The sequence below is a fragment of the Photorhabdus viridis genome, assembly GCF_040256935.1.
Lineage (GTDB): Bacteria > Pseudomonadota > Gammaproteobacteria > Enterobacterales > Enterobacteriaceae > Photorhabdus > Photorhabdus viridis.
Genome location: NZ_JBEJZY010000013.1, coordinates 57672 through 111133 on the forward strand (window position 1 = coordinate 57672; position 53462 = coordinate 111133).

50 protein-coding genes, 1 tRNA gene and 1 pseudogene (1 of these 52 only partly in view) are annotated in these 53462 nt (G+C 43.4%); 15 read left to right on the plus strand and 37 right to left on the minus strand.

The features are described from left to right. The 3 genes from ABR397_RS07235 to ABR397_RS07245 form a co-directional block, all read left to right on the plus strand. Positions 1 to 1055 carry the 3' portion of a hypothetical protein gene (locus tag ABR397_RS07235; RefSeq protein ID WP_350305130.1) on the plus strand. 475 nt of this gene lie to the left of the window's left edge, so only the last 1055 of its 1530 coding nucleotides appear in the window; its start codon lies beyond the left edge, outside the window; its stop codon occupies positions 1053 to 1055. A gap of 180 nt (positions 1056 to 1235) precedes the next feature. Further along, positions 1236 to 1856, plus strand: coding sequence for a GSH-dependent disulfide bond oxidoreductase (yfcG, locus tag ABR397_RS07240; RefSeq protein WP_350305131.1), 621 nt, complete (start codon positions 1236 to 1238; stop codon positions 1854 to 1856). 126 nt (positions 1857 to 1982) lie between these two features. After that, on the plus strand, positions 1983 to 2897 hold the full coding sequence (locus ABR397_RS07245) for a TIGR01777 family oxidoreductase (protein WP_350305132.1): 915 nt from the start codon (positions 1983 to 1985) through the stop codon (positions 2895 to 2897). On the opposite strand, the gene ABR397_RS07250 is transcribed toward ABR397_RS07245, so the two are convergent. The 11 genes from ABR397_RS07250 to ABR397_RS07300 form a co-directional block, all read right to left on the minus strand. After that, the gene (locus ABR397_RS07250; RefSeq protein WP_350305133.1) at positions 2878 to 3462 is read right to left on the minus strand and encodes a UbiX family flavin prenyltransferase; all 585 of its coding nucleotides are present in this window, start codon (positions 3460 to 3462) and stop codon (positions 2878 to 2880) included. The genes ABR397_RS07245 and ABR397_RS07250 overlap by 20 nt on opposite strands. Positions 3463 to 3510: 48 nt before the next feature. Continuing rightward, entirely contained in the window at positions 3511 to 5028 is a 1518-nt protein-coding gene (gene purF, locus ABR397_RS07255; RefSeq protein ID WP_350305134.1) for an amidophosphoribosyltransferase, read from the minus strand. Between the two features lie 14 nt (positions 5029 to 5042). Next, positions 5043 to 5549: a colicin V production protein gene (gene cvpA / locus ABR397_RS07260; RefSeq protein ID WP_350305135.1), complete on the minus strand. Its 507-nt coding sequence runs from the start codon at positions 5547 to 5549 to the stop codon at positions 5043 to 5045. 203 nt (positions 5550 to 5752) lie between these two features. Then, positions 5753 to 6430 (minus strand): cell division protein DedD, encoded by a 678-nt coding sequence (gene dedD, locus ABR397_RS07265; RefSeq protein ID WP_350305136.1) that lies wholly within the window; start codon positions 6428 to 6430, stop codon positions 5753 to 5755. After that, entirely contained in the window at positions 6420 to 7718 is a 1299-nt protein-coding gene (gene folC / locus ABR397_RS07270) for a bifunctional tetrahydrofolate synthase/dihydrofolate synthase (protein WP_350305137.1), read from the minus strand. The genes dedD and folC overlap by 11 nt, the downstream gene beginning before the upstream one ends. Further along, the gene (accD, locus tag ABR397_RS07275) at positions 7711 to 8655 is read right to left on the minus strand and encodes an acetyl-CoA carboxylase, carboxyltransferase subunit beta (RefSeq protein ID WP_350305138.1); all 945 of its coding nucleotides are present in this window, start codon (positions 8653 to 8655) and stop codon (positions 7711 to 7713) included. The genes folC and accD overlap by 8 nt, the downstream gene beginning before the upstream one ends. 101 nt (positions 8656 to 8756) lie before the next feature. After that, a complete protein-coding gene (locus ABR397_RS07280) occupies positions 8757 to 9446 on the minus strand; it encodes a DedA family protein (protein ID WP_350305139.1) in 690 nt (229 codons plus the stop codon). 50 nt (positions 9447 to 9496) lie between these two features. Continuing rightward, on the minus strand, positions 9497 to 10291 hold the full coding sequence (gene truA, locus ABR397_RS07285; RefSeq protein WP_350305180.1) for a tRNA pseudouridine(38-40) synthase TruA: 795 nt from the start codon (positions 10289 to 10291) through the stop codon (positions 9497 to 9499). Between the two features lie 41 nt (positions 10292 to 10332). Beyond that, positions 10333 to 11343 (minus strand): aspartate-semialdehyde dehydrogenase, encoded by a 1011-nt coding sequence (locus ABR397_RS07290; protein ID WP_350305140.1) that lies wholly within the window; start codon positions 11341 to 11343, stop codon positions 10333 to 10335. A gap of 52 nt (positions 11344 to 11395) precedes the next feature. Further along, positions 11396 to 12523 (minus strand): 4-phosphoerythronate dehydrogenase PdxB, encoded by a 1128-nt coding sequence (pdxB, locus tag ABR397_RS07295; protein ID WP_350305141.1) that lies wholly within the window; start codon positions 12521 to 12523, stop codon positions 11396 to 11398. An 89-nt stretch (positions 12524 to 12612) separates the two neighbouring features. Further along, the gene (locus tag ABR397_RS07300) at positions 12613 to 13386 is read right to left on the minus strand and encodes an AraC family transcriptional regulator (RefSeq protein ID WP_350305142.1); all 774 of its coding nucleotides are present in this window, start codon (positions 13384 to 13386) and stop codon (positions 12613 to 12615) included. Between the two features lie 102 nt (positions 13387 to 13488). On the opposite strand from ABR397_RS07300, the gene ABR397_RS07305 reads away from it, so the two are divergent. After that, a complete protein-coding gene (locus ABR397_RS07305) occupies positions 13489 to 14403 on the plus strand; it encodes a DMT family transporter (RefSeq protein ID WP_350305143.1) in 915 nt (304 codons plus the stop codon). Here the strand turns inward: ABR397_RS07305 and ABR397_RS07310 are convergent. The 4 genes and pseudogenes from ABR397_RS07310 to ABR397_RS07325 form a co-directional block, all read right to left on the minus strand. Further along, the gene (locus ABR397_RS07310) at positions 14384 to 15805 is read right to left on the minus strand and encodes a sensor histidine kinase (RefSeq protein ID WP_350305144.1); all 1422 of its coding nucleotides are present in this window, start codon (positions 15803 to 15805) and stop codon (positions 14384 to 14386) included. The genes ABR397_RS07305 and ABR397_RS07310 overlap by 20 nt on opposite strands. Beyond that, positions 15802 to 16470 (minus strand): transcriptional regulator TctD, encoded by a 669-nt coding sequence (tctD, locus tag ABR397_RS07315; protein WP_350305145.1) that lies wholly within the window; start codon positions 16468 to 16470, stop codon positions 15802 to 15804. The genes ABR397_RS07310 and tctD overlap by 4 nt, the downstream gene beginning before the upstream one ends. Positions 16471 to 16844: 374 nt before the next feature. Beyond that, positions 16845 to 17102: pseudogene (locus ABR397_RS07320) on the minus strand (type II toxin-antitoxin system YafQ family toxin); the annotation flags it as partial. Between the two features lie 10 nt (positions 17103 to 17112). Next, complete coding sequence (locus ABR397_RS07325; protein ID WP_350305146.1) at positions 17113 to 17376, minus strand: type II toxin-antitoxin system RelB/DinJ family antitoxin; 264 nt, start codon at positions 17374 to 17376, stop codon at positions 17113 to 17115. Between the two features lie 323 nt (positions 17377 to 17699). On the opposite strand from ABR397_RS07325, the gene ABR397_RS07330 reads away from it, so the two are divergent. The 4 genes from ABR397_RS07330 (at position 17700) to ABR397_RS07345 (ending at position 21308) form a co-directional block, all read left to right on the plus strand. Next, the gene (locus ABR397_RS07330) at positions 17700 to 17951 is read left to right on the plus strand and encodes a hypothetical protein (protein WP_350305147.1); all 252 of its coding nucleotides are present in this window, start codon (positions 17700 to 17702) and stop codon (positions 17949 to 17951) included. Between the two features lie 423 nt (positions 17952 to 18374). Next, on the plus strand, positions 18375 to 19355 hold the full coding sequence (locus tag ABR397_RS07335) for a Bug family tripartite tricarboxylate transporter substrate binding protein (RefSeq protein ID WP_350305148.1): 981 nt from the start codon (positions 18375 to 18377) through the stop codon (positions 19353 to 19355). Positions 19356 to 19368: 13 nt separating this feature from the next. Further along, positions 19369 to 19800, plus strand: a complete 432-nt coding sequence (locus ABR397_RS07340; protein ID WP_350305149.1) for a tripartite tricarboxylate transporter TctB family protein — start codon at positions 19369 to 19371, stop codon at positions 19798 to 19800. A gap of 11 nt (positions 19801 to 19811) precedes the next feature. Next, on the plus strand, positions 19812 to 21308 hold the full coding sequence (locus ABR397_RS07345; protein ID WP_350305150.1) for a tripartite tricarboxylate transporter permease: 1497 nt from the start codon (positions 19812 to 19814) through the stop codon (positions 21306 to 21308). Positions 21309 to 21835: 527 nt separating this feature from the next. Here the strand turns inward: ABR397_RS07345 and fabB are convergent. Continuing rightward, a complete protein-coding gene (fabB, locus tag ABR397_RS07350) occupies positions 21836 to 23050 on the minus strand; it encodes a beta-ketoacyl-ACP synthase I (protein WP_350305151.1) in 1215 nt (404 codons plus the stop codon). Positions 23051 to 23652: 602 nt separating this feature from the next. Here fabB and ABR397_RS07355 point away from each other — a divergent pair. Together ABR397_RS07355 and mnmC are read left to right on the plus strand one after the other, a co-directional pair. Further along, positions 23653 to 24198, plus strand: a complete 546-nt coding sequence (locus tag ABR397_RS07355) for a hypothetical protein (RefSeq protein ID WP_350305152.1) — start codon at positions 23653 to 23655, stop codon at positions 24196 to 24198. A 352-nt stretch (positions 24199 to 24550) separates the two neighbouring features. Next, entirely contained in the window at positions 24551 to 26593 is a 2043-nt protein-coding gene (gene mnmC, locus ABR397_RS07360) for a bifunctional tRNA (5-methylaminomethyl-2-thiouridine)(34)-methyltransferase MnmD/FAD-dependent 5-carboxymethylaminomethyl-2-thiouridine(34) oxidoreductase MnmC (protein WP_350305153.1), read from the plus strand. A 191-nt stretch (positions 26594 to 26784) separates the two neighbouring features. On the opposite strand, the gene ABR397_RS07365 is transcribed toward mnmC, so the two are convergent. From ABR397_RS07365 to hutU, 8 genes are all read right to left on the minus strand, one after another. Further along, a complete protein-coding gene (locus ABR397_RS07365; protein ID WP_350305154.1) occupies positions 26785 to 27072 on the minus strand; it encodes a YfcL family protein in 288 nt (95 codons plus the stop codon). A gap of 21 nt (positions 27073 to 27093) precedes the next feature. Then, on the minus strand, positions 27094 to 27645 hold the full coding sequence (locus tag ABR397_RS07370; protein WP_350305155.1) for an elongation factor P hydroxylase: 552 nt from the start codon (positions 27643 to 27645) through the stop codon (positions 27094 to 27096). Between the two features lie 22 nt (positions 27646 to 27667). Beyond that, the gene (locus ABR397_RS07375) at positions 27668 to 28468 is read right to left on the minus strand and encodes a sulfite exporter TauE/SafE family protein (RefSeq protein ID WP_350305156.1); all 801 of its coding nucleotides are present in this window, start codon (positions 28466 to 28468) and stop codon (positions 27668 to 27670) included. Positions 28469 to 28555: 87 nt separating this feature from the next. Continuing rightward, complete coding sequence (gene aroC, locus ABR397_RS07380; protein WP_350305157.1) at positions 28556 to 29641, minus strand: chorismate synthase; 1086 nt, start codon at positions 29639 to 29641, stop codon at positions 28556 to 28558. Between the two features lie 105 nt (positions 29642 to 29746). Further along, positions 29747 to 30679, minus strand: a complete 933-nt coding sequence (gene prmB, locus ABR397_RS07385; protein ID WP_350305158.1) for a 50S ribosomal protein L3 N(5)-glutamine methyltransferase — start codon at positions 30677 to 30679, stop codon at positions 29747 to 29749. 187 nt (positions 30680 to 30866) lie between these two features. After that, a complete protein-coding gene (locus tag ABR397_RS07390; RefSeq protein WP_350305159.1) occupies positions 30867 to 32243 on the minus strand; it encodes an amino acid permease in 1377 nt (458 codons plus the stop codon). Between the two features lie 85 nt (positions 32244 to 32328). Next, on the minus strand, positions 32329 to 33873 hold the full coding sequence (gene hutH / locus ABR397_RS07395) for a histidine ammonia-lyase (protein ID WP_350305160.1): 1545 nt from the start codon (positions 33871 to 33873) through the stop codon (positions 32329 to 32331). 8 nt (positions 33874 to 33881) lie between these two features. Continuing rightward, on the minus strand, positions 33882 to 35561 hold the full coding sequence (gene hutU, locus ABR397_RS07400) for a urocanate hydratase (protein WP_350305161.1): 1680 nt from the start codon (positions 35559 to 35561) through the stop codon (positions 33882 to 33884). 741 nt (positions 35562 to 36302) lie between these two features. On the opposite strand from hutU, the gene ABR397_RS07405 reads away from it, so the two are divergent. Further along, complete coding sequence (locus ABR397_RS07405) at positions 36303 to 37577, plus strand: FAD-dependent oxidoreductase (RefSeq protein WP_350305162.1); 1275 nt, start codon at positions 36303 to 36305, stop codon at positions 37575 to 37577. A gap of 113 nt (positions 37578 to 37690) precedes the next feature. Continuing rightward, entirely contained in the window at positions 37691 to 38329 is a 639-nt protein-coding gene (locus ABR397_RS07410) for an HAD family hydrolase (RefSeq protein ID WP_350305163.1), read from the plus strand. 105 nt (positions 38330 to 38434) lie between these two features. Here the strand turns inward: ABR397_RS07410 and hutC are convergent, their stop codons facing one another. The 3 genes from hutC to hutI form a co-directional block, all read right to left on the minus strand. Then, entirely contained in the window at positions 38435 to 39166 is a 732-nt protein-coding gene (hutC, locus tag ABR397_RS07415) for a histidine utilization repressor (protein WP_350305164.1), read from the minus strand. A 106-nt stretch (positions 39167 to 39272) separates the two neighbouring features. Further along, positions 39273 to 40229 carry a formimidoylglutamase gene (hutG, locus tag ABR397_RS07420; RefSeq protein WP_350305165.1) on the minus strand — a complete coding sequence of 319 codons (957 nt, stop codon included), beginning with the start codon at positions 40227 to 40229 and terminating at the stop codon, positions 39273 to 39275. Next, positions 40226 to 41485: an imidazolonepropionase gene (gene hutI, locus ABR397_RS07425; protein WP_350305166.1), complete on the minus strand. Its 1260-nt coding sequence runs from the start codon at positions 41483 to 41485 to the stop codon at positions 40226 to 40228. The genes hutG and hutI overlap by 4 nt, the downstream gene beginning before the upstream one ends. Before the next feature lie 236 nt (positions 41486 to 41721). On the opposite strand from hutI, the gene smrB reads away from it, so the two are divergent. Next, positions 41722 to 42264 carry an endonuclease SmrB gene (gene smrB, locus ABR397_RS07430; RefSeq protein ID WP_350305167.1) on the plus strand — a complete coding sequence of 181 codons (543 nt, stop codon included), beginning with the start codon at positions 41722 to 41724 and terminating at the stop codon, positions 42262 to 42264. A 4-nt stretch (positions 42265 to 42268) separates the two neighbouring features. Here smrB and sixA read toward each other — a convergent pair whose 3' ends face one another. The 3 genes from sixA to fadI all read right to left on the minus strand — a co-directional run bounded on the left by sixA (position 42269) and on the right by fadI (position 46523). Further along, on the minus strand, positions 42269 to 42751 hold the full coding sequence (gene sixA / locus ABR397_RS07435) for a phosphohistidine phosphatase SixA (protein WP_350305168.1): 483 nt from the start codon (positions 42749 to 42751) through the stop codon (positions 42269 to 42271). 278 nt (positions 42752 to 43029) lie between these two features. Next, complete coding sequence (gene fadJ / locus ABR397_RS07440; protein ID WP_350305169.1) at positions 43030 to 45213, minus strand: fatty acid oxidation complex subunit alpha FadJ; 2184 nt, start codon at positions 45211 to 45213, stop codon at positions 43030 to 43032. Further along, the gene (gene fadI / locus ABR397_RS07445) at positions 45213 to 46523 is read right to left on the minus strand and encodes an acetyl-CoA C-acyltransferase FadI (protein WP_350305170.1); all 1311 of its coding nucleotides are present in this window, start codon (positions 46521 to 46523) and stop codon (positions 45213 to 45215) included. Before fadI ends, fadJ begins: the two co-directional genes overlap by 1 nt. A gap of 670 nt (positions 46524 to 47193) precedes the next feature. Here fadI and fadL point away from each other — a divergent pair. Beyond that, on the plus strand, positions 47194 to 48504 hold the full coding sequence (gene fadL, locus ABR397_RS07450; protein ID WP_350305171.1) for a long-chain fatty acid transporter FadL: 1311 nt from the start codon (positions 47194 to 47196) through the stop codon (positions 48502 to 48504). A 75-nt stretch (positions 48505 to 48579) separates the two neighbouring features. Here fadL and mlaA read toward each other — a convergent pair whose 3' ends face one another. Then, positions 48580 to 49332 carry a phospholipid-binding lipoprotein MlaA gene (gene mlaA, locus ABR397_RS07455; RefSeq protein ID WP_350305172.1) on the minus strand — a complete coding sequence of 251 codons (753 nt, stop codon included), beginning with the start codon at positions 49330 to 49332 and terminating at the stop codon, positions 48580 to 48582. Between the two features lie 189 nt (positions 49333 to 49521). On the opposite strand from mlaA, the gene ABR397_RS07460 reads away from it, so the two are divergent. Continuing rightward, positions 49522 to 49596, plus strand: a tRNA-Arg gene (locus ABR397_RS07460). A gap of 240 nt (positions 49597 to 49836) precedes the next feature. Here the strand turns inward: ABR397_RS07460 and ABR397_RS07465 are convergent. From ABR397_RS07465 to ABR397_RS07490, 6 genes are all read right to left on the minus strand, one after another. After that, on the minus strand, positions 49837 to 50121 hold the full coding sequence (locus ABR397_RS07465; protein ID WP_350305173.1) for a phage baseplate protein: 285 nt from the start codon (positions 50119 to 50121) through the stop codon (positions 49837 to 49839). Positions 50122 to 50175: 54 nt separating this feature from the next. Further along, the gene (locus ABR397_RS07470) at positions 50176 to 50949 is read right to left on the minus strand and encodes a phage antirepressor KilAC domain-containing protein (protein ID WP_350305174.1); all 774 of its coding nucleotides are present in this window, start codon (positions 50947 to 50949) and stop codon (positions 50176 to 50178) included. A 572-nt stretch (positions 50950 to 51521) separates the two neighbouring features. Next, positions 51522 to 51719 carry a type II toxin-antitoxin system HicA family toxin gene (locus ABR397_RS07475; RefSeq protein WP_350305175.1) on the minus strand — a complete coding sequence of 66 codons (198 nt, stop codon included), beginning with the start codon at positions 51717 to 51719 and terminating at the stop codon, positions 51522 to 51524. 1 nt (position 51720) lies between these two features. Further along, positions 51721 to 51981 (minus strand): DUF1902 domain-containing protein, encoded by a 261-nt coding sequence (locus ABR397_RS07480; RefSeq protein WP_350305176.1) that lies wholly within the window; start codon positions 51979 to 51981, stop codon positions 51721 to 51723. Between the two features lie 159 nt (positions 51982 to 52140). Next, complete coding sequence (locus tag ABR397_RS07485) at positions 52141 to 52947, minus strand: OB-fold protein (protein ID WP_350305177.1); 807 nt, start codon at positions 52945 to 52947, stop codon at positions 52141 to 52143. Positions 52948 to 53074: 127 nt separating this feature from the next. Beyond that, positions 53075 to 53344, minus strand: coding sequence for a DUF6694 family lipoprotein (locus tag ABR397_RS07490; protein WP_350305178.1), 270 nt, complete (start codon positions 53342 to 53344; stop codon positions 53075 to 53077). Positions 53345 to 53462: the final 118 nt, after the last annotated feature.

Below are 53462 nucleotides of genomic sequence, written 5' to 3' on the forward strand. Positions count from 1 at the left end.
CCACTGCTTACTATGATCTGACTAATTCAGCTTATTTCCGGGATACTCTGGAGAAAATCTATTCATCATCTGAATTGAAATCAGAGTTCAAAGATATAATTGATATTGGTTACCTGGAAAGTAAAAACTTTGCAACTGCCCGTGGTTCCACTAAAGAAAATCCCTTACCTGATCAATTGGCGCTCTACACTTTTAAAAATGAAAATAAATTTAATGCCTCTGAAAACCCCGAATTATATCAGGTGACAAAACAGGAAAAAGGGCAAGAAGTGACAAGTAATCCTGCTCTGGCTGGCAATAGCCTGACAAAAGCCCAGAATGATTTCAGAACACCCGCTCCTAATAAAGATAATGTCTGGTCATCTGCTGCTTCACTTGAAGCCAATAATCGTCTGACTAATCGGGAGTTGGAGTTTGCCCGTTTAAACCCCCGCAACCGGCTGGACAGAACTGATTATCAGTTTGGTCAGTCAGGCCCCATCAAAGCACATCAAGAGTTAGCAAAGGAAAACATTATAGTACAACGTGGTAATGGTTTTGCTGTCTGGAATGTGAAAGAAAATACAGGATTTTCTAAGGATGCAGCCTTACACAATTTGCCAACGGTCGCTGCGCCTTCAGGCACCACGGATCGTTTTATTACTGCGGCCAGGTTATTGGGCACAGGACTGAAAAATGATCTTTCTTTAGGTACTCCTGCTAACGGGGAATCACCAGAGCAGTCAATTCAGCGAGGGGAGCGGGAAATGAAAGAGCTAACCCGATGGCTGGCAACAGGTTATCTGGTTGATGATAATCATCATTCTATGATCGAAGTTAATTTAGGGGCGGCTAACCACGGTTTAACGTCTCAGTGGGGATTGAATCTCTATACTGAACCCTTCTCTTCTCCTATACATGCCAAGGGATTTAGCATATCCAGCCAGGAAATATTGACAAAATTAGAAAATCGTGAGGATGTCAGCACAGATTACTCTACTTTCAAGAAAGATCTGTACGGCGGAAGTCGGGCAGTTGTTAACGCAGATGGCAGTATAAGAACGAATTCCAGATAACCATTCTTTTTGCCGCTTCATCTGATAATTCATGACCGGGGGAGTCGTTGTCGGTTAAACTTCCCCGGCAATACGGACAATCGCCAGCCAGTGCGGAAATCAGCAAAAGGTCTGAATTGGCTATTCTTGGATAGATCTAAGGTAATATATAATACAATTTTATGTCCCACTGGAGGCTCTATGATCGATCTGTATTATGCCCCAACGCCAAATGGCCATAAAATCACGCTCTTTCTTGAAGAAGCTGGCCTTCCTTACAATATTTACCGGATTGATATTGGCGCAGGAGATCAATTTAAACCTGAATTTCTTGCAATTTCTCCTAACAATAAAATTCCGGCTATTGTTGATCAGCAACCCGCCGATGGCGGCAAACCTGTCGCCATTTTTGAATCTGGCGCCATTCTGACTTATCTGGCAGAGAAAACAGGTAAGTTACTCAGCAAAGATGTGCGCGAACGTATTCAAAGCCTGCAATGGCTGTTTTGGCAAGTTGGCGGCTTTGGCCCAATGTTGGGACAAAATCACCATTTTAGTCATTTTGCGCCCGAGAAAGTCCCTTACGCGATTAATCGTTATCAAGAAGAAACAAAACGCTTATATAAGGTTCTGAATACTCAATTGGAAAAAACATCCTATCTGGGTGGTCAGGAATACAGTATCGCTGATATCTCAACTTATCCGTGGGTTCGTGCCTATGAGCGTCAAAATATTGATCTGAGCGATTATCCCGCAGTGAAAAAATGGTTTGATGCTATTAGCCAACGCCGCGCTACCCAAATAGCCTACAGCAAAGCCTGATACCTGTCTGCGGGGTAACTATTTCCCCGCAAAACTTGATCCGGCTAACAGATAGCTGTATTTTAAATCACCAGCCTTAATATCCCTGCTATAGTTTCTATATAAACTTTGGTTATAGGAGTGGGTATGCATATTTTAATCACCGGAGGAACAGGCTTGATTGGCAGCCGTCTGGTTTGCCAGCTTCTTTCCCTATCCCATTCCATTACCATTCTGAGCCGCTCGCCACAAAAAGTGTATTCTCTGTTCAGTAAACAAGCTGAATGCTGGACTACTCTGAAAGATAAAACGGACCTCAATGATTTTGATGCTGTTATTAATCTTGCTGGCGAACCCATTGCAAATAAACCCTGGACTTCAGCGCAAAAAGAAAAGCTGTGCCAGAGCCGCTGGATACTAACAGAACAACTCAGCAAGTTAATTAATGCCAGTCAGACACCACCAGAAGTATTTATTTCCGGCTCTGCAGTAGGCTATTACGGCGATCAGAATCAGGCAGTTGTGACAGAACATGAGCCACCCAATGATGAATTTACTCATCAACTCTGTAAACGATGGGAACAACTTGCGTTACAAGCTGCCAGTGATAAAACCCGTGTTTGTCTTTTACGTACCGGCGTTGTATTGGCAAAAAACGGCGGAGCACTGAAAAAAATGTTACCGCTTTTCCGTCTTGGACTTGGTGGCCCTATGGGTAGCGGAAAGCAGTATCTGCCTTGGATCCATATTGATGATATGGTAAATGGTATCTATTACCTGTTGATGACGCCTGGTTTAAGCGGTCCTTTTAATATCACCGCCCCTTATCCGGTACATAATGATCAGTTTGCCGCAACACTCGGAGAAGTATTGAACCGCCCTGCAATTATCCGTATACCTGCTTTTGTGCTGAAACTACTCATGGGAGAAGCTGCGGCACTGGTACTGGGAGGACAGCAGGCAATACCGCATAAACTGGAACAAGCTGGTTTTGGCTTTCGCTATTTTCAGCTAAAGGAAGCCTTTGAAGACCTACTAAACACTAAATCTCAACACCTTTAGCGCCTTGCCAACGGGTAAACAGATCATGAGGCAGCTCGATATCAAACTGATCAAGCACCCGATTAACCGTCTGGTCAATAATATCCTGAATCTGTTCAGGCCGATGATAAAATGCAGGCACCGGCGGCATAATCACCGCACCTATTTCAGCCGCCTGAGTCATCAACCTGAGATGCCCCAAATGCAATGGCGTTTCTCTCACACCAAGCACCAACTTACGGTTTTCTTTCAATACAACATCTGCCGCTCTGGTCACTAATCCATCGGTATAGCTGTGAACAATACCTGAAAGGGTTTTCATTGAACATGGCAAAACGACCATACCCGAAGTTTTGAACGAACCGGAAGAAATAGCAGCGGCGATATCTCTGTTGTCATACACGACATCAGCCAGCGCTTGCACATCCCGTAAACTATAATCTGTTTCAAGCGCCAGTGTCTGGCGAGCGGACTGACTGATGACCAGATGTGTTTCTATGCCTTCAACTGGCTGTAAAACTTGCAGCAGCCTGACGCCATAAATAGCCCCGCTTGCTCCTGTAAGCCCCACGATCAATCTTTTCATTTTTTCCTCGTGCTGGACACTGGACAACAATTTTAAATCCGAAGGTCATCAACCTTCATTATAGATATCCAAGTTTTCGATTTCGTTCTGATTATTCAATGTCATTTCATCGTCTTTACGCAAATTTTCCAGATAATAGAGATAAGTCTGGTCAATGTCTTTGGTAACATAAATGCCATTGAATACTGAACATTCAAACTCTTCAATATCTGGATTTTCTTCACGAACAGCATCAATCAGATCCGTCAAATCCTGGAATATCAACGCATCTACACCAATAAGCTGGCGAATTTCATCAACTTCACGTCCATGAGCGATCAATTCATTTGCATTTGGCATATCAATGCCATAAACATTCGGGAAACGCACTTCTGGAGCCGCAGAAGCAAGATAAACCCTCTTCGCTCCCGCTTCACGGGCCATTTCAACAATCTGTTCTGACGTTGTACCGCGAACGATAGAGTCATCCACCAGCAGCACATTCTTATCGCGGAATTCCGCACGATTGGCATTCAGTTTGCGGCGAACTGACTTCCGGCGCTCCTGTTGGCCCGGCATAATAAATGTCCGTCCAACATAACGGTTTTTCACAAACCCCTGACGGTAGGGTTTACCCAGTATACGGGCAATTTCCAAAGCAATATCACAGGAAGTTTCAGGAACAGGAATAACCACATCAATATGTAAATCTTCCCACTCACGGGCAATTTTCGTCCCCAGCTTATGCCCCATCCGCACACGGGCGTTATAAACCGAAATCTTATCAATAAAAGAGTCTGGACGGGCAAAATAGACAAACTCAAACAAACAGGGGGTCAGAGAAGGATTTTCAGCGCACTGGCGGGTAAATAACTGGCCTTTCTCTGTGATATAAACCGCTTCACCCGATGCAACATCCCGCAGGAATTCAAAGCCCAAAGTATCCAATGCAACACTTTCAGAGGCGACCATATACTCATTACGGCCATCATTCAGAGTACGCTTGCCTAACACCAACGGACGAATGCCGTGCGGATCGCGGAAAGCGACTAATCCATGACCGATAATCATCGCAATACAGGCATAAGCGCCACGAACCTGTTTATGCATTGCCGCTACTGCGGCGAAAATATTGTCAGGCTCCAGCGGATAATGCTGGAAACGATCCAATTCATTAGCAAAAACATTGAGCAAAATCTCGGAATCCGACGTGGTATTCACATGGCGACGGGCATTTTCAAACAACATTCTTTTTAATTCATGCGCATTCGTCAAATTACCATTGTGTGTCAATGTAATTCCAAATGGAGAGTTCACATAAAACGGCTGGGCTTCCGATGCACTGGAGCTGCCTGCCGTTGGATAGCGAACATGACCAATCCCAATCGTTCCCTGTAAACGCAGCATATGCCGGGTTTCAAACACATCTCTCACTAAGCCGTTGGCTTTGCGTAAACGAAACCCATTGTTACCATCAATAGTGGCAATGCCAGCAGCATCTTGCCCACGGTGCTGAAGCACCGTCAACGCATCATAAATCGACTGGTTAACCGGTGTAAAACCGACGATACCAACAATACCGCACATGTAGTTTTTCCTCATCAGCCAAGCGGAGAGGTATATTTCTCCGGCAGGAAACTTGACGCATTTTGCAGGTAGTCAAAGAACCACCTGATGATATGACTGAACTGTGGGATCAATTGTGACTGCTTCCAGTCATCACTTTGAGACAATGGTGTGAATGTATCCAAAAAAAACAGGATAGCAGCGACAATCAGCACACCACGCAATGCCCCAAAGCAGACTCCGAGTACCCGATCAGTACCAGACAATCCAGTCCGTTGCACAAGAGAACCTATCACATAGTTCACCATAGAACCGACAATCAAAGTCGCAATAAACAGAAGCGCGATGGCGATTCCGTTACGCACCAGTTCATCTTCAAAACGGGTAAAATAGACCGCTAAGTAAGAGTAAAAGTGGCTTGCCACAAAAAAAGCACATCCCCAGGTGACCAGTGACAACGCCTCACGAATAAACCCACGAATCAGGCTAACCAATGCCGAGAAGCCAATAATGGCAATAATAACGTAATCAATCCAAACCATGTTTTAATTCCAAAATAGACGCCCCGGCATCCGTTTCAGGCGCATTTTAACAGAAAACGAAAACGTTTGCGTAGCAGATTTCCGATTCCACTGAAAATAATTAGCGGCGATATAGGAAATTCATTATCGCCGCGGTCACTTAATATTTACTACTTAATTTCATCACAATTATCCTATTCGTCACATAGGCATCGTCAGCTTTATTACGGTCTATAGCTTCTTACCTGCCCTTGTAATCCTGTCAGATTTTTCAGTTCTGATAGCGCCGAGTCGAGTTGTTGTTTAGAAGCATTCGGACCGACATATATTCTGGTTAACTGCCCATTCACCGGAGATGAAGGTACCGTATAGACCTGATAACCCGACAAACGCAGTCTGGCAACGATTTCATCCACCTTTCCAGCGTTTTTCAAGGCGCCCAGTTGTACGATATATGCTTGCCCTTGCGGTGCTTTTTCAACGGGTTTAACTTCAGGCTTCGGTTCCGGTTTAATCTCTGGTTTCGCCGGTGCCGGCTGCTTAATATCCGGTTTTTGTTCAGGTTTAATCTGTGGTTGAGGTTTGACTTCCGGCTGAACAGCAGGAGGCGCTATCGGTGCAGGCGAGGGAGGAACTGTCACCAATGGTATTTCCGGCTGCTCCAGCGTCTCCGGCAGCAATACCTCTGTCTCGTCTTCCAGAGGTATTGATAATATTGGCGGATTAAGGGGAGGAATAGATTCAATTTCTTGCTCATCCCCAGGTTTCGGAACCAGGGGAATTGATGCAAACTTATCTTCGTTATATTTCTTGTTGCCGTCCAACAATACAGGCAACACAATAACACCCAGTGCTACCAATACAATTGTACCGACCAAACGATTTTGAAATTTACTTGCCACTTCGCTTCTCCCTGTCCAGAGCCTCCATGACATGCGCTACGGTGTGGAATGAACCACAAACGACAACAATATCCTGTTTATCAGCGTCTGCCATTGCCTGGCGCCAGGCACTTTCCACATCAGTAAATACCCGTGGCTGTTCAAGATGCTCAGCCAATGCCTGTGCATCTGCACCACGCAGTTCAGTCAACGGAGCGCAATACCACTCATTAATTTGCTTTGACAAACAAGCCAGTGTGCCGGCAATATCTTTATCGCCAAGCATACCCACTACCCCAAGAATTTTGCTGCCCAGTTGACGGGGCAACAGGGCTAATTTCTGTACCAAATACGCCGCGGCATGTGGGTTATGCGCCACATCCAGAATCAACAACGGCTTTTCATGAATCATTTGGAAACGCCCAGGCAATTGCGCATTTTGCAGCCCCTGATGGATGGCATTTTCATTAATAGCCTGACTGACTTTATCTCCTTGTCGTAACAGGCAACAAATAACACCCATTGCGGTTGCGGCATTCATCAAAGGAACATTTGGCAAAGGCAGATTACTAAATAGCATATCATCAGATTGCCAGCGCCAATCTTTCTCCTGTTGAGAAAATCGCCAGTCAATACCACAGCGGAACAATCTGGCCCCTAATTCATCCGCGACTTCCGCAATAGAAGATGGCATATCCGGTTCACCCACCACGGCAAAACAATCTTTGCGGAAAATACCCGCTTTCTCACGACCGATATGTTCGCGATCAGCCCCCAACCAATCAATATGATCGAGTGCAATACTGGTAACGGCTGCAATATCGGCATCCACAATATTAGTCGCATCCAGCCGCCCACCTAAGCCGACTTCTAAAATGACCACATCCAGGCAAGCTTCTTTAAACAATTGCAGAGCCGCTAATGTGCCATACTCAAAATAAGTCAGTGAAATACCACCACGACGGGATTCAATATCCGCAAATACACGACAGAATTCCTGTTCAGGTAACTCTTTACCCTGAATACGAACTCTTTCAGTATAACGTACAAGATGCGGAGAGCTGTAAACACCCACTCTCAGCCCAGCCGCCAGCAGAACAGATTCGATAGTGCAACAGGTGGTGCCTTTACCATTAGTGCCGGATACGGTTATCACCTTAGGTGCAGGATTAACCAGATCCAAGGTTCGAGCTAGTTTACCTACACGTTCAAGCCCCATATCAATGGCTTTAGTATGCAGGGTTTCAAGATAGGAAAGCCACGTCGTCAGTGACGACGTGGCTTGAAGAATTTGTAAAGTATCAGACATCTTCTTTATTGGTATTTATTTGAATATCCGCCTCAACATCAGCGGGTTCTGCCACAAATTCAGCAACAATAGGTTTAGTACCAGGTTGCGGCTGATGAGTCAGTTTAGCAAGCAAACTGGCAAGTGTATCTCGTATTTCAGGACGACGAACAATCATGTCAATCGCCCCCTTTTCCAGCAAAAACTCACTGCGTTGGAAACCTGGCGGCAATTTCTCACGTACTGTCTGCTCAATAACGCGTGGCCCGGCAAAACCAATCAATGCCTTCGGTTCAGCAATATTGATATCACCCAACATTGCCAGACTCGCTGAAACACCGCCCATTGTCGGGTCAGTCATCACAGAAATGTAAGGCAAACCACGTTCCTGCATTTTTGCCAAAGCAGCACTGGTTTTCGCCATCTGCATCAGTGACATCAGCGCTTCTTGCATACGGGCGCCGCCACTGGCAGAAAAACAGATCAGAGGGCAATTGTCTTCCAACGCCTGTTCTACCGCACGAACAAAACGGGCGCCGACAACAGAAGCCATTGAACCACCCATAAACGCAAATTCAAAAGCAGCAACAACCACCGGCATACCACTCAACGTGCCTTTCATCACGACCAGAGCGTCTTTCTCTTCAGTTTGCTTTTGTGCTGCCGATATACGGTCTTTATACTTTTTAGAATCGCGGAATTTCAGAATATCTTTCGGCTCTAATTCCTCCCCTAATTCAGTTTTTGTTCCTTCATCAAGAAGAGTCTCCAACCGGGTACGCGCCGAAATACGCATGTGATGATCACATTTAGGGCAAACCTCAAGATTGCGCTCTAACTCAGCACGGTAGAGCACCTGACTGCAACTATCACATTTGGTCCAAACCCCTTCAGGGATATTTGCCTTACGAGTTTGGGTAATGTTGCTTTTATTAAGAATTTTTTCAATCCAGCTCATTGAATGATCTTTCCGTCTGAATCTGGCTCATGCCAGTTTTGTTATGTGTGCCATTAAACCACAATGCTATTACAGTGTGGATAAAAAACTGCTCAAACCTGTTACGGGTTATTGGTTTTCTGTTTCATCGCCGCACGGCGGTGACGCCAGATTTCAATCACTCCGGGCAGGATTGAGATAAAGATGATAGCAACAATCAGCAGTTTCAAATTCTGTTTTACCATTGACATATCACCGAATATATAACCAGCATAGGTGAATAACAGTACCCAAACCAGTGCGCCAATCACGTTATAAGCAGCAAAATGACGATAAGACATTTTCCCCATGCCTGCAACGAATGGTGCAAATGTTCTGATAATTGGTACAAATCGCGCTAAAATAATGGCTTTCCCACCGTGTTTTTCATAAAACTCATGAGTTTTATCCAGATAACTCCGGCGGAAAATTTTCGAATTCGGATTGGTAAATAATCTTTCGCCAAAGACACGGCCAATAGCATAGTTCACTGCATCGCCAATAATGGCTGCGATAATCATCAATACCACCATGATATGCACATTCAGATCATTTGAATCCAAAGCCGCTAAAGCACCCGCAACAAATAGCAGCGAATCTCCCGGCAAAAATGGAGTAACCACTAATCCTGTTTCACAAAACAGAATCAGGAACAGAATGCCATACACCCAATGACCATATTCTGCGACAAGTTCTGCTAAATGAACGTCAACATGAAGAATAAAATCAATAATAAATTTAGCAAAATCAACGAAATGTGTCAGATATTCCATAATATTCCCCGTTATACCAAAACATCCTTGTCGGCAACCAAATAAAAATGTTAAATCAGATCATCGGCCAGAAACAGAGGCCCCATAACCGATCCCGGCAAATTAAACTGCACAGGGTAATCAACGGCAACCAGATATAATCCTGCCGCTTTAGCCGTCGCAGCGGCTTTCGTCCGGTCTTGTACAGCAAGCAATTGCGCCATCCAGTTAATATCCTGATTGCCACAACCAATTTCCATCAAGCTACCGACAATATTACGCACCATATGATGCACAAAAGCGTTGGCTTTAATATCTATTACGACGTAATGCCCGTAGCGGTTGACATTAATATGCATCACATTACGCCAGGGTGTTTTGGACTGGCATTGAACCGCACGGAAAGAGGTAAAATCATTTTCCCCCAATAAACACTGCGCGGCCTGATGCATCCGCTTTTCATCCAATAGATAATGAAAATGTGTCACGCCACTGGCCAGTACTGCCGGACGATAACGATGATTAAAAATAATATAACGATACCGTCGGGCAGTCGCGCTAAAACGGGCATGGAAATCTTCATCCACGGTTTTCACCCAACGAACAGCAACATCCGATGGTAAATGTGCGTTCACCCCCATTGTCCACGCCGCATCCTTGCGCAATGCAGACGTTTCAAAATGAACGACTTGCCCTGTTGCATGCACTCCAGCATCGGTTCGGCCGGCACAAAATACCGATATGGGTTCATTGGCAACTTTTGATAACGCTTCCTCAAGGCACCCCTGAACACTTTTCACTTCCTGCTGACGCTGCCAACCATAATACCGGCTGCCATCGTACTCAATGCCCAATGCAATTTTCATTTTTGAACCTGGCACAGATTCTGTTTGTTCTGTACCAAACATCAGTAAAATTGCTCCTGAATCAGTTTTTCTGCTGTCTCAATCGCCATCAGCGCGCCACCAAACCGGATATTATCGGCCACAGACCAGAATTGTAATACCTCCGGCATACCATAATCATTGCGTAGACAGCCAATACTCAGCAAATCATTACCGGATGCGTCTGTCACCTGAGTTGGATAATCGCCTTCCTCAGAAACATTAATATCCACCATCCGCTCTAATTCTTCTCGGGCTTCTTCCACACCAACCGGACGCAATGTTTCCAAATGGACTACCTGAGCATTACCATAAAAAACAGAAGACTGAACGCAACTGACTGAAATGGGTAATCCTTCATCCTGTAAAATTTTGCGTATCTGATCCACAAGACAACGCTCTTCACGCGCCGAGCCTTCAGCGTCTGCCAACAGCGGCAAAAGATTAAATGCCAGTTGTTTGCTGAAACGACCTGGCTCTGGTGGGATACCGTTAAGTAAACGGGCGCTCTGCCCGGCTAATTCATCAACCGCCGCTTTGCCGTAAACGGAGACAGAGAACAAATTGGTCAAATGTAAGCGTGCAATTCCTGCGGCGTCAACCAACGGTTTAATCGCTGTCAGCACCTGACTGGTCATGCAATCCGCCAAGGCGACAATATTACGGTTACGATAATCCGCCAACGCATGAGGATTCACACCTGGAACAACTAGGGGAACATCCGGCTCCATAGCAAATAATCCGCTGCTATCGAGCACCAGACAACCTACTTCTGCCGCTTGTTCAGCATATTGTGCCGTGGCTTCTGTTCCGGCCACAAAAAAAGCGAGTTGCGCCTGTGACCAGTCAAAATCAGCAACATCACGGACAATTAAACTTTTACCATTAAAACGCAAGTTTTCACCGGCACTATGTTCACTGGCAAGAGGATACAGTTCACCAACGGGAAACTGACGCTCCTGTAATAACGCCAGTATCGCTTCACCTACCGCGCCTGTTGCACCCAACAGGGCAATATTCCATCCTTCCGACATGTTGGTTTTCTCCACCTTATCTTTCTGACATGCAGATATATGCCTGCACCAATTAAATCAGTTCTGTACTGAAACCAAGAGAGGCTAACAACTCAGCACTCTCTCGGTTATCACAACACACGGTCAAAGATGACCATTCCCGGCGTTCCAAATAGTTTTTACGCAGAAGATCGAATTGCCCTTTCTGACCGGCAACCTGCCGTAACGGGGTATCATCGCGGCGCACATCATACACTAAATGTATCAGTCGCTTTAGTGTGCTTTGAGTCACATTTCCATGCAAGGCGACCCGGCTGAAATCAGGCTCAGGCAACAACTCAGATAAGACAACTTTACGGGGCTGACCAAGGAATCGACAATAAGCCTCAAATACCTGTGTGGTGCCGCGTGCCTTACCTTCGAGGGTATAACCCGCGATGTGAGGTGTACCTATATCAACTAATTCCAGTAATGGTAGGGATAAATCAGGTTCTGGTTCCCAAACATCCAGCACAACACTGAGTTTTTTACCACGTTTCAACTCGGCAAGCAGGGCCTGATTATCAACAACTTCACCCCGGCTGGCGTTAATCAATATGCGGTTATCCGGCAAAGCCGACAATAATTCAGCCCCCGCCAGATGAAGTGTTTTATATGGGCCTGATTGATTCAGTGGCGTATGGAATGTCAGAATATCCGCCTCTTTGACCAGTTTTTCCAATGGCCAAAATTCACCGGCATCACCTCTTTCAGCTCTTGGCGGATCACATAAGAGTACCCGTATGCCAAGAGCAGATAACCGTTCGGCCAGCCGGCTACCGACATTACCGACGCCAATGATCCCGACAATTTTATCTTTGAGGTCAAAATTGTCACGTTCAGCCAGTAACATTAATGCTGAGAAAACATATTCAACCACAGCAATGGCATTGCATCCGGGCGCAGCAGAAAACCCGACTCCCGCTTGAGATAACCACTGTTGATCCACATGGTCCGTACCCGCTGTTGCCGTACCGATAAATTTTACCGTGCTGCCTTTCAGCAGTTCTTCATTAACTTTAGTCACCGAGCGGACCATAAACGCATCCGCGTTATCCAGTGCGCCTTCCGGTACCTGACGCCCCGGAATGGCTTGTACATCCCCTAATTGCTGAAACAGCTGTTCAGCATAAGGCATATTTTCATCAACCAGAATCTTCACTTAATTCCATCCTGTGGCATAAAACGGACGTAGCCGACTATTTTGCCATTTAATCGTAATAAAACCCATCACGACGGTTTCTTTTATTATTAGCTTTTTCTGAAACGCTCTGGCGTCGTACCCGCCAGTTGCTGAAACATCGCAATAAAAGCAGAAGATGAGCTGTAACCTACATCAAAGGCGACTTCATTAACGGTTTTCCCTTGTTCCAACAAAGAAATAGCATGGATAAACCGCAACCGTTGCCGCCATTCACTAAATGACATGCCTAATTCTTGCCGGCAACGCCGTGACAAAGTGCGTTCCGAGGTATAACGCTGTTTTGCCCATTGCAGCAATGACGTATTATCAGCAGGATTACGTTCAAGTTCCTGTAGTATCGGCGCTAAAAGTTTATCTTTAGAAAAAGGCAGATAAGTATGCTGAACAGGAGACTGAATTAACTGATCAATCAGCACTTGAGCCAGCCGTAAATCCTGTTCTGTTTCCGGTATTTTCAATCCACGCTCAAAACAATCAGCCATAATCGTATTGAATATTGAGCTAAGTCGAATAATACAAGGGGCATCCGGCAATAATTTCCCCCACTCAGGAGAGATATCTATTGCCCTGAATCTCATTGCTTTTCTACTATATCCCGAATGCTCTATTCCTTCCGGTATCCAGACACAGAATTGCGGTGGCGCTAAAAAATGTTGTTCTCCAACATTCATTGCCATTACACCACAGACGACATAAATAAGTTGCCCGAATGGATGGGTATGACGTAAACACTCGGTGTCCGCACTGAATAATTCGCTACGGAAAGAAATACTGGCCGGAATATCCATTACTTTCACAGGGATATGAAGTTTTTCTGCCATATTGTCTCAATTGCCTTATCTATTGTCTGATTATCGTTATATATAATAAATCAGACACCGTTAGACTAAACACTCATTTCTATCTCAATGCGACTCATCTATATGAATATGATTTTCCCGCTTCTGGCAGTCCTAATTTGGTCAATTAATGCCGTGGTGAGTAAAGCCTCCGCTACAGTGATTGATCCGGCTGCAATCTCTTTTTATCGCTGGTTCTTGGCCTTTCTCACATTAACTCCCTTTGTTGCACTGCCTGTTATTCGCCAATGGAAAACAATCCGTCAATATTGGTGGAAGTTATTAGTCCTTGGCGCACTTGGTATGGTACTTTACCAAAGCTTGGCCTATTACGCCGCACACAGCATCAGTGCAACATTTATGGGAATTCTTAGCTCATTGATTCCGCTTTTAACTGTTGTCATCAGCATATTTATTTTACGTGTTGTTCCCACTGTTGGCATTGCTCTTGGTACTGTTCTATCGCTGTTTGGTTTAGTCTGGTTGGTCAGTACCGGTGATCCCATGTCATTGTTGCAACACGGTTTAGGCCGCGGTGAATTGATGATGTTGATTGCCTCTACCTCCTACGCACTCTATGGCGTATTAACCAAACACTGGTCTATTCCATTACCAAACTGGCAATCCCTGTATGTGCAGATTACTTTTGGCGTCCTGTTATTACTGCCAAACTTCCTATTGACTAACGATGTTCAATTGAATGCCAACAATCTCTCGTTAGTCTTATTTGCCGGTATTCCCGCCTCTATCCTTGCCCCTTATTTATGGATACAAGGTGTCATAAAACTTGGCGCCAATACTACTGCCATATTTATGAATTTGACGCCGATATTCACAACGATTATCGCTATTCTGGCTCTACACGAAAAAGTTCACAGTTACCATCTGATCGGTGGCGGCATAACACTATTAGGTGTCATACTGGCACAACAATTACGTGTTCCTCTTTTTGGCCGTAAAACAAAAAAATCGCAGAAAATTAACCATCAGAAAGCCTGAAAGGAATTCTTACTAATAAGCCGCCCAGTGTTTCACTGGGCAATAATTGGGGATGAGTACCATGATAAAGACTAATATCTTTCACCAAAGCTAATCCCAGCCCTGCCCCTTCATGCCCCGCAGCATTATCAAGACGATTAAAAGCCATCAGTGACAAATTGACTTCTTTTTCAGCAATCCCCGGCCCACTGTCATCCACTTCCAAATAACAATATGTCTTACAAGGGCTGAGAATAATTCTGGAAGTGACAATTCCGCCTTCCGGCGTATATTTAATTGCATTGTCTAATAAGTTGGCGCACATTTCTGTCAGTAATACAGGTTCGCCTTTTATCCACTGAATATTTTCTCCTTCATAACCCAAATCAATGTGTTTACTTTCAGCCTGTTGCAAGCGAGAAAAACACGCCTGTTGCAACAATTCGACTAAATTGACCGGTTTATAATCTTGAACAGCTTCCTTTTCATGCGCTTTTAACCGAGAGAGCTGTAATAAACGGTCTGTCAGAGAAATCGTATTATCCAACGTATTATCAATAGCCCGTAAGCTCTCTTTCCATTGTTCAGGATCCTGGCAGGCAAATGCGACCGCCACCTGGGTTTTCAATACCGTTAATGGTGTTCTGAGTTGATGAGAAGCATCCGCACTGAATCTTTTCTGTCGGCTAACCATCAGTTTCAGCCGTTCTATATAGCGATTAAATGCATGTAATAACGGAGAAAGTTCTGACCACGGCAACATATCCGGTAACGGAGTAAGATCATTAGCGGGGCGACGAACCATGACACCAGAGAGTTTGTGTAGTGGTTTGAGTAATTGTTTCAACAAAAAATAAGCCAGAATCAAAGTCAAACCGACAACAGCCCCCTGACTCAGCAAAGAAGATATTAATAATTGTTGCGCAAAATAATGACGGGAAGCCACCGTTTCAGCAACCAGTATTAACGCCATTCCCATCATTCCACCTTCATTGATCGGCTGATAAAGCGCGGCAACCCGAATAGGCTGACCGTGATATTCCGCATCATAAAAATAGACCAACGCAGTGTATAAATTGGAACGCGGCGTATATTCAGGTATTAACGGCAAATCATCATAACCAGAAATTATTTTCCCTTCAGGAGATAACACCTGATAGAACAGCCGATCATTCATATTTCGCTCAAAACTATCCAAAACCACATAAGGTACATCGACAATCAATCGGTTATTCTCAACGGTCAACCGTTCTGCCACGGTTCGGGCTGATGCCAGTAAAGTACGGTCATAAGCCAATGTAGCCGCGTTTTTTGCACTAAAATAATGGGTATAAACAGACAGGCCGCCTAACAAAAACAACGGAACGCCAAAAAACAACAGTAACTGATGAAACAATGACTTCGGCACTTTGAATAATTTCATTCGTCCTGGCACTCCAGGCGATAACCTAATCCCCGTAATGTGCTGATCCCGACACTGCTACCTGATAATTTTTTCCGGACCCGGTGTACATAAAGTTCAATACTTTGTGGATTCGCCTCATCTGACAGTGCAAATACCTGTTCAAAGAGCTGTTGTTTAGAAACCGGCCTTCCGCGACGATGGAACAGTGTTGTTAAAACAGAGAGTTCCCGCGGTGTCAAAGCCAGTGGCTCATCGTTCAAAATAAAATAACCTTCATCTTGATAAACTAGGGAGCCAAATATCAAGGTCTCCTGTGAAACATTTGCACTACGCCGAAGTAATGCCCGGATACGCGCCTCCAATTCCCGTAAATCAAAAGGTTTAGTCAAATAATCATCAGCGCCGGAATTAAGCCCTTTTACCCGATCAGAAACATCAGCCTTAGCCGTCAGTAATAATACCGGCAGATTTTGTCCCCGCTTACGTAAACGAACTAACAGTGAAAGACCATTCAACCTTGGTAAAGAAACATCCAGAATCAACAACGCATAATTTTCTGTCTGCAATAATTGATCAGCAATGATGCCATCACTAGCAACATCTACAGCAAACCCTGCACTACTCAGTGCTTTTTGCAGCCAATGCAATAATTCAGGGTGATCTTCCACTAATAGTAAGCGCATTTTAAAGATATCTCCTTGATTTTAATAAGCATAATAAAGGATGTTATTTCATATTATCTTGTAGGTTATCCGGTTTATAATTTGCTGCTTTTCTTATCGTTGAAAACTGACAATAGAGATAAATGAGTGGAAGCACTTGCAACCGCTGACTAAACAACACAGGTCACCACGTTAGCATTAAAAGATTAGACAATGCCTGATATAACCACACAAAGCTGTTGAAGAAAGAACCTGACTCGTTACACCCAACGTTTCTGATAATTCACCTGTTCTCGATTCTGTTGATACCATCATGAAATAAATTCCATAATAAACCCACCGAAGTGGGTTTATTAAGTTGGTAGCTATAAAAAATAAGGTAGAGCTAGTTATCCCTATAATCCAAGTTCGGAATGCGAACCAAGGCGAACAAGCCGTAATGTGCCCTCGTCAGGTTTTTGGTAAATCAGTATAAGGTCCGGCTTAATATGACAATCTCGGAAATCCTTCCAATCTCCAGTCAGCGCATGATCACAGTATTTTGACTCCAGTGGATTATCCAAGGCTAATTCATTGATAACCAACATTATAGCATCGTCAAGAATAGCACGATGTTTACCCTTTTTTTCTCTTTTGTAATCGAGTTTAAATTGACTTGTGTATTCAGTCGTTCACATTGAGATCAGCCATTAAATCTTTGACAGTGGAGAATGATTTTCCACCCCCTTTACGAGCTTCTTTCATTGCTGCGATTGTCGTTTCGTTCGGAACTAATGGTTCAAATGGTAATACTTTTTCTCTTGCAACTCGTGTTAGCATCATGCGAACAGCATCTGACACAGTGAGCCCCATAGCGGCGAGAACCGCAGCAGCCTCTGCTTTGATTTCACCATCAATACGGGTTTGTACTAGTTGATTTGTAGCCATAATAAGCCTCCTTGTTGAACTACAATGTAATTCAGAAGATGTTTAGCATCAATATACACATGAGGAATATTTAAGCAAAGATACAAAAAAGCTACCATCAGATAAGTTCTATGAAAAATTTTTAGCATTAAGCGCCATTCATTTCGGAATATAGGTGCTATAATTTGCATAACTCAGTTCAACGAGTGATTTTAGTAATTTGTGATTTTTTGCGATTAATCAGATCGCAAAAACCAGATCAAGTTCCCTTCGAGAGATCTACTGTTTTGAAACGCTATTTAAGCCAGAAAAGCGAAATAATCCCTCATATTAGGAGAAGTCACATGCCACACATTGAGCCAGATACAACAAAAGAATGTACCATTTGTCTTGAAAATAATGACAAGCCTTTTTACCAACTCAGTTGCAATCACGGCGGCCCCGAGAGCTATCCAATGCACACGGAATGCTTAAAACAAGCTTTCCAAGCTGAAGTTGACTCAAACAGAGCACCTGGAATAGCTTACGTGACATGCCCTTGCTGCCGACAAAATCCAGCACCGCTTGACATCGATGAAATCATGCACTTCGAGTAACCAATCAATAAACATAAAGATGCAAAACGGTTAAACAGTCGCCTACAGGCGGCTGTTCCAGATAACAGACAAACCCTTCAAGCTTTTCACTTTATCTCTCCCCTGTATTGAGCGAAATTTTACGGCTATTTTTGCCAAAAACCACATCATCTTTGAATAATTTCTCTTTACGTTTCTTAACACCAAACAAAGCAACATCAGCACTACGAGAAACTTACAACAAACCCAAACAAAAAAGAAAGTCTGCCGCCATTTGTTAACTCATTAATGCGAAACGCTACGCAAATTAAGCGATTGAAATCACATATCAACAACTTTTCTTATTAATGAAAGGTAAATGAAAGGTTTTGTTATTATCAATTAAGTCAACCAGATCCGTTTATGGTGGCTATATCTTACACGGGTATTGATGAGAGAAAACAAATGAAAGCTATAATAATCAAAATATTAGCGGCAACCGTTTTACTATTTAGCGCAAGCAGTGTTTTTGCTGCCGACGCCCCCGGCAGAACTGAATGTATTGCCCCGGCAAAACCGGGTGGCGGGTTTGATCTGACCTGCAAACTGGTACAGGTTTCATTACTGGATACGAAAGAGATCAGTAAACCTATGCGCGTCACCTTTATGCCCGGTGGTGTTGGTGCTGTCGCTTACAACGCTATCGTCGCACAGCGGCCTGCTGAAGCGGGGACCATCGTCGCCTTTTCCGGCGGTTCTCTGCTCAATTTGTCTCAGGGAAAATTTGGCCGCTACAACGTTAATGATGTTCGCTGGCTGGCAAGTGTTGGTACTGATTATGGCATGATTGCCGTCCGTGCTGATTCTCCTTATAACACCCTGAAAGATCTGATGAATGCTTTCAAAGACAATCCCACCAGCATTGTGTTTGGCGCCGGCGCTTCCATCGGCAGCCAGGACTGGATGAAAACAGCACTGCTGGCAAAAGAGGTTGGTGTTGATCCTCACAAAATGCGTTATGTCGCTTTTGAGGGAGGTGGTGAACCTGTCACGGCTCTGCTGGGTAACCATATTCAGGCTGTCTCCGGTGATCTGAGCGAGATGATGCCTTACCTGAGTGGAGACAAAATCCGTGTTCTGGCTGTCTATTCAGATAAACGGCTGGAGGGTGATTTAGCCGATATCCCTACCGCCAAAGAGCAAGGCTATGACTTGGTATGGCCGATTATCCGCGGATTTTATATGGGACCAGAAGTCTCCGATGAAGCGTATCAGTGGTGGGTCGATACTTTTAATAAATTACAACAAACAGATGCTTTTAAAAAGCAGCGGGATATCCGTGGATTGTTCGAATTCAACATGACCGGCAAGGAGCTGGACAGCTATGTGAAAAAACAGATTGCACAGTATCGTGAACAAGCCAAAGCTTTCGGTTTAGCCAAATAACAAGGTAATTATCATGAGCGATCGCCTCTTCGCGGCTGTTTGGTTAGTACTCTGTATCATCGGTATGGTTGTTGGTTGGGGGATCCAAAGTGAATATACTTATGAACCTCTGGGGCCCAGACCTTTCCCAATGATTATTCTGTCTCTGATGGCTCTCTGTGCTTTATTGCTGCTTTTCAAAAAACCAGAACAGAGTCACTGGCCTGACGCATCGGTTATTCGTCGCCTGATGCTGCTGATTGTCTCTTTAGTTATTTATGGCTGGGCATTTGAATGGCTGGGTTTTCCTCTGGCTACCGCCCTGCTGACATTTAGTGTCGCCCTGTTATTTAACGCGACACTGCCTGCCGCAATCATTTCCGGGGTGTTCCTTGGCGTCACGCTCTATTTCGCCTTTGACCGCTTACTCGATGTAACCCTGCCTCTCGGCAACTGGCTCAACTGACGGAGAATTTTATGGAAACCTGGATGTATCTCAGTCAGGGGTTTGAAGTTGCAATGGTGCCGCAAAACCTGATTATTGCTTTAATTGGCTGTTTTGTCGGTACGATTGTTGGCCTGTTACCGGGGCTTGGGCCGATTAATGGTGTCGCGATTCTTCTGCCACTGGCTTTCGCGTTAAAACTGCCTGCTGAATCGGCTCTGATCTTATTAGCAACTGTTTATATCGGCTGTGAGTATGGTGGGCGTATATCATCGATTCTGCTGAATGTTCCCGGCGATGCCGCTGCCATTATGACCGCGCTGGATGGTTATCCGATGGCAAAACAAGGCCGTGCGGGTGTGGCGCTGTCTATTTCCGCAGTCAGTTCTTTCTGTGGTTCTTTACTGGCAATTTTCGGCATTATTTTGTTTGCGCCATTACTGGCGCAGTGGTCATTAGCTTTCGGCCCTGCTGAATATTTTGCTCTTATGGTTTTTGCTATTGCCTGTCTGGGTAGCATGATGAGTCAGAATCCGCTGAAATCACTATTAGCGGCACTGATAGGATTAGGTCTGGCAACTGTCGGAGTAGACGCCAACACCGGGGTTTACCGTTTTACTTTCGACAACGTGCATCTGTCAGATGGCATTCAGTTTATCGTTGTAGTAATAGGACTGTTCTCTGTCAGCGAAATTCTGCTGATGCTAGAAAATACATCAACCGGCAAAACCATGATCCGCAAAACAGGCCGTTTGTTGTTTAACTGCAAGGAAGCGGCTGAATGCGCCATGCCAACAATCAGGTCATCTTTTATCGGTTTCTTTGTCGGTATTTTGCCTGGTGCAGGGGCGACAATTGCCAGCGCAATTACCTATATGACCGAGAAAAGGATCAGTGGAAACAGCGATTCATTTGGTAAAGGTGATATTCGTGGCGTTGCAGCGCCAGAAGCTGCTAACAACGCTTCGGCCTGTGGCTCCTTTATTCCAATGCTAACATTAGGAGTTCCAGGTTCAGGCACCACTGCCGTTATGATGGGTGCATTAACACTCTATAACATTACGCCGGGTCCGGGAATGTTTACTGAGCAACCGGATATCGTTTGGGGATTAATTGCAGCATTACTGATTGCCAACATTATCCTGCTAATCATGAATATCCCAATGATAGGTCTATTCACCCGGATGTTAACTATTCCGTTATGGTTCCTTGTCCCTGCCATTGCTACTGTTTCAGCCGTTGGTGTATATGCGGTACACAGTACTACATTCGATCTTCTGCTGATGATAGGGCTGGGCGTTTTCGGTTATATTCTAAGGAAAATGAATTTCCCCATGTCACCATTAATTCTTGGTTTCGTATTGGGAGAAATGCTGGAACAAAATTTACGTCGCGCACTTTCCATCAGTAATGGAGAATTTGGAATTCTGTGGAACAGCGCGATTGCTCAGAGTTTATTGATATTGGCAGTATTGGTTCTGATTATTCCTCCAGTATTACGCATCATCCGTAAGCGCCGTATTCAGTAAATGGCTGCTGAAACTAAAGCCTGATAAACAAAAGCCCATAATTATTATCAAAAAATTATGGGCTTTTGTCACTGAAAAGATAAAAACACACTTTACATTACATTAATGTTATCTTTCACGAAAATTAACGCTCAGAAAAATAGGATTTAATTCATATTAAACCTCAATTTTTATGAGCCTTCACTTTTCGCCGAATCCATGATTTAAAATTCTCGATTCACCGTTAAATAATCACTAAATGACACCGAGCATTTAATATCATTAACAATTGCCAATGTAATAAGAATATTCCTGTCGTCTCGTTTATTGAAATAGGTGAATTTTAAAATTAAATTATTCTGAAGGACTCTCTTCCGAGTATGTGATTAGTAGGATCAATAAACAAAATAATGGTGATACAGACAGTGCACAGAAACAGGAGTGTACATTTTAGTACACAAAGTTGACTCGTTTCGCTCACCCTAGCCGCTAAAATGCGCTAAAAGTTATTGCTTTTATCTGAGCACTGTCCAAACCTGATAAGAGAATTACCCCAAATACTTGCTCATTACCAGGGAAGCATTCGTACCACCAAAACCAAAGCTGTTGGACATTACTGTATTCAACTTTTGTTCGGTAGGTTTCGTAATAATATTCATGCCCGCCGCTTTATCATCAAGATCTTCAATGTTAATGCTCGGTGCAATAAAACTATGTTCTAACATCAGCAGGCTATAAATCGCTTCATGTACACCGGCAGCGCCGAGTGAATGACCTGTCATCGCTTTTGTTGCAGAAATTGCAGGTGTTGTATCACCAAATACTTCCCTGATAGCCTCCAACTCTTTCAAATCACCCGCTGGTGTGGAAGTACCATGCGTATTCACATAGTCAATAGAACCTTTCACACCTTGCAACGCCATATGCATACAACGAACTGCGCCTTCACCGGATGGAACCACCATATCCGCGCCATCAGATGTAGCGCCATACCCAACAATTTCAGCGTATATGTGTGCGCCGCGTGCTAATGCATGCTCCAATTCTTCAACAACAACAATACCGCCGCCGCCAGCAATAACAAAACCATCACGGTTTTTATCATAAGTACGGGAAGCTTGTTCAGGCGTTTCGTTATATTTCGTTGAAAGTGCGCCCATCGCATCAAATTCACAGCTCATTTCCCAACACAGCTCTTCACCACCGCCAGCAAAAACAATATCCTGTTTTCCTAACTGAATAAGTTCAGCCGCATGACCAATACAATGAGCCGAGGTAGAACAAGCAGAACTGATAGAGTAGTTTACCCCTTTGATTTTAAAAGGGGTTGCAAGACAAGCTGACACACCGGAAGCCATTGCACGAGTGACCATATAAGGCCCCACACCACGTAAACCACGAGAACGCATACCATCAGCGGCAGCCACCTGGTTATGTGGAGAACCGCCACCAGAACCCACAACTAATCCACTACGAATATTAGAAACCTGATCATCAGTCAGGCCAGAATCTTTAATTGCTTCATCCATCGCCAGATAAGCATAAACAGAAGCATCACTCATGAAACGCTGAACTTTTCGGTCTATTAACCCTGTAGTATCCAGTTTTACATTACCCCAGACGTGACTTCTCATTTTCATCTCTTTGAATTCTTCGGAGAAAGTTATCCCAGAGCGACCTTCTTTCAGAGATGCCAGTACTTCTTTCTGGTTATTACCAATGCTGGAGACAATACCCAATCCAGTGATCACTGCACGCTTCATTAAATACCTCATTAAATATGTTTATCTGCGGGATCTCTATCAATCTAACAGCACTTTAGCGTACACTTGTACGCCGAACAAGTCCGATCAGGATAAAATTACGAAGAAAAATTCATCCATCGAAAGATCCCAATATATTTTCTGGTCAAAACAACAACTAACCTACATAGAGCGTGGCAAAAGTTATTCAGATGGCAATGGATGACAATAAATTTCAAGCTCTCAACACAAAACACCCGGACTCATCAGGTATCTGAATAATGATTAAAAGTTTAATTTATATAGAGATAACTATGTCTGTTATTTTTATTACGTTTTCTTATAATTAGAAACGAGTTTAATAATATCCGCTATAATCATGAATAGAATTTTTATGAAAACAATCGGCTTTTATGTTATCTTACTAGCAGAATTACTTAAATTCTCCAAACTTACAGTAACAAACATTTTGAAATAAAAAATTTTCTGACTTTATTAGTAATAAAACCATTATTCACACACAAAATGATTGTAATGATGTTATGTCATATAAAATGGTCGGTTCATTGTAAGGCCTAAGTAAGTTAGAACACTTCCACCCAATAACTTTATGGGGGTTAATAATGAGAGGACTGGGTTATCTTCTATTAAGCGTTGGTATTGTATGGATTTTAGTGGCTTTTAACATAGACATAAATCTATCATCACAATACATCAACAAAATTAACAATATTAGGTTGATTATGTCACAACAGAACCACATCCTAATTGGAGCATTCATCACCCTCTATGGACTAATTATGATTATATCCAGTAAAAATCAGCGGTTATTAGAGTCTATATACAAGAGCCACAATAAGGATATTTCTGGATTAAATTCAGAGAAAACATTCATACGAGCACCTATACCAAATTCAGATTACCTAAAGCAGGCTAATAATTACCGCTATTACGATTTTATCGATAAAGACTCAAATATCCTTGAAAAAAGAGTAGCTGAATTTTGTAAGTTATGCTCATCTTATATTGAAGAAGTCAATCGAAAAAACAGTGATAAAGCAGCAGCCAAGTGCAAAGTGATATCAATGATTGATATTATTTCCTCACACTTAAAGGAAACACAGTCAAAGGAATTTAAAAAACTGTGTAAATTTCATATTTCTTTATAGACTTAACCCCCGATTTGTTGAACTGCACCCCAAAAGTTGGACACTAACTGATTAAGGTGCAGTTTTTCAGATAATATTCTTTTTATAATTAAAGTGGGATCCCGTCCTGAGTTAATAGCTTACATAAATTTATTTTAGCGTTTAATCACATTAACGACATAAAGGGCAACATGATTTAAATAAAAGCGTAAAAAGCAACATTATTGACCGGTATAAAATAGTATAAAACAAGTTTAAATGGCCGTATTTAACGCATCCCTTATGGGTTTCCAATCTCTTCTCCTGTCAGGTGGCACATTAAGCTTAACACCGCTAAAATCATGTTATTATCAGTAACATTGCAGGCATTACCGTGAAAAACTCTGCCATTTGTACCGCAACCCTGAGCTGGAATGATCAGGGTACTCCGGTTTCAGCACAATTCGACGACGTTTACTTTTCAAATCAGGATGGATTGGAAGAAACCCGTTATGTATTCCTTAACGGTAACCACTTTCCCCAACGATTCAGCTCTCATTCCCGTACTAACTGTGTTATAGCAGAGACTGGCTTCGGAACAGGCTTGAATTTTCTGACACTATGGCAATCATTTGATGCATTTCGGCAACAAAATCCTGATGCCCCGCTAAAACGTCTGCATTTCATTAGCTTCGAAAAATACCCACTGAAAACCTGTGACTTACGGGTCGCTCATCAACGCTGGCCTGAGCTTGGCCTTTTTTCACAACAGCTCTGCCAGCAATGGCCTCAACCGTTGGCAGGCTGCCATCGGCTAATTATGGCAAATGGAACGATCACACTGGATTTATGGTTTGGTGACGTTAATGATCTGTTGCCAACAATGGATTCCAGCCTTTACGGTAAAATAGATGCCTGGTTTTTAGATGGCTTCGCGCCTGCAAAAAACCCACAAATGTGGAGCGAACAGCTGTTTGCCGCAATGGCGCAATTTGCCCGCCCAGACGGCACCTTTGCCACCTTTACTTCTGCCGGTATCGTCCGTCGTGGTTTACAACAAGCAGGTTTTAATGTCAGTAAAGTAAAAGGATTTGGTCGCAAAAGAGAAATGCTGACCGGGGTTCTGGCAACACAGAAATCTCAGTCATTGCCCACACCGTGGTTTGCCCGTCCAGCAGCAAGCCACACAGATGATATCGCGATTATCGGCGGTGGTATTGCCGGTATTCTCACCGCTCTTGCGCTACTGCGTCGTGGCGCGCAAGTGACTCTTTATTGTCAGGATGAATTTCCGGCACAAGGTGCATCCGGTAATCGTCAGGGAGCGCTCTACCCGTTACTTAACGGTAATAGTAATGAGCTCGAAAAATTCTTTACATCTGCATTTACTTTTGCCCACCATCAGTATGATCAGCTATCCGCTCAGGGAATTCATTTTGACCATCAATGGTGTGGGGTCAGCCAGCTTGCTTATGATGAAAAAAGAAGCAGAAAAATTGAAAAAATTCTGGCAACAGAATGGCCGGATGAAATCGCTGTTGGTATGAACCGCCGCCAATTGAGTGAAGAATGTGGACTGGATATTAATCACCATGGCATTCACTATCCACAAGGGGGATGGCTCTGCCCGGCCGAATTGACCAAAGCGGCAACAGAATTAGCACAACAGCAAGGGATGATCTGTTTCTTCAATCATGAAATTACCGCTATTGACCATAGCGAAAATGGTTGGCAACTGCATTTGATGCATCAAGGACAACGCTTAAGCACACACCATAAAACAGTAGTGATTGCCAATGGCTATCGCCTGCCCCAATTTGGACAAACCGAAAAATTGCCGGTTACCGCCGTTCGTGGTCAAGTCAGCCATATTCCAACCACGATAGAGCTAAGTAAATTGAAAAATGTGCTTTGCTATGATGGCTATATGACACCGGCTAATCCAAGTAATCAGTACCACTGCATCGGTGCCAGTTATCAACGCCATCAGTTTGATAGCGAATATTCTGAAACAGAACAACAAGAGAATCGTGATCGATTACTGAAATGTTTACCTGATGCAGGATGGGTAAGTCAGGTTGATGTTTCCGCCGGAAAATCTCGCCAGAGTATTCGTTGTGTTATTCGCGACCATATGCCAATGGTGGGAAATGTGCCGAATCTCAGTGAAATAATGGAAAACTATCAGGATCTATCAGAACAAATCCGCACAGGAAATCCTGTCACAGATGCCCCCTGTTATTCCAATTTGTTTGTTATCGGAGCATTAGGTTCCCGTGGATTATGCTCTGCACCACTAAGTGCGGAAATCCTTGCAGGGCAGATCTTTGAGGAACCCTTGCCACTGGATAATGAAACACTGGCAGCCCTTCATCCAAACCGTTTTTGGATCAGAAAGCTACTAAAAGGCCGCGAAGTTAAAACCGAAAAACCATAAGAAACCGCACCGCCCAAGAGTAAAATATTTGTGTAACTTTTGGGCAGTGCAGCTCAATACATCTCAATCTTTTTGCAGATATATCTCAAATAAGATACATAATGTCGCCAAAGATGGCGCTTTACCTGCTGGCTTCACTGCCGATCCAGAAACTTACGACACCTGGTTTCGTAAGTGACTGCTCCCCACCGTTAAAGAGGATATTGAGTTTTAGCATTATCCAGCAGACGCTGCCAGGTATGGAGAACCAGAATCTGATCCGGTGGCGCCAATTCTCCTGCTTTAATCGCATTTTGGATACTTTCTTCAACACGATCATGAAGTTGTTCAGCCGTATGAGCGCCTTCCTGTTCCAATTCCGCCACCGCCAAAGTGAGATGCCCGCGGAGATAGCCACCAGCAAATAATTCATCATCACTGGCATGATCTACCATGTCATCAATTTGTGCCAAAATACGCGTTTCAAACTCAGCGAGCATTATCTTTCCTTAAATTCAATTTCAATCTGCAAATATATCTTCCGGGTAAGGAAAATGTTCCGCTTTCAATAGGGGCGTATTGTAGAACGATTGTAGTCCCTGAATAAAGCACTCCGCTCTTGCCGGTATTCCCCGTGCTAAATAGTCCGTGATTTGCTCATGAACTTTACGCTGAAAAGCCAGCCTATCAGGTTCAAAATCCCCTTCAAGGTTGTCACAACTGATATTGAACGGAAAACCCGCGGCGGTACAAAACATCCAATCAAGCGCCTGGGGTTTAATTTCTACTTTCTCAAATTCACTTTGCGTCTGTGCGTCACGCCCATCTGGGCAATACCAATAGCCAAAATCCACCCGTTTCCGACGCTCTTTACCCGCAATGCACCAATGGGCAATTTCATGTAACGCACTGGCATAGAAGCCATGAGCAAACACGATCTGGTTATAAGGCACGTCTTCATCTGCCGGCAGATAAACAGGTTCATTATCACCTTTTACCAGATGTGTATTGTATTCGTCGCCAAAGCAGCGATTAAAAATATCTATAAGTTGTTGATAGTTATGCGTTGTCATGAATTAAAAACAAAATCCTGAATCAGAAATAAAACGCCAGCCAGGTACGGATCGTATCTCCGTGATTATCATTCAATAATTTAATACTCATCAAAAAAGAGATAGTCACGATCATAGGGCGAATAAGTTTTTGACCATGTGTTAAAACCAAACGTGCTCCCAGCCGTGCACCGATTACCTGCCCTGCCAGCATAACAAGACCCAATACCCACAAAACCTGACCGCCAAGGATAAATAACACCAGTGACCCCATGTTAGAGGCAAAATTCAATACTTTGGCATGAGCGGTGGATTTCGCCAGGTTATAACCACACAGGGTAACATAAGCTAACGCATAAAATGAGCCAACACCGGGACCAAATACACCATCGTATACACCCAATCCACCCCCGATAAGACAGGCAAATGCCACCGGAGCCAGACGACGATGACGATCTTCCCTACCTATCGTTGGGGTCAAAAGGAAGTAAAGGCCAATAATAATGACCAGAACCGGTAATAGCTGGCTGAGAAAATCCGGTTTGATAAACTGGACAATCATGGCTCCAGCCATTGAACCAAGCAACGTCATCAGTATGGCAAGGCGCTGAGATTTAAGATCAACCGCGCCATAACGGACAAAATAGAGACTGGCAGAGAAAGAACCCCCCACTGCCTGCAATTTGTTTGTCGCCAACGCCTGCACAGGCGAGACGCCGACTGACAGCAACGCAGGGATGGTCAGTAAACCGCCACCGCCAGAAATCGAATCAATAAATCCCGCGATCATCGCAACCAGAAAGAGCAGGGCATAAATTTCCGCCCCTGATAATAACCAGTCCATATTTTATCCCATCAAAAGAAACTGCTTATCCGTATTCAGCTACCCATTTCAATATCCGGGATTTCAAGGCTAGCTTCATCTTCCCAATCACCAACGGGGAAGACTGGATTCAACATCCGCGCACTGTGCTCTCTGGCGTAATATATGATCCATCAGAACAATAGCCATCATGGCTTCTGCAATCGGTACCGCCCGGATACCAACACAAGGATCGTGGCGACCACGGGTGACCATTTCTACCTCTTCACCTTGACGGTTCACCGTTTTGCCCGGCACCATGATGCTGGAAGTGGGTTTCAATGCAATATGAGCAATAATTGGCTGGCTGCTGCTGATCCCTCCCAGAATTCCACCCGCATTATTACTGGTGAAACCCTGAGCCGTAATTTCATCCCGGTTTTCACTACCACGCAGATTAATAACGCCAAAACCTTCACCAATTTCAACGCCTTTTACTGCGTTAATACTCATCAGCGCATGAGCGATATCAGCATCAAGGCGGTCGAAAACGGGTTCTCCCAATCCGGCTGGCACATTTTCCGCCACAACCGTCACTTTCGCGCCAATAGAATCACCCGCTTTTTTCAGCTCACGCATCAAGGCATCAAGTTGTTCAAGTTTGGTTTCATCAGGACTGAAAAATGGGTTTTGTTCCACCTGTTCCCAATCTTTTAAGTCGCAATGGATGTTACCCATCTGACTCAAACAGGCATGGACACGAATACCATACTTATCCAGCAAATATTTTTTTGCTATCGCACCTGCCGCAACTCGCATTGCCGTTTCACGGGCAGAAGAACGGCCACCACCACGATAGTCACGGATACCATATTTCTGTTCATAAGTGTAATCAGCATGTCCCGGACGGAACACGTCTTTAATCGCACTGTAATCCTGAGAACGTTGATCCGTATTTTCAATCAGTAAGCCGATACTGGTACCGGTCGTTACCCCTTCAAATACACCGGAAAGAATACGAACCTGATCCGGCTCACGGCGCTGCGTTGTATAACGGGAAGTTCCCGGACGGCGCCTGTCTAGATCAATTTGCAAATCCGCTTCTGTGATTGTGATACCCGGCGGCACACCATCGACGATGCATCCCAACGCCAAACCGTGAGATTCACCAAAGGTGGTGACCCGGAAAAACTGCCCGATACTATTTCCAGCCATCTCAGTTCCTTCCTGTTAATTGTTCTTTTATTTAATTTTTATTTAGCTCTATATTTAACTCTGCAAGTTCTACATTAATGACCGCAACAGCAACCCAGCCAACTATCAGTCTTTGAATAAACGAAAATGCTCGTGATGTTCGATAAGCTGTTGACGTGTCATCATAAAGACACCGTCTCCACCATATTCAAACTCCAGCCAAGTAAATGGCACATCAGGATATTGTTCAATCAAATGCACCATGCTGTTGCCAACTTCACAAATCAACACACCCTGTTCTGTAAGAAAATCAGGAGCAGTTGCAAGAATGCGGCGTGCCAGTTTTAAACCATCTGAACCCGCAGCCAGCCCCAATTCAGGCTCACGGCGGAACTCTTCCGGCAAATCACTCATATCCTCAGCATCGACATAAGGTGGATTAGTGACGATAAGATCGTACTTAACCGGCGGCATATCGCGGAACAGATCAGAACGAATAGGAATTACCTGATGCTCAAGGTTGTGATTCTGAATATTCTGTTCAGTCACTGCCAATACATCAGCGGAAATATCCACCGCATCTATCTCCGCTTCCGGGAAAGCATATGCACAGGCGATGGCGATACAACCACTACCTGTACAGAGATCAAGGATATTGGCGGGTTCATCAGAGGTCAGTCCTGAAAATTCATTATTAATCAGTTCACCAATCGGTGAGCGTGGAACCAGAACCCGTTCATCAACATAAAATTCATGACCACAGAACCAGGCTCTGTTAGTCAAGTAAGCAACAGGAATACGATCATTAATACGGCGAAGAACCCGTTCGACAACACGATGACGTTCAGTTGATGTCAGACGTGCTGTCATCATTTCTTGTGGAATGTCCAGCGGCAGAAACAGCGATGGAAGAACCAGTTGCAGAGCTTCATCCCAAGGATTGTCTGTACCATGTCCATAATAAATATTCGCCGCATTAAACCGGCTGACAGACCAGCGCAACATATCCTGAATGGTATATAATTCAGCCACTGCCTCATCGATAAAAATCTTGTCCAAAAGCCCCTCCAGCCCCATAAATTCATTGACCCGTTAGTTTGCCACGATCACTGAGACAAATCAGCTTTCATGTCAGGCTAATTACAATAAAAGAATGGCTCAGGTGTTTTATTGCAGATTTTTGACCAATTTTCCGCGGAAACCGTCTTATTCAGTCAGCAACAAGACGGCTTCTATAATATTTATATTATGTTTTCTCGTTAACAATGATGACATTGTTTCGAATCCATAAATAATAGGCCGCAGTTAACAGCAAGATCCATACGCCTCCTACATAAAACGCAATTCGTGTCGCAGGGAAGTAACTCAGAACAGCAATAATAAATATCATAAACACGATAGTCAGAATCGGTGCAACAGGCCACATCGGTACTGGAAATTTTAATTTTTGTGCTTCTTCCGGTGACATCTTTCTGCGCATAGCAAACTGAGAAAACAAAATCATTAACCAGACCCATACCGTAGCAAAAGTGGCAATCGAAGCAATGATTACAAACACCTGTTTAGGGAGTAAGTAATTCAGGACAACAGCACACAACAATGCCAATGTCATCACCATGATGGTCACCCAAGGCACGCCGTTACGACTTAGTTTCATAAATTTTTTATGCGCTAATCCTTTCTCCGCCATACCGTACATCATCCGACCCGCACCAAAAATATCGCTGTTAATAGCCGAAATTGCCGCTGTAATCACGATAATATTCAAAATATTTGCCGCCGAACTAATTCCCAATCCCTGAAATATTGCGACAAATGGACTACCTTCCTGACCGATGCTTCTCCAAGGGTAAATTGCCATTAATACAAAAATAGTCAGTACATAAAATAGTAGGATACGAAACGGGATAGAATTGATCGCTTGCGGGATCATTTTCGCCGGATTTTTAGCTTCACTGGATGTAATTCCGATGATTTCAATACCACCGAAAGCAAACATAACGACAGCCAGAGACTCAATGATGCCGCCAAATCCATTAGGCATAAACCCACCGTGTTGCCACAGATTTTGAACGCCTGTCGCCTGAAAATGGCCGCTGAAACCAAACAGAATAATGCCAGCCCCAGCAATAATCATGGCACTGATCGCCGCAACTTTCAGAATCGATAGCCAGAATTCCATTTCGCCAAATACTTTGACTTTACAAAGATTCAGCGCGCCAATAATGAAAATAATGCTGAGTACCCATATCCAACGCGGCACTTCCGGATACCATAACCCCATATAAATACCGAAAGCCGTTACATCAGCCAGACAGACTATTATCATTTCGAAAGTATAAGTCCAACCAGTAATAAACCCCGGCAACGGGCCTAAATATTGATGGGCGTAACTGGCAAAAGAACCGGCGTCCGGTTTGTGGACCGCCATTTCTCCCAGAGCACGCATGACCATAAAAACAGCAGCACCTCCCACTAAATAAGCTAATAATACCGCCGGACCTGCCATTTTTATTGCTTCAGCAGAACCATAAAAAAGACCAGTGCCAATCGCAGAACCCAACGCCATAAACCGAATATGACGGGCATTGAGTCCCCGTTCTAGGTGTAATGTGGCTTGCATGATTTACCCTCTTATCTTTTATTATTGGGTTTTATGAAAGATAACTGCAACAATCAGGCCGGACAGAAACCGGCCCTCGGTTTATTTAACGGTTACTTTTATTCTGTAATATCTGTCCAGCAGGAAGTAGTGAGGAAAGGTGTTGCTCAACCAATAGTTGTACCGCAGCAGCAATATCTGGCGCAAAAAAACGATCCTGATCGTAATAATCTACCTTTTCCCGCAAAATATGACGCGCTTTTTCCAGAATCGGACTGCTTTTCAGACCATTTCGGAAGTCTATTCCCTGACAGGCGGATAACCACTCAATCGCTAGAATACCCCGGGTATTTTCTGCCATCTCCCACAAACGACGCCCGGCAGCCGGCGCCATTGATACATGATCCTCCTGATTGGCCGAAGTCGGTAAACTGTCAACACTCGCAGGGTGGGCTAACGCTTTATTTTCACTGGCAAGAGCCGCTGCCGTCACTTGTGCAATCATAAAACCAGAATTCACACCACCGTTCTCAACTAAGAAAGGCGGAAGCTGTGACATATGTGAATCCATCAACAATGCAATACGTCGTTCTGACAATGCGCCGATTTCCGCTAATGCCAGCGCCAGGTTATCAGACGCCATTGCAACAGGTTCAGCATGGAAATTACCGCCGGAAATCACTTCACCCTGTTCAGCAAATACCAATGGATTATCAGATACAGCATTAGCTTCAGTCAGAATAATACCGGCAGCATGGCGGAGTTGGGTCAGGCAAGCTCCCATGACCTGTGACTGACAACGCAATGAATAAGGATCCTGCACCTTGGGACAGTCTATATGAGAATCCGATAGTTCACTGCTCTCTTCCAATACATAACGATACAATGCAGCTACGTCAATCTGCCCCTGTTGCCCACGAACCTCATGCACGCGGACATCAAATGGTTTGCGGGAACCCAATGCCGCTTCTACGGATAAAGAGCCGCAAACTATTGCTGCCGCCAACAGATCTTCCGTCTCAAATAATCCACGTAACGCAAAAGCAGTGGAGACTTGAGTACCATTAAGCAACGCTAAACCCTCTTTAGCCGCCAATATGACAGGTTGTAAATTGGCTTTTTCCAGCGCTTCTTTAGCTGGCAACCATTCACCCTGATAACGCGCCTGTCCTTCCCCAAGTAATAACAGACTCATATGTGCCAACGGCGCTAAATCACCTGATGCGCCGACAGATCCTTTACAAGGAATACAGGGATAAACCTCCGCATTAACTAAAGCGACCAATGCCTGAATGACTTCCAGACGAATGCCTGAGTAACCACGGGAGAGGCTGTTGATTTTCAAGACCATGATCAACCGGGTCATGTTATCGTCCAACGCTTCACCTATTCCGGCGGCATGAGACACGACCAGCGAATGTTGCAGTTTTTCTAAATTATTTTCTTCAATCCGGGTATTGGCTAATAGTCCGAATCCAGTATTAATGCCATACGCGATGCGTTTTTCAGCAAGAATAGCATTAACACATGCCACGCTGTGTTCAATAGCCGGAAAAGTCTGGCTATCCAGAGTTATTTTAATAGGTTGCAGATAAACCCGACGCAGTTCATCAAGGGTCAATTTGCCTGGGTAAATAGTTAACTGTTTCATAATGTTCCTTATTTTGTATTGATCATAGGCAAATCTAATCCGTGCTCTTTGGCACAATGAATAGCAATTTCATAACCTGCATCGGCATGACGCATAACTCCGGTCGCCGGATCGTTGTGCAACACCCTAGCTATACGTTCTGCGGCTTCATCGGTTCCATCACAAACGATCACCATACCTGCATGTTGTGAGAAGCCCATTCCGACGCCGCCGCCATGATGCAGAGAAACCCAGGTAGCGCCGCTGGCGGTGTTAAGTAAGGCATTCAACAGCGGCCAGTCCGAAACGGCGTCAGAACCATCACGCATGGATTCGGTTTCCCGGTTCGGGCTGGCGACAGAACCGGAATCTAGATGGTCACGCCCAATAACAATCGGCGCAGAAAGCTCACCATTGCGTACCATTTCATTAAAAGCTAATCCCAGTTTGGCGCGTTCGCCTAAACCAACCCAGCAGATACGGGCAGGTAATCCCTGAAAACTGATGCGTTCTCTGGCCATATCCAGCCAGCGATGCAAATGTTTATCATCGGGGAGTAATTCTTTAACTTTGGTGTCAGTTTTGTAGATATCCTGTGGATCGCCAGAAAGCGCTACCCAACGGAAAGGCCCGATACCACGGCAAAATAACAGGCGAATATAAGCAGGAACAAAACCAGGGAAATCAAAAGCATTTTCTACGCCAACTTCATACGCCATTTGACGAATATTGTTACCGTAATCAAAAACAGGAATTCCCTGTTCCTGGAAAGACAACATCGCCCTAACATGCTCCGCCATTGAAGATTTTGCTGCTTGGATGACCTCAACCGGATCTGAAATGGCACGCAGGCGGTACTCTTCCCAGCACCAGTTTTTCGGCAGATAACCGTTGAGAGGATCATGGGCGCTTGTCTGATCAGTGACCAAATCCGGGCGCACACCTCGACGAATTAATTCCGGTAAAATTTCAGCCGCATTACCGCACAGTGCGATAGAAATGGCTTTGCCTTCCTGAGTGTATTTTTCGATCCGGGTCAATGCGTCGTCCAAATCCTTAGCTTGTTCATCGATATAACGAGTACGCAGGCGGAAATCAATCCTGCTTTGCTGACATTCAATATTCAGAGAACATGCTCCGGCCAATGTTGCAGCCAACGGTTGTGCTCCCCCCATACCGCCTAAACCAGCGGTTAACACCCAACGCCCCTGTAAATTACCGTTATAATGCTGACGGCCAGCTTCCACGAACGTTTCATAGGTGCCTTGAACAATCCCCTGGCTACCAATGTAGATCCAGCTACCCGCAGTCATCTGACCATACATAGCTAATCCTTTCGCATCCAACTCGTTGAAATGTTCCCAGGTAGCCCAATGCGGTATCAGATTCGAATTCGCAATGAGTACCCGTGGTGCATTTTTATGCGTTTTAAACACCCCAACCGGTTTACCCGATTGGATTAACAACGTTTCATCGTCTTCCAACTTTTTCAGTGTTTCGACAATTTTGTCATAACATTCCCAGTTTCTGGCAGCCCGGCCAATGCCTCCATATACCACCAGTTCATGCGAGTTTTCAGCAACTTCTGGATCAAGATTATTCATTAGCATGCGCAGAGGCGCTTCGGTTAACCAGCTTTTGGCTGTGAGTTGCGTCCCTCTGGGCGCCCGGATATCGACATTACGAAATTTATTATTCTGGGCGGTCACGGTCTGACTCCTTTTGCTCTTTGGACATTTGTTAAATGTATAGTTGTATATACATGTATATTCAATAGATCAAATTGTTAGCCAAAATAATATATTTATGAATTTAGTATCTTTATTTTCTTATAAATCAATTTGTTAATATTATTTTTTCTGATTATCAAGGAGTAATGTTTTTGTTATTTTTGTGTTTAAAATCACAAATTATTTACATTTAATTTACATAAAAAAAGGTTTTATCTGAATACAGACCAGATTCACTCTTAGCTATAAAGAACAGCAAATAAAATTCACCCTAATGGATTAGAAAAAATCGGCGCTTAAATAGAACATCCATATTCCTCAAGAGATTCTTTTTGCTGATATTTCACCCACAGCAAACCACCTCTACATCGTGCCACGCCGCGCCAAGCAAATACTTCAACAGCAATCTGCGCTTACTTTACAACACATTAATAAGCTTTTAATGGTAACCCACATGGGTTTTATCACTGGCATCTGTTTGTCATAAGTGATTAAAAATACCTATATTTATATATTGACAAACAAAGAAAGAAAGGCAAATTTAAACCCTCTAATTTCGATATTAATGGTTTCATAGTTAATACAGGTAATCGAAATAGAACGCTATTTTAGAGTAAAAAAACAGGATGTACTCCGTAGAACCGTCACAACAATTCAGTATTCAACTCATAGAAAATGTTCTCAGGAACACCAATTCTGCTTAAAGAATGGAGAAGAGAAATGTCTGTATATGATGTTGCCATTATAGGCGCTGGACCAGCAGGTTTAGCTGCGGTGCAAAAATTGAAAGGAAAAGGTTTACGAGTCGCATTAATTGATAACGGTAAAGCCATTCATGAACGTGATAAAGATAATCTCGTCGAAATAACCGAAGGCCATGGTGGCGCAGGGTTGTTTTCCGACGGAAAATTCTCATTTTTTCCTTCTGCCAGTGCGCTGTGGGAACTGCCAAACGAACAGGAATTACGGCAAGCTTATGAATGGACCTGCACTACTCTAAGTGAATATGGCCTGGATACGCCGCCATTCCCCACAAATCCTAAAGAATTTACTGTAGGTTCCGGGGAATGGGTATTAAAAGATTATCCATCCAATTATATGTCTCTCGAAGATAGAATTAATCTTGTTGAAGATATGGTGCAAACGGCAGATGCAGATATCATCACAAAAACTAAACTCCTCTCTTATAAACATAATAGAGAAAAAAATTCTCTCACTATGCACTTAAGAGATGAAAATGCAAAAATCTATCAAATTGAATGCCGGCGAATCATTTTAGCCAGCGGAAGATTTGGTCCATTAGAGATGACTAACCAAATTGAAAAACAATCATTCAATCGACTGGAAGTTGGCTTCCGCATTGAACAGCAAGAAGATTTAGCATTCTTTAAAAATATGAAACAACTCGATCCGAAGCTAAAACTTCGGTCAGATGATGGCATTGTTGAATGGCGTACTTTCTGTGCTTGCCGAGATGGCGAAACAGTATTAACAAAAACCCAAGATTTATGGACTGTTTCTGGTCACTCTGACGGCCCTTCCACAGGACGATCCAATATTGGGTTTAATACGCGTATTCTTAATAAAGATATTGCTGACCGAACACTTAACAATATTGTTTCAGCCATGAAGCAAAAAGATTCTTACTTTAGAATCAAAGTACAAGATGTATTAGCAGGGAATGCTCACATAATTGCAAAACTTGTATCCCTTTATGGTGAAGAGTTATTTGATAAAATGTTGCAAGGACTACGTAATATCATCAGAAAATTTCCCGAAATCGATCACGAGAAAACACATATCGTTGGCCCAACACTGGAGGGTGTCGGTTGGTACCCCAGTCTTGACGGTGATTTGAGCCTGGAGACGTCCCCTTCACCTGTATGGGTTGCAGGCGATGCTTGTGGAATTTTCAGAGGTATTGTTGCAGCGATGATTAGTGGTCACTATGCCGCCTCTGCGGTCCTTAAGACCTTGGAAGCAGAGACTGCCTAATCAGTGAATCAGTTGAATAAACAGGGGATTACTAAGATGGGTAATCCCCATATATTTACCATTCTGAACAAACCTAACCTGTTTCTATAACGAAAAATTTATTTAGGTTTATTATGAAAATATTACATGTTTTTGATATGGACGGCACTCTTCTAAGAGGAACCACTGCAAGTCTGGAAATTGCCCGTACGATGAATTGCCTGACAGAACTTCACCTACTGGAAAAGCAATTTTCTGAAGGCGAGATAGATACCAAAAGGTTTGCTGCTGAATTACAACTCTTATGGTCAAACTTGCAGGAAGATGATGTTGCGGACGTTTTTCATGCTTCGCCGTGGATTGAGGGAATAAAAGAAGTTTTTGACGATATCAGAACCAAAGATGAAATATCGATGGTCATTACCCTATCACCCAATTTTTTTGCCCAGCATCTGAGAAAATTTGGGGTTGATACTGTGGTTGCATCAAATTTCCCTGCTTTGCCTTTCCGCGAGCCAGTTGATCCACAGCAGATACTAACGCCTGAAAGTAAATTACAGATAGTTAAAAAATATACGCAGGAATATGGGTTGAATTTGGAGATGTGTATCGCCTATGGTGATGCTGGCTCTGACATCCCCTTGTTTAATGCTCTTACCAATACAGTTGCTATTAATGGGACGGATAAAATACGTGAAATCGCATTAATGCATTATGAAGGTAACGATCTGTGGGAACCTTATCAGCTCATTCGGAAAAAAATCAGTTGTTAGTAAGGAAATAATCCGAAGCTTCGATAAATCATATAAATACGTCGATAAGTTTTAATTATCTATCAAGGATAAATTGCCACAATAGTTTTCTTGTAAAAACAGTGACTATGAGCTGAAACGCCCTTTCAATTTATACCGATTACCGGGAAATAGCAGCCTGGCACTGGAAACTGTGTAATAAGTCGACCAAGTTCGGCGGCTGATTAATAAACAAGGGGCACCCGATTCAATTTGCAGTAACTTGCAGGATCGGGGATCTCCGGCGATGGCTTCCACGATGTGTTCACCTTCCGTTAACGGTGCAATGATTGACAAATAATCGTGTGGCGTAAGTTTTGTGAAGTCTTGTTGCAAATAATCAGGAACCGCTCGAGCATTGACGTAACGATCTTCTATCTGAACAGGAATATCGTTTTCATAGTGGACAATAATCGACTGGTAAATCGGTGTACCCGCGATAATATCCAATTCAACAGCCTGTTTTACGTCAGCATTCAGCTCCGATAACTTGACTATTTTACAGCGATGCTGATGAGAACGGGCTGATATCTCATCAGCAATGCTGTGAATTTCAAACAGTGCGGATTGTCCTTTCGGTTCAGCAACAAACGATCCCACCCCTTGTAGCCGTACTAATAGCCCTTCAGCGGTCAATTCACGTAACGCACGGTTGGCAGTCATACGACTACAGTTAAACTGTTTAACTAACTCAGCTTCTGATGGAACACGATCATTTGATTTCCATTCACCGGTATAGATTTTTTCGATGATGGACTGTTTCACTCTGGCATACAAAGGGGCAGGTTTGGCAAATGGTCCTGATAAGTGTGTCGTCACAATAAATTCCTTGCTGATATCAAAATGTTAAGTAATTAATTACGTTCACTTTATCAGGCTATTTCCGCCAAATAAAACCGCACAATAGTATTGTTATTTTAGATAATCAATACCACCAATGAGCTAATTGCCAGGCAAGACGTGCTGCTGCCTTTCCCCCGATTCCTTGAATATCAAATGTTGGATTGAGTTCTACCAAATCAGCCGCCTGTAATTTACCACTCTGGCAGATTGGCCTAATCAATTGCAGAAGACGCTCCAATGGTAGCCCCAGAGCTGCCGGCGCAGAGACTGCCGGCATCTGATAAGCAGGCAATACATCGAGATCGACTGTCATGTAGATCAAATCAACTTGTTGGAGTGTATCTTGTATCTGCCGCTGCACTTTGTCCAGCATGGTTTCGCTACATTGATTATCCCAGATAACCGTAACGTTTAAGCGGTTTGCTTCATCTACCAATGCCTGGGTATTAGACGCCAAACTTGCACCAATACAAGTATAATGAAACTGTCGTTGGTGTTGCTGACAATATTCAGCAAGCTGACGAAAGGGTGTGCCGGAAGTCGGCTGCGGTGATCGCCGTAAGTCGAGATGAGCATCGAAGTTAATAATACCTATACGTTGATGTGGGAAAGCATCATAAATTCCAACACCATGGGCAAAAGCGGTTTCATGCCCACCACCCAACACCAGAGTACGCACATTCTGATGCTGGCATTGGGTAATTGCATCAGCCAAGGCTTGTTGAGCCTCACTCAATTGATTGGGGTTAGCGCGAATACTTCCCAAGTCCACCAATCTGTCATGCCCTTTATGGCTGGCCATATTGGCCAATGCCTTACGCAGATAATCAGGGCCTTGATTAGCGCCTGGCCTACCCTGATTGAGTTTTACCCCTTCATCACATTCAAACCCCAGCAGAGCAATAGAGTGAGGAAATTCTTCCGGCGTAAAATACGGGGACAATTTAACTGTTTGAAAAAGCCGTAGTGCATTATCCGCTTCTGCCAAATCATTTCGTCCTTGCCAAATAGTCAGTGGAGTGGCATGCCATAAATTCATTTGCTGTTCCTTGATCTGCTGTATGCTGGAAGTGTAATAGTTCCACGAAATACCCGGGTATTCAGTGGGTTATGGCCCAACTCATAGAAAATATCAACGGGATTTTCTGCATCCCAAACAATAAAATCGGCGTAAGCGCCTGCACGCAGCTGTCCGTGACTCTTTTCCCGACCTAATGCACGAGCTGCATGTCGAGTTACACCTAACCACGCCTCTTCCGGTGTCAATCCAAATTGGACGCATGCCATGTTCATCGCCATACGCAGAGAAGCAAATGGGCTGGTTCCAGGATTAAAATCTGTAGATATTGCTATCGGTACATTAAATCGCCGTAATAAATCGACAGGTGGACATTGTGTTTCCTGCAAAAAGTAGAAAGCACCAGGAAGCAGAACAGCGACTGTACCACTGCGGCTGAGCGCCTCCACACCTGCCTGATCCAAATATTCAATGTGATCAACGGAAAGACCATGATAACGAGCAACCAGTTCACTCCCGCCTAAATTGGACAACTGCTCCACATGTCCTTTTATTGGAATACTCCAACGTTCGGCCTCCTGAAAAAGCCGCTCGGTTTGCGCTAAATTAAACCCCACACTTTCACAAAAAACATCTACGGCTTCGAACAGCTTTTTCTGCCAAAGCTGCGGCAGGATAACTTCACAAATCAGATTCATATAGGCATCAGGATTGTGCTTATATTCAGGCGGGCAAGTATGAGCGGCAAGCAATGTCGGGCTAATTTCTATCGGATTATGCTGCGCCAGGTTTTGTGCGACCTGCAACAGCTTTTCTTCGTTTTCCAGATTTAATCCATAACCCGATTTAATCTCAATAGTCGTTACGCCTTCGGCCATAAATGCAGCAAGACGCTGCTGTGCAGAATGTTCAAGTTGCTCAAAAGAGCTGGCTCGAGTCGCAGAAACTGTCGCATTGATCCCCCCCCCCTGAGCACTGAGTTCAGCATAAGACATACCGTTTAAACGCTGTTCCCATTCATAAGCCCGGTTACCACCAAAAACTAAGTGGGTGTGGCAATCAATTAAACCTGGGGTAATCAGACGTTGTTGGACATCAATTACCTGACAGCGGCTTGTCTGTGATGTTGCTGTGGGCGAAATCGCTAAAATCTTATCATTACGCACCAGAAGATCATGCTCTTTTAATAATCCGTAAGCTGCATTGATAGAAGAGTCCATTGTTGCCAATCTTGCATTACGCCAGATGACATCAGTATCACGCAGTTCTATTGCCATGATTAGTATCCTGTATTCGTCAGTACCTGATCAGTCAGGCTCTTAGTTGTATATACATTTATTTTCCAACTAACAATAATTGTCAAATTATTTTGCTGACTACCCGGATACACTTTCTTGTCAGCATTTTTAGGCCACAAACAAAGTAAAATCAGGTTTCATTTAATATAATCAGGTTCAATAGTTAAAAAGATGCAGTACACTTATCACAAAATAGTTTGATTAACTGAGCAATGATGAAGAATAAATATTCCCTAAACGAGGAAGAAATTAGCTTGTTTAAAGAATCAGTAGCAGGAACCAAATGCATAAACCAGGATACCGTCTTACATCCTCCCAGAAGAAAAAAGACCAGCCATATTGCCCCTGAGCGAATACAACAAGAACAAATTGATGCAAGCTATTATTTTTCTGATGAATTTCAACCCAACCTTGATACAGAAGGCCCTACCCGTTACGTAAGGGAAGGTGCAAACCATTATGAACTGAAAAAACTACGCCGGGGTGACTATTCACCAGAACTATTCCTTGATTTACACGGATTAACTCAAATGCAAGCCAAGCAGGAAATTGGAGCGTTGATCGCGGCTTGCCGCCGTGAACATGTCTACTGCGCCTGCGTCATGCACGGCCACGGGAAACACATTCTCAAACAGCAAACCCCGCTATGGCTGGCCCAGCACCCAGATATCATCGCCTTCCACCAAGCACCTAAAGAATGGGGTGGCAACGCCGCATTATTGATACTTATCGAACTTGATGATCTCATATATCGCTGAATTATCATGCCTTTGCTGCCAATTGTGATGGACTGACCTGCCAGATAAGAGTTCCTTTGCCAGTTTGGTTGTCTAAATCCACACATGTGATTGCAGAAGTTGCAAACATCGGTGGTGTTTCTGCCGGACATAATTCAGCAACCAAATAGCCGACTAACGGTAAGTGGGAGACAACCAAAACAGCGTTATATCCTTGTTCAGCAAGAACCTGTAGATAACTGCTAACCGTAGCAGCATCACCTGATGGTGTTAATCCTGGCAACACTTCTTCACCATCCGGCAATGATAAGGATTTGCGAACAACCTGTAACGTCTGCTCAGCGCGAATATAAGGACTCACCAATACGAGGCCAATCTGAGGCTCCTGCTGTGCCAACCAACGAGCCATTTCTTGTGATTCATTACAACCACGAGGAGTGAGTTGCCTGGCTGCGTCGCTGATTGCATCCAAAGCTGCGTCGCCATGACGCATAATAAAAACTTGCATAATCCACCGTATGAATGAGTTAGCGCAGTTAACTTACTGATAATAAATATCAGTAAACTAACCTGAGTTATACAATAAAAATTATTATGACAAAAACATTTCAGGTATGGTCAGCAGGCATTCTACTCAAAACAAAAACAAATAAAATGATTGAGCAACAACCCAATAGGTATTGCTTGAAATTAAAAGAGATCTTTTTTTATGCAAAAATACTAAAGATGATTCCGGTGCCTCAGCAACACCGGAATCAATTTTTTCATAAATATAATAATAGGTTACTACGGATAGAAATTTTTATTCTGTTCAGCCATTTTCACTAAGCGATCACAAGGGACAAATCTATCTCCATGCTGACTTTCCAGCCTGCGTAAAATCTCCACCACTCTGGCACAACCCAGACTATCGATATAGCGGAATGGACCACCAAAAAATGGTGGAAAACCAATGCCAAATACCGCACCAATATCACCATCACGCGGGCTTCTGATAATCCCTTCATCCAGGCAACGAACGGCTTCATTAAGCATCAGCATCACACAACGTTGGGCAATTTCTGAAGAGATCATACTCGACTCAGGTGTAATATTCAGCAAAGTATAAACTGAGCTATCAACCTTTTTGCTTCGCTTACCAAACTGCCAGAATTTTCTGGCTTCTGATGTATACAAATAGAAGCCACGGCCATTTTTCCTGCCCTTACGACCATCTTTCAGTACCGCATCAAGAGATTCAGGTGCGGCAAAACGCGGCCCTAGCTGCTCTACCAGAATCGGCATAATTTTGGTGCCAACATCAATGCCGACTTCATCTAATAAATTGATCGGCCCGACCGGAAAACCAAAATTAACTAGTGCTTTATCTATATGATCAATCGGTTCTCCTTCTACCAGGCAATTCGCTGCCTCACTGATATAAGGCACAAGGATCCGGTTCACATAAAACCCAGCTTTATCTCCGACCACTATAGCGGTTTTACCCTGTTTCTTTGCCAGAGCAACCGCGGTAGCAATCGTTTTTTCACTGGTTCCTTTATGTGGAATCACTTCCACCAAAGGCATTTTATCCACTGGACTAAAATAATGCAGACCAATAACCTGCTCTGGCCGTCGAGCTTTTTCTGCAATCTGATGGATAGGCAGTGAAGAGGTATTGGATGCAAATACGGTTTCTGGTTTAGTATTTGCTTCAATTTCCGCCACCATTTGCTGTTTCAGTGACAAATCCTCAAATACCGCCTCAACAACAATATCTGTCTGTTCGAAACCGCGATAATCCGTCGTTCCCGAAATCAGCATCATTTGTTGAGCACGTTCTGCGGGGCGTAATCGTTTTTGCTTCACTCGTTTAGACAATAAATCCCATGTGTACTTTAGTACCTGGCTAATACCCTTTTCATTAATATCTTTGATACGCACCGGTAGTTTGCCACGGGTGGTTGTTACATTCGCAATTCCCCCACCCATCAAACCACCACCTAATACACCAACTCGTTCGATTCTCGCGGGTTTCTCTGATGAACCCGTTTCATTTTTCAGTGAAGTTGCAGCAAAAAACAGATTACGTAAAGCGGCAGATTCCCGTGTCATTGCCAATTCACCGAATGCCGTTGCCTCGGCCCGTAAACCTTGGGTCATACCTTTCTCAAGACCTTCTTTGACAACAGCAATAATTCGCTCAGGAGCTGGATAATGCCCACGAGTTTTCGCCAACGTCTTTTTGCGAACGATATTAAACAAAAAATATCTTCCCACCGGCCCAACTAACAATCTCTGTTGCCATGGCAAAGGTTTACGCACCGGAATGCCTTTTTTAACTTTTTCAACAGCGACTTCCAGCAAAATATCCAACGGCGCCGCGTCATCCACTACACCGAGCCGCAATGCCTGTTTCGCCCGTAATTGCTTGCCTGTCAGAATTATATCCAACGCTGAACTGACACCAATTAATCTTGGCAACCGCTGAGTACCACCTGAGCCCGGTAATAACCCAAGTTGAACTTCAGGTAATCCAAGACGGGTTTTATCATCCAGTGAACAAATACGCCAATGACATGCAAGCGCCAGTTCCAGACCGCCCCCTAAACAAGCACCATGAATCGCCGCTACAACAGGCAAAGGATAATTGGCTATTTGAGAAAACAATTTCTGGCCCTTTTCAGCCAGATCTTGTGCCTCTTCTTTAGTTTTACACCCGGCGATCATGGAGATATCAGCACCGGCAATAAAGGTATCCGGCTTACCGGAAATCAAAATTAATCCTTTAAGGCCGGAAGATTGTTGAGCCTGTTTGAAAACATGCAGAAATTGATCAACAAATTCTGCTTTCAGCGTATTTACCTTTTCTCCCGGAACATCAATAGTGATAACGCCGATCTTGTCCGGTCTTATATCAAAACTGAAAACGGAAGCTGTCTGTTTTGCATCCGCAGTGATGGTTGCAGCGTCATGCTGAGACTGAGTCATTATTCCACCTCTAATACCATAGCTGTACCCAACCCACCAGCAGCACAAGCAGTCGTTAACCCCCATCCGCCGCCACGACGACGCAACTCATTTAATACCTGCGTCACCATACGAGCCCCTGTTGCTGCAAATGGGTGCCCATAAGCAATTGACCCACCCAAAACATTAAATTTATCCATATCGACTTCACCAATTGCCTGAGCACGCCCTAATTTATTACGGGCAAATTCATCACTGGCAAACATTTTCAAGTTTGCCAGTGTCTGAGCAGCAAAGGCTTCATGCATATCAATTAAAGTCAGATCTTTCAGCGTAATACCTGCCCGATCGAGCGCTATTGGCGTCGCGTATGACGGCCCCAGTAGCATATCCTGCCAAACATCAATTGCTGAGAATGCATAACTACGCAGATAACCAAGCGGTTTCATTCCCAGCTCTTTTGCTACAGATTCACGCATCAATATGACTGCCGCAGCGCCATCTGTCAGCGGTGTACTGTTTGCGGCAGTGACAGTGCCGTACTTGCGATCAAATGCCGGACGCAGCTTCTCATAGGAAGTTAATACGGAATTTGTACGAATATTATTATCTTCAAGCAATGCTTCACGGTATGGAGGAAAATGAGCAGTCATGACTTCATCAACCAGAAACCCCTGTTCCCAGGCTTTTGCCGCCAGAACATGGGATCGGTGTGCCAATGCATCCTGATCTTCCCGGCTGATACGGTAAGTTTTCGCCATTTGTTCTGCGGTATCTCCCATACGCAGACCTGTAGAATATTCCGCTACCGCCGGAGATACAGGCAATAAATCACGAAATTTAAGGCGGCTAAGTAACTTAAGACGCTGTGATAAGGTTTTCGCCTTATTCATATCCACAAGAGTACGGGCCAAGGATTTAGTCACACCAATGGGCAGTACAGAAGAGGAATCTGCTCCACCAGCAATCCCGATATTCACCGTACCGGCCATAATGCTTTCAGCCACATTAACAATCGCCTGAAAGCTGGTCGCACATGCACGGGATACACTGTAAGCATCAGTATTAACACTCAACCCTGCACCAAGAACGATTTCACGGGCAATATTTGGCGCTTCAGGCATTTGCACTACTTGTCCAAATACCAGTTGATCAATCTTTTCAGGGGGTAAACCACTCCTGGCCACCAATTCGCTGACGACTGATTTACCCAAATCCACAGCCGGTATGCCGTGATACGATGTTGCCTGTTTAGCAAATGGAATACGTAGCCCGCTGACAATAGCGATACGATCACCTTGCTGTGTCACTTTTGTTAAAGGACGACTCATAACGGCTCCTGAAAGATTATCGTTAACTCAATCAAATTACTGAAAAAATCTTTTAATCGACCTGGACAGGTCTGACCTGATAGATCATTGTTAGCGTAATGTTTATAAATAGCAAACCTGAATAAACTAAAAATGAGAGGAAGCTCAACTTTAATTTATTTAATAGCTAAATAATTTCAATGCTTCTTAGAGCATGTTCGCAAGCGATAAAAAGAAATAACAATAAAGGCGGGACTCAGTAAAAACACTCTGCTATTTACCCAAAACACGCAGCGGCAAGCGGCGGTTTTTTCTGTGCCATACCAGTTCATTACATCAACCATATTTTCATTCCCAAAGTATTAATAATCTATCTTAATATTTTACCTCTCTTACCACAGGAGAATCAGCGCCTACTCTACTATGAGTATATTTATCTCGTCGAAATCTGATCTCAAAAAGTCGTTTTTAAACGTTTTTATTAACACTCAAAATCATTTTTTTGTTAACTGAGTCGCGTTTTTGATATCAATTTGGTCATATTTTAAAAACATTCTTGCAACACCAACTGTTATCAGACCTATACTTCACGACTGGTCTGATTTGTCATCAAGACAAACCGACTCTACAATCCTGCGCTCCTTGCTAAGATAAGTGGCATAGTTAAATAATAAACAAGAGGGTTTTGGTCATGAGCCAGAAAAACCTGTTCACCCGTTCAGCATTAGCGGTTGCAGTGGCTATAATTTCATCCAATGCTGGCGCTGCCGGTTTCCAGTTAAATGAATTTTCTACTTCGGCTTTGGGCCGGGCTTTTTCCGGGGAAGGCGTTGTTGCTGATAACGCGACTGTAGGCAGCCGTAACCCAGCAGCAATGACTCTGTTTGATCGTCCCTCATTTTCTATTGGAGCCGTCTATATCAACCCAGATGTTGATATTACAGGTAAATCACCAATGACGGGTAAAAGTACCAACGCTAAAAACATTGCGCCTACCGCATGGATACCTAATCTGCATTTTATTATGCCGATTGATGATCAATGGTTTGTTGGTACTTCGGTCACCACTAACTTCGGTCTGGCTACTGATTTTAGCAATAACTATGAAGCAGGCCCTATCGGCGGTAAAACTGATCTGACAACGTTGAACTTCAACCTGAGCGGTGCGTATCGACTGAACGATAACTTCAGCTTTGGTTTGGGACTGAACGCCGTTTATGCTGATGCGAAAATCGTCCGCCATGCGGGTATTCTGTCACATAAACTGAACGGCCTAATAAAACCAACTGATGAAGTTGCTAATCTGTCAGGCAAAGATTGGGGCTATGGTTGGAACGCAGGCATCATGTACGAAGTGGATGAAAATAACCGCTACAGCCTGACTTACCGTTCTAAAGTTAAAGTCAAATTTAAAGACGGTGACTATAAAAATGACATACCTGTTGCTATAGGGAACAGAATAGGTTTACCTGCCACCGGCGGCCAAACCATTGGCGGTAAATTAGACCTGAATTTACCAGATATCTGGGAAGTTTCCGGTTACAACCGCGTAGCACCTAAATGGGCTATCCACTATAGCTTGGCATATACAGGCTGGAGTGAGTTTAGTGAACTGAAAGGCACCAGAAATAAAGACGGTTCAGTCCTGTTCAGTAAACATGAAGGTTTTAAAGATGCCTACCGGATTGCTTTAGGTACAACTTATTATCACGATGACAATTGGACATTCCGCACTGGTATCGCCTTTGATGACAGCCCGATTCCTGCTGAAAACCGTTCTATCTCTATTCCTGATCAGGACCGTTTCTGGTTGAGTGCTGGTGCAACTTACGCGTTTAACAAAGACATGTCTGTTGATGTAGGCGTTTCTTATATGCATGGTCAGAAAGTCACTGTTAAAGAGAAATTGTCTGAAAAACCTGATCCAACCAATAAGCCATATGAATTTGATGCGAAAGGTTCTGCCTGGTTATATGGTGTAAACTTCAACTACGCATTCTGATAATATGTAGTGCCTAAAAAAGGATAGTCTTGCTGCTATCCTTTTTTATTTATAGAGTTAAACCAGAAGCAACTATCAATCAATACTGTCCAACTCATCCTGTAATACTTCAGCATTTGGATTTTTCGTGGCTTCCAGTTTACCGTCACTTACCATAAAATCATGGCTCTGGAAATAAGCCTCGCGCATCATCAGGTATGGATCTGATGAATTCTTCAACAAACCATCAGAATCCAGTAAACGAGCACGAGTTTCAATGCCTTCAAATACCCATTTACCAGCTGACATCCAGATATTCAGATAACTTAGCATTGGATAAGTCATATCAGCCCAATTTCCCCCTTCATCACGTAGAGTGAAACTGCCATAGCCCGGCAATACGACATAAGGACCATATCCCACATCATAATAGCCCAGAGTACTACCAAAGCGTTTCGACTCTTCTTTTGCCAGCTTAGGGTTTGCCATAGTTGCAACATCAATCAACCCGGCCATCCCAAAAATGGTATTCAGGAAAAAACGATTAAAATGCTTCATTCCCTGATACGGGTTACCACGTAAGAAACTGTTTACCATGCTAGCCGGCTCTTCGAGATTACTTAGAAAATTACCCAAACCATTTCGGGCAGGCATTGGTACATAATCGTGCCATACAACCGCAACCGGACGTAGAATATAAGGATCAAGAACATCATAATTAAAGTTGAACATTGTACGGTTAAAACCCTCCAAAGGGTCTGAACGCCCCTGCTCAACAGTATTAGATGAACTGGCACACCCCACCAACAATGCGGCGGTAAGAGCGACTCCACCCAAACGATACATCATACATTTCTCCAAGTAATAACCTCTTAGATCCGGCAAATCAATTTGTACATTACCCACCGATGATCATCAACAGTATAAATATTACTGACAATTCAACTTGAATGGTACTCAATTTGAGTGGTTGCTAAATAGGCAAACAGTTCATAACACCTTATCTTAGGAAAGAAAAACAGTTATAATGCGGATATTGTCCCCTTAGTTAAATGGATATAACAAGCCCCTCCTAAGGGCTAATTGCAGGTTCGATCCCTGCAGGGGACGCCACCCTTAACTAAACCCACCTAAATATGTTTTAGGTGTAGACCCAAAAAAGATAACCAGCCTGTGCGGAGAAGATAATTTCATTTTCAGTTAATATGAGCCAAATGAAATGCGAGTAGCTACAGTTAAGTGTATAGCTGTTAGTTATACATTTGCTATAATGACTGTCTACCCATCTGCTTCTTTTTAGGCGATTTTTTCACATTCAGCCCTTTTGCTGTCTGAGTTTCAACAATGAATATCTCACGCAATGTCAGAGAAAACTCGGCAGAACCATCGCACGTCTGGGAAACCATCTTTTGAATATTGCGGCGGTTCATAGCCAACCATTACCCCCGTAATTGTGATTTCTTTCGGCTCAAGAACGGCGTGATCTGCTATTGCCACTCCCGACTCAATCGGGTTTTCAGTAATGCGTAAACTCGACTCGTGATTCTCAATAGTCACACAGTCAAACTGAAACTCACCAATAGAGCGGGTTATTACTGAGGCTGTCGTTGTAGTGTTAAAACCACTGAGTAAGTCCATACAGTACCTGCAACAAAAAAAGCCGCAACTAAGCGGTGTTAGATATTCGATTCGTTAAACTATTGCGTTATTCAGAATCTTAGATACTTTGGCTATACCCTTGGCAGTAACTAAAACCTGTTCACACACTCTTTCTGTACCATCGTCTTTAGTAACAATAGTTACTTTATGTTCAAGTAAACCCTGTTGGATTTTATCTTGATACCCAAGCCAACTTCTTCCACCGGCACGCTTGTAAATCCAATGTTTCTCAGACAGAGTTTTGAACAACAACTTAGGCTGAATCTGCAAATGTTTAGCTGCATTAGTGATGCACATACTACCGTCAGCTTTAGCGATACGGTCATACGCTTCAACATCAGGACGCATTTCCTCAACCTGGCTCTCAAGGGTGAGCACTTTCTCTGTGTAAGTCAGCAACAACCCTCGCATAGCAGCAGGATCATTCAATACCTGCATTGGGTCAACTACTACGGGTGCCAACTTACCAGTACGATAATCAAAAAATGTCTGATTGACCTGTAATTGGAACGATGGACTAATCCAGCCAGCGTAAGAAATAGCTAACAATTCATGAGCGAAAGTGCCTGTATTCACACCGCCTTTTTGAACTTTGAGCACTTCTTGACCTAAGGCGGAATTCTGCCTTAGTTCCTCAACAAGCTCCTGAGCCTGTTTTGTTTCGAGCCAAGTCTTGGGTCGTTTAGTATCTTTACCACCACTCGCCTTATGCAACGCATTCAGGTTAAAGCGCCCTTCCGTATCTGTGGTGATTTCTACTCCAGCAATGACAAGAAGGTTATTATTTGCTACATTCATATCAAACATATTTATTTTCCCCTTAAAAAGGTTCCATAAAAAGCCAGTAGCGAAAATACTGGCTTTTTTCTTTTGTTGATTAGATGAAATTTAGAAAAAATCCATGCGCAAAAGCCCCATGCAAGAAAATTACATGGGGTTAATTACATAAAATTAGATTGTGAGATAAATAATGGCCGAACTTTACCGCAACCATTTAGCACATAGAAACATGGCTGCCTGGTTGGACAATGACATACCACATCGTTCGGTTTAAGAATTAAATTTTTGATTCAACTAATGATTGCCATATGCAATCGTATATATAGTTGATTATATGAAGCTAACGTACACCTTTCGGCATACCTGAATTTTATTTTTTAAGAACGTAGTTTTTCACTCTGTACGATAACAGTATCGCGTGATCCTGATTTTCAGGAAGATGCTCCTACACTGACAAGAGCAGAAAGTTTTTAAAGAGCCACGCACTTTTCAGCGCATCTTACGGACAAGCAATCTAACACGCCCAAATATAATGATCCACCCATTGCTGCCTACAAAAGCCCCGTAAAGGGCTTCCCATACAGGCAACGAGTAAATCATTAGATCTTTTCTTTAATGCCAGCCTGTTTCAGAATTGCATTAGCGGTATGCTTGGAGACTATTGTATATGGCACACTAAATGCTTTATTGGTTATGTCGCTACGCCATATTTCATGGCTACCTTTTCCTTGTCTAACAAAATAGCATCCACGCGCCAATAAGATTTCTTTCAGTTGTGGATACAAACCAGATCCCATATCAGAGCGCCATCCTTGAATCGTAAGATTGTTCCTGAACGAAACTAATTTTCATTCCATCAGGGTTACTACCAAGTTCATTCATCTCGTATAGTTCGGGAGCTATCTCCCACACTCGCTCTGTCAATTCATCGTATGACTTAGCTTCCGTAACAAGGCCAAGCTCATCACATTCACCAATCCATACGTCATCATGTGTGACTTTTACAACAAAACTAGTTTGTCGATCACCGAAATGTGCTTTGTAAACTGTATTGCTCATGATGCCTCCTTAATGCTCGCTAACTGGTTAATAATAACCCACACAATAATGTAAGAAAAGGTGATTATTTGAGCCGTCCCTAGCTGAATCTATCGAAGAGATGAAAGATAAGCAAAATCAGTTAGATAACAAAAAGTAAGCCCCTCACGGGGCTGTTTTTTAATTACTTATACTTAATTTTTCCTTTAACTCTTTCATGATCGGAGTTTCTTCTTTACTTTTCAATACTTTTTGCATCAGCGGCCCTACAGAATTAACACATTTCTTATCTATCTTGCTGCAATTAGCAAAGTCGTTAGTTTTTTCCCCTGCAACTTTTGCAAACATGATGATAGTTTTTATATCATTTGGTACGCTTTTATCACCATCAATAGCCTTATTAACATACTGCTTTTGCTGGTTGATAAAATCGCTTTTCGCTACATCAACAGGAGTACAGTCACTTACCGTAGGTGATCCTATTATCACGCCATCACCTTTACAGAAAAAAGCAACTTTTTGGTTTTTATTCAAATCAATGGCAGCATCCCTGTATTGTTTTTTAAATCTAACATGAACTCTGTTAAACATATCGTTCGTTTTTAAAGTAACAACAGGGATGTCACCAATACTAGAATCAATAGATGACACCATACCAGTAATGACGAGGTTCTTATCTTTGTAGGTTTTATCACCTCTTGCCTCGTTAGCGGAATAGTCATTTTGTAATTCGCTAGCTGTCACGAAGATAATGTCAGGCTTAAACATAGAGTCTCCACCTTCAAAGGCTACATTCGCATCATCTTCGATAGCAACATTAATAAACTCAGCTTCTTTTTGTGACAAAGAAATTGATTTGTTTGATTTTGACTCACCGGAGGAAACAGAAACTTTTTCCGTTGGTTTTTCATCATCATTGTCGGCAATGATCCCAATGACAATTAAAACTACAAATATTATTCCTATCCATTTCAATACTTTTTTCATTTAAGTGCCTATATGTATTTAGTTAACTAATGTTTAAACCTATATATTTAAGCACCTAACATTAAATTTTGTTACTGATTTTTTAACCAGTAAGCCCTTACACTTCACGATGGGTTTTTGTTGGTAATTACTTCTTCTCGCCTAGTGCAATGATCTGCTTGGCAGTCTTGCCTTTTAACTTCTCTTTCAGTAAATTTTGCATCTTCTGCTCATCATCACCTGACACAAAAGCCGCCTGCATCCCTATTTTCATAATAGCCCTATCAAGCCTTTTGGAATCTTCAGGAGACAAATTTTCTTTCATCTTCTTGACGGATTCTTGCGTCGCCACCTTACTTGAAAAATCAATTGTCGGCTCACCGCCACACGCAGACAAAAAGGAGACTGTAGTAGGCATCTTTCCCGCCAAAGGAAAATGCACTATGGCCTATACACAACTGACCGAAACAGAAAGATACCCGATTTCCAGTTTAAGAGAAGCGGGTTTTTCACAGCTTTTTATTGCGGAGTCACTT

Bases quoted from the DNA above. Each gene is read 5' to 3' on its own strand.
- ABR397_RS07290 (WP_350305140.1), bottom strand. From the start codon at position 11,343: ATGTCGGAAGGATGGAATATTGCCCTGTTGGGTGCAACAGGCGCGGTA.
- ABR397_RS07330 (WP_350305147.1), top strand. From the start codon at position 17,700: ATGCCACACATTGAGCCAGATACAACAAAAGAATGTACCATTTGTCTT.
- mlaA (WP_350305172.1), bottom strand. From the start codon at position 49,332: ATGATGTATCGTTTGGGTGGAGTCGCTCTTACCGCCGCATTGTTGGTG.
- truA (WP_350305180.1), bottom strand. From the start codon at position 10,291: ATGAAAATTGCATTGGGCATTGAGTACGATGGCAGCCGGTATTATGGT.
- ABR397_RS07345 (WP_350305150.1), top strand. From the start codon at position 19,812: ATGGAAACCTGGATGTATCTCAGTCAGGGGTTTGAAGTTGCAATGGTG.
- tctD (WP_350305145.1), bottom strand. From the start codon at position 16,470: ATGCGCTTACTATTAGTGGAAGATCACCCTGAATTATTGCATTGGCTG.
- ABR397_RS07245 (WP_350305132.1), top strand. From the start codon at position 1,983: ATGCATATTTTAATCACCGGAGGAACAGGCTTGATTGGCAGCCGTCTG.
- fadI (WP_350305170.1), bottom strand. From the start codon at position 46,523: ATGAGTCGTCCTTTAACAAAAGTGACACAGCAAGGTGATCGTATCGCT.
- fadJ (WP_350305169.1), bottom strand. From the start codon at position 45,213: ATGACTCAGTCTCAGCATGACGCTGCAACCATCACTGCGGATGCAAAA.
- ABR397_RS07305 (WP_350305143.1), top strand. From the start codon at position 13,489: ATGAATATGATTTTCCCGCTTCTGGCAGTCCTAATTTGGTCAATTAAT.
- purF (WP_350305134.1), bottom strand. From the start codon at position 5,028: ATGTGCGGTATTGTTGGTATCGTCGGTTTTACACCGGTTAACCAGTCG.
- ABR397_RS07375 (WP_350305156.1), bottom strand. From the start codon at position 28,468: ATGGACTGGTTATTATCAGGGGCGGAAATTTATGCCCTGCTCTTTCTG.
- ABR397_RS07390 (WP_350305159.1), bottom strand. From the start codon at position 32,243: ATGCAAGCCACATTACACCTAGAACGGGGACTCAATGCCCGTCATATT.
- ABR397_RS07340 (WP_350305149.1), top strand. From the start codon at position 19,369: ATGAGCGATCGCCTCTTCGCGGCTGTTTGGTTAGTACTCTGTATCATC.
- ABR397_RS07485 (WP_350305177.1), bottom strand. From the start codon at position 52,947: ATGAAAAAAGTATTGAAATGGATAGGAATAATATTTGTAGTTTTAATT.
- ABR397_RS07310 (WP_350305144.1), bottom strand. From the start codon at position 15,805: ATGAAATTATTCAAAGTGCCGAAGTCATTGTTTCATCAGTTACTGTTG.
- ABR397_RS07335 (WP_350305148.1), top strand. From the start codon at position 18,375: ATGAAAGCTATAATAATCAAAATATTAGCGGCAACCGTTTTACTATTT.
- accD (WP_350305138.1), bottom strand. From the start codon at position 8,655: ATGAGCTGGATTGAAAAAATTCTTAATAAAAGCAACATTACCCAAACT.
- ABR397_RS07475 (WP_350305175.1), bottom strand. From the start codon at position 51,719: ATGGGATCTGGTTTGTATCCACAACTGAAAGAAATCTTATTGGCGCGT.
- fadL (WP_350305171.1), top strand. From the start codon at position 47,194: ATGAGCCAGAAAAACCTGTTCACCCGTTCAGCATTAGCGGTTGCAGTG.
- hutH (WP_350305160.1), bottom strand. From the start codon at position 33,873: ATGAAACAGTTAACTATTTACCCAGGCAAATTGACCCTTGATGAACTG.
- smrB (WP_350305167.1), top strand. From the start codon at position 41,722: ATGAAGAATAAATATTCCCTAAACGAGGAAGAAATTAGCTTGTTTAAA.
- folC (WP_350305137.1), bottom strand. From the start codon at position 7,718: ATGTCTGATACTTTACAAATTCTTCAAGCCACGTCGTCACTGACGACG.
- ABR397_RS07410 (WP_350305163.1), top strand. From the start codon at position 37,691: ATGAAAATATTACATGTTTTTGATATGGACGGCACTCTTCTAAGAGGA.
- aroC (WP_350305157.1), bottom strand. From the start codon at position 29,641: ATGGCTGGAAATAGTATCGGGCAGTTTTTCCGGGTCACCACCTTTGGT.
- hutI (WP_350305166.1), bottom strand. From the start codon at position 41,485: ATGGCAATAGAACTGCGTGATACTGATGTCATCTGGCGTAATGCAAGA.
- fabB (WP_350305151.1), bottom strand. From the start codon at position 23,050: ATGAAGCGTGCAGTGATCACTGGATTGGGTATTGTCTCCAGCATTGGT.
- ABR397_RS07325 (WP_350305146.1), bottom strand. From the start codon at position 17,376: ATGGCTACAAATCAACTAGTACAAACCCGTATTGATGGTGAAATCAAA.
- ABR397_RS07370 (WP_350305155.1), bottom strand. From the start codon at position 27,645: ATGACAACGCATAACTATCAACAACTTATAGATATTTTTAATCGCTGC.
- sixA (WP_350305168.1), bottom strand. From the start codon at position 42,751: ATGCAAGTTTTTATTATGCGTCATGGCGACGCAGCTTTGGATGCAATC.
- ABR397_RS07405 (WP_350305162.1), top strand. From the start codon at position 36,303: ATGTCTGTATATGATGTTGCCATTATAGGCGCTGGACCAGCAGGTTTA.
- ABR397_RS07490 (WP_350305178.1), bottom strand. From the start codon at position 53,344: ATGCCTACTACAGTCTCCTTTTTGTCTGCGTGTGGCGGTGAGCCGACA.
- ABR397_RS07470 (WP_350305174.1), bottom strand. From the start codon at position 50,949: ATGTTTGATATGAATGTAGCAAATAATAACCTTCTTGTCATTGCTGGA.
- ABR397_RS07300 (WP_350305142.1), bottom strand. From the start codon at position 13,386: ATGGCAGAAAAACTTCATATCCCTGTGAAAGTAATGGATATTCCGGCC.
- yfcG (WP_350305131.1), top strand. From the start codon at position 1,236: ATGATCGATCTGTATTATGCCCCAACGCCAAATGGCCATAAAATCACG.
- ABR397_RS07365 (WP_350305154.1), bottom strand. From the start codon at position 27,072: ATGCTCGCTGAGTTTGAAACGCGTATTTTGGCACAAATTGATGACATG.
- ABR397_RS07465 (WP_350305173.1), bottom strand. From the start codon at position 50,121: ATGGACTTACTCAGTGGTTTTAACACTACAACGACAGCCTCAGTAATA.
- cvpA (WP_350305135.1), bottom strand. From the start codon at position 5,549: ATGGTTTGGATTGATTACGTTATTATTGCCATTATTGGCTTCTCGGCA.
- hutG (WP_350305165.1), bottom strand. From the start codon at position 40,229: ATGAATTTATGGCATGCCACTCCACTGACTATTTGGCAAGGACGAAAT.
- ABR397_RS07355 (WP_350305152.1), top strand. From the start codon at position 23,653: ATGAGAGGACTGGGTTATCTTCTATTAAGCGTTGGTATTGTATGGATT.
- ABR397_RS07480 (WP_350305176.1), bottom strand. From the start codon at position 51,981: ATGAGCAATACAGTTTACAAAGCACATTTCGGTGATCGACAAACTAGT.
- ABR397_RS07280 (WP_350305139.1), bottom strand. From the start codon at position 9,446: ATGGAATATCTGACACATTTCGTTGATTTTGCTAAATTTATTATTGAT.
- ABR397_RS07250 (WP_350305133.1), bottom strand. From the start codon at position 3,462: ATGAAAAGATTGATCGTGGGGCTTACAGGAGCAAGCGGGGCTATTTAT.